Annotated in this window: 37 protein-coding genes (2 of these 37 cut by a window edge); 3 read left to right on the top strand and 34 right to left on the bottom strand. The window is 57.7% G+C overall.

The window, feature by feature from the left end; genetic code table 11:
- Positions 1-633: the beginning of a dihydrolipoyl dehydrogenase gene (gene lpdA, locus QEH54_RS11400; protein ID WP_309018803.1), read on the bottom strand. Its footprint begins 765 nt before the window's first position; 633 of the gene's 1,398 nt are visible here — the first part of the coding sequence; it begins with the start codon at positions 631-633; its stop codon lies beyond the left edge, outside the window.
- A gap of 123 nt (positions 634-756) precedes the next feature.
- Positions 757-1,227 carry a phage holin family protein gene (locus tag QEH54_RS11395; RefSeq protein WP_309018802.1) on the bottom strand — a complete coding sequence of 157 codons (471 nt, stop codon included), beginning with the start codon at positions 1,225-1,227 and terminating at the stop codon, positions 757-759.
- Positions 1,228-1,374: 147 nt separating this feature from the next.
- Between QEH54_RS11395 and QEH54_RS11390 the strand changes: the two genes are divergently transcribed.
- Positions 1,375-2,472 carry a glycosyltransferase gene (locus QEH54_RS11390; protein WP_309018801.1) on the top strand — a complete coding sequence of 366 codons (1,098 nt, stop codon included), beginning with the start codon at positions 1,375-1,377 and terminating at the stop codon, positions 2,470-2,472.
- Between the two features lie 55 nt (positions 2,473-2,527).
- Positions 2,528-8,233 (top strand): excinuclease ABC subunit UvrA, encoded by a 5,706-nt coding sequence (gene uvrA, locus QEH54_RS11385; protein WP_309018800.1) that lies wholly within the window; start codon positions 2,528-2,530, stop codon positions 8,231-8,233.
- Between the two features lie 97 nt (positions 8,234-8,330).
- Here the strand turns inward: uvrA and QEH54_RS11380 are convergent, their stop codons facing one another.
- The 27 genes from QEH54_RS11380 to QEH54_RS11250 all read right to left on the bottom strand — a co-directional run bounded on the left by QEH54_RS11380 (position 8,331) and on the right by QEH54_RS11250 (position 43,762).
- The gene (locus QEH54_RS11380; RefSeq protein WP_309018799.1) at positions 8,331-10,736 is read right to left on the bottom strand and encodes a response regulator; all 2,406 of its coding nucleotides are present in this window, start codon (positions 10,734-10,736) and stop codon (positions 8,331-8,333) included.
- 185 nt (positions 10,737-10,921) lie between these two features.
- The gene (locus QEH54_RS11375) at positions 10,922-11,353 is read right to left on the bottom strand and encodes an Rrf2 family transcriptional regulator (RefSeq protein ID WP_309018798.1); all 432 of its coding nucleotides are present in this window, start codon (positions 11,351-11,353) and stop codon (positions 10,922-10,924) included.
- 614 nt (positions 11,354-11,967) lie between these two features.
- Entirely contained in the window at positions 11,968-14,343 is a 2,376-nt protein-coding gene (locus tag QEH54_RS11370; RefSeq protein ID WP_309018797.1) for an HAD-IC family P-type ATPase, read from the bottom strand.
- Positions 14,334-15,038 (bottom strand): sulfite exporter TauE/SafE family protein, encoded by a 705-nt coding sequence (locus QEH54_RS11365; protein WP_309018796.1) that lies wholly within the window; start codon positions 15,036-15,038, stop codon positions 14,334-14,336. The genes QEH54_RS11370 and QEH54_RS11365 overlap by 10 nt, the downstream gene beginning before the upstream one ends.
- Positions 15,038-15,196 (bottom strand): hypothetical protein, encoded by a 159-nt coding sequence (locus QEH54_RS11360; RefSeq protein WP_309018795.1) that lies wholly within the window; start codon positions 15,194-15,196, stop codon positions 15,038-15,040. The genes QEH54_RS11365 and QEH54_RS11360 overlap by 1 nt, the downstream gene beginning before the upstream one ends.
- An 8-nt stretch (positions 15,197-15,204) precedes the next feature.
- Complete coding sequence (ccoG, locus tag QEH54_RS11355; protein ID WP_309018794.1) at positions 15,205-16,608, bottom strand: cytochrome c oxidase accessory protein CcoG; 1,404 nt, start codon at positions 16,606-16,608, stop codon at positions 15,205-15,207.
- Positions 16,609-16,828: 220 nt separating this feature from the next.
- Positions 16,829-17,353 (bottom strand): cbb3-type cytochrome c oxidase N-terminal domain-containing protein, encoded by a 525-nt coding sequence (locus tag QEH54_RS11350; RefSeq protein WP_309018793.1) that lies wholly within the window; start codon positions 17,351-17,353, stop codon positions 16,829-16,831.
- 35 nt (positions 17,354-17,388) lie between these two features.
- A complete protein-coding gene (locus QEH54_RS11345) occupies positions 17,389-17,544 on the bottom strand; it encodes a hypothetical protein (RefSeq protein WP_309018792.1) in 156 nt (51 codons plus the stop codon).
- A gap of 16 nt (positions 17,545-17,560) precedes the next feature.
- Positions 17,561-19,864, bottom strand: coding sequence for a cytochrome-c oxidase, cbb3-type subunit I (gene ccoN, locus QEH54_RS11340; RefSeq protein ID WP_309018791.1), 2,304 nt, complete (start codon positions 19,862-19,864; stop codon positions 17,561-17,563).
- A 51-nt stretch (positions 19,865-19,915) separates the two neighbouring features.
- Positions 19,916-20,089 carry a hypothetical protein gene (locus tag QEH54_RS11335; RefSeq protein WP_309018790.1) on the bottom strand — a complete coding sequence of 58 codons (174 nt, stop codon included), beginning with the start codon at positions 20,087-20,089 and terminating at the stop codon, positions 19,916-19,918.
- A 494-nt stretch (positions 20,090-20,583) separates the two neighbouring features.
- Positions 20,584-21,573, bottom strand: a complete 990-nt coding sequence (locus QEH54_RS11330; RefSeq protein WP_309018789.1) for a hypothetical protein — start codon at positions 21,571-21,573, stop codon at positions 20,584-20,586.
- A gap of 75 nt (positions 21,574-21,648) precedes the next feature.
- A complete protein-coding gene (locus tag QEH54_RS11325; RefSeq protein ID WP_309018788.1) occupies positions 21,649-22,452 on the bottom strand; it encodes a hypothetical protein in 804 nt (267 codons plus the stop codon).
- A gap of 77 nt (positions 22,453-22,529) precedes the next feature.
- Positions 22,530-24,368 carry a CRTAC1 family protein gene (locus tag QEH54_RS11320; protein WP_309018787.1) on the bottom strand — a complete coding sequence of 613 codons (1,839 nt, stop codon included), beginning with the start codon at positions 24,366-24,368 and terminating at the stop codon, positions 22,530-22,532.
- 158 nt (positions 24,369-24,526) lie between these two features.
- Entirely contained in the window at positions 24,527-25,267 is a 741-nt protein-coding gene (locus QEH54_RS11315) for a sulfotransferase family 2 domain-containing protein (protein WP_309018786.1), read from the bottom strand.
- Between the two features lie 45 nt (positions 25,268-25,312).
- Positions 25,313-26,464 (bottom strand): glycosyltransferase family 4 protein, encoded by a 1,152-nt coding sequence (locus QEH54_RS11310; protein WP_309018785.1) that lies wholly within the window; start codon positions 26,462-26,464, stop codon positions 25,313-25,315.
- 48 nt (positions 26,465-26,512) lie between these two features.
- The gene (locus tag QEH54_RS11305) at positions 26,513-28,006 is read right to left on the bottom strand and encodes a lipopolysaccharide biosynthesis protein (protein WP_309018784.1); all 1,494 of its coding nucleotides are present in this window, start codon (positions 28,004-28,006) and stop codon (positions 26,513-26,515) included.
- 76 nt (positions 28,007-28,082) lie between these two features.
- Positions 28,083-28,940: a hypothetical protein gene (locus tag QEH54_RS11300; protein WP_309018783.1), complete on the bottom strand. Its 858-nt coding sequence runs from the start codon at positions 28,938-28,940 to the stop codon at positions 28,083-28,085.
- A gap of 23 nt (positions 28,941-28,963) precedes the next feature.
- Positions 28,964-30,205 (bottom strand): glycosyltransferase, encoded by a 1,242-nt coding sequence (locus QEH54_RS11295; protein ID WP_309018782.1) that lies wholly within the window; start codon positions 30,203-30,205, stop codon positions 28,964-28,966.
- Positions 30,206-30,362: 157 nt separating this feature from the next.
- The gene (locus tag QEH54_RS11290) at positions 30,363-31,133 is read right to left on the bottom strand and encodes a class I SAM-dependent methyltransferase (protein WP_309018781.1); all 771 of its coding nucleotides are present in this window, start codon (positions 31,131-31,133) and stop codon (positions 30,363-30,365) included.
- Between the two features lie 378 nt (positions 31,134-31,511).
- Positions 31,512-33,872, bottom strand: a complete 2,361-nt coding sequence (locus QEH54_RS11285) for a choice-of-anchor D domain-containing protein (RefSeq protein ID WP_309018780.1) — start codon at positions 33,870-33,872, stop codon at positions 31,512-31,514.
- Between the two features lie 372 nt (positions 33,873-34,244).
- Positions 34,245-35,408: a hypothetical protein gene (locus tag QEH54_RS11280; RefSeq protein ID WP_309018779.1), complete on the bottom strand. Its 1,164-nt coding sequence runs from the start codon at positions 35,406-35,408 to the stop codon at positions 34,245-34,247.
- A gap of 71 nt (positions 35,409-35,479) precedes the next feature.
- A complete protein-coding gene (locus QEH54_RS11275) occupies positions 35,480-36,808 on the bottom strand; it encodes an O-antigen ligase family protein (RefSeq protein ID WP_309018778.1) in 1,329 nt (442 codons plus the stop codon).
- A gap of 109 nt (positions 36,809-36,917) precedes the next feature.
- Positions 36,918-37,733: a putative nucleotide-diphospho-sugar transferase gene (locus QEH54_RS11270; protein WP_309018777.1), complete on the bottom strand. Its 816-nt coding sequence runs from the start codon at positions 37,731-37,733 to the stop codon at positions 36,918-36,920.
- A gap of 19 nt (positions 37,734-37,752) precedes the next feature.
- Positions 37,753-39,030, bottom strand: coding sequence for a glycosyltransferase family 4 protein (locus QEH54_RS11265; protein WP_309018776.1), 1,278 nt, complete (start codon positions 39,028-39,030; stop codon positions 37,753-37,755).
- Positions 39,031-39,119: 89 nt separating this feature from the next.
- Complete coding sequence (locus tag QEH54_RS11260) at positions 39,120-39,980, bottom strand: sulfotransferase domain-containing protein (protein ID WP_309018775.1); 861 nt, start codon at positions 39,978-39,980, stop codon at positions 39,120-39,122.
- Between the two features lie 95 nt (positions 39,981-40,075).
- Complete coding sequence (locus QEH54_RS11255; RefSeq protein ID WP_309018774.1) at positions 40,076-41,350, bottom strand: glycosyltransferase family 4 protein; 1,275 nt, start codon at positions 41,348-41,350, stop codon at positions 40,076-40,078.
- A gap of 99 nt (positions 41,351-41,449) precedes the next feature.
- Positions 41,450-43,762 (bottom strand): polysaccharide biosynthesis tyrosine autokinase, encoded by a 2,313-nt coding sequence (locus tag QEH54_RS11250; protein ID WP_309018773.1) that lies wholly within the window; start codon positions 43,760-43,762, stop codon positions 41,450-41,452.
- Between the two features lie 487 nt (positions 43,763-44,249).
- On the opposite strand from QEH54_RS11250, the gene QEH54_RS11245 reads away from it, so the two are divergent.
- Positions 44,250-44,732 (top strand): hypothetical protein, encoded by a 483-nt coding sequence (locus QEH54_RS11245; protein ID WP_309018772.1) that lies wholly within the window; start codon positions 44,250-44,252, stop codon positions 44,730-44,732.
- A gap of 13 nt (positions 44,733-44,745) precedes the next feature.
- On the opposite strand, the gene QEH54_RS11240 is transcribed toward QEH54_RS11245, so the two are convergent.
- The 5 genes from QEH54_RS11240 to QEH54_RS11220 form a co-directional block, all read right to left on the bottom strand.
- Positions 44,746-45,306 (bottom strand): transcription termination/antitermination NusG family protein, encoded by a 561-nt coding sequence (locus QEH54_RS11240; protein WP_309018771.1) that lies wholly within the window; start codon positions 45,304-45,306, stop codon positions 44,746-44,748.
- A gap of 23 nt (positions 45,307-45,329) precedes the next feature.
- Positions 45,330-45,926: a polysaccharide biosynthesis/export family protein gene (locus QEH54_RS11235; protein ID WP_309018770.1), complete on the bottom strand. Its 597-nt coding sequence runs from the start codon at positions 45,924-45,926 to the stop codon at positions 45,330-45,332.
- A 43-nt stretch (positions 45,927-45,969) separates the two neighbouring features.
- The gene (locus QEH54_RS11230) at positions 45,970-47,229 is read right to left on the bottom strand and encodes an outer membrane beta-barrel protein (protein WP_309018769.1); all 1,260 of its coding nucleotides are present in this window, start codon (positions 47,227-47,229) and stop codon (positions 45,970-45,972) included.
- A 73-nt stretch (positions 47,230-47,302) separates the two neighbouring features.
- A complete protein-coding gene (locus tag QEH54_RS11225) occupies positions 47,303-48,682 on the bottom strand; it encodes a sugar transferase (RefSeq protein ID WP_309018768.1) in 1,380 nt (459 codons plus the stop codon).
- Between the two features lie 264 nt (positions 48,683-48,946).
- Positions 48,947-57,671: the 3' portion of a PQQ-dependent sugar dehydrogenase gene (locus tag QEH54_RS11220; protein WP_309018767.1), read on the bottom strand. The gene runs 851 nt beyond the window's last position; only the last 8,725 of its 9,576 coding nucleotides appear in the window; its start codon lies off the right edge, out of view — the gene reads right to left on this strand; its stop codon occupies positions 48,947-48,949.

The following is a 57,671-nucleotide window of genomic DNA, read 5'->3' as shown; positions in this document are numbered from 1 at the left end:
AACCAGCTGCGGCATGATCTCCAAAATGGTCACCTCCGTGCCGAAGGCGTTGAGGAAATAGGCAAACTCCACACCGATGGCCCCGGAGCCGATGATCGCCACCGAATTGGGCTGCTTCTTCATCACCAACGCCTCGCGCGAGGTCATCACGCGGTCCGGATCGTCGTTGGGCAGGAATGGCAAACGACGGGCCCGGCAACCGGTGGCCAGCAACACGTGGTCGGTCTTGAACTCCTGGCCCTTGCTCTCGCCTTCCACGATCTTGACCGTCTTGGCGTCCGTCAGCTGGGCCTTGCCGACCACGTAGTCGACCTTGTTCTTCTTGAAGAGAAACTCGATACCCTTGGCCATCTGGTCCGCCACGCCGCGCGAGCGCTTGATGATCTTCTCGAAATCGTATTCGACATCGCCGACCTTGATGCCGAACTGCTCGGCCTTTTTGATCGATTGGATGAGCTCGGCGCTTTTCAGCAAGGCCTTGCTCGGGATGCAACCCCAGTTGAGACAGGTGCCTCCGGCGCGCTCCATCTCCACGCACGCCACCTTCTTGCCGAGCTGTCCGGCGCGTATCGCGGCCGCATAGCCTGCGGGGCCGCCTCCTACCACAATCAAATCGTATTTTTTGTCAGCCATATTGAAAAAGACTCCTGTGTTGAGGACCCAAGCGGATACCCCTCAGGCTGCGTCATGTCTAGCGCAAACGCCCAAAAGTACGCTGGAAGCCTCCGGTCGACTCCGGCGCATCGCCTGGGCGCCCTAGATGTCGATCACGTCGTCCTTGGCCTTTACGCGACCGCCCGGCCGACCATGCCGCTTGGCTCCGCCGCCCGACGACCCCGTTCTCACCGAGACGGTCCTGCCCCCGCCGCCAATCCATCCCGCGAAGAGAAGATTGAGCACCGAGACGAAAAGGGCTCCGAAAAAGGCCGACCCAAACCCGTCCACATAAAACCCGTCGACCAAGTTGCCGACAAACAGGTAGAGCAAAGCATTGATGAACAGAATTCCGATGCCGAAGGTGAGCACCACGAACGGCAGGGCCAGCAGCACCAGCAGGGGTTTCAGCACCGCGTTGAAAAGGCCGAGCAGCAACACCACGATGACCAGCGTCAGGGTGTCCTCGTATTGGATGCCCTCCACGAAGGAGCTGCCCACCCAGATGCCCAGGCCGCTGATCAGCCATCGTTTCACGATCGACGAGAAGCCTTCTGTTCCGCCTCTACTCATGCGCCCCACTCCAGCTTTCCTTCTCTCTTCATGCGAGAATAAAACAGCCCTGTCGCCTCGGGGTTCCCTAGCCGCCAAAGGGCCGGAGCCCACAATCGATTTGCCTAGGCGGCGCTCATGGCCCAAAGCTCGTGCCCCCTACCCACCATGCGCCTCGCCATCATCCAAGACACCCTTCGCAGCGGCGGCACCGAGCAGCAAGCTCTCGCCATCGCCCACGGCCTAGCCCTCGAGGGCGTGGAAACCCACCTGATCGTCTTCAAGTCCGGCGGCGCGCTCGAGGAGAAAATCGACGAGCGATCGGTGCGCCTGCATGCCCTACCGCAAGGTCCGCTGCGCGTCGACTGGTTCGCCCCCGGGCTTCACCGCCTGCTCGAGTCGCTGCAGGTCGACGTAGCCCTGCCCATGGGTCGCATGGCCAACTGCCACGCCGGACTGCTGCTGGGAAAACGCCACCGCTCCTACCGCGTCGTCGCCACCTTCCGCACGGGACGGCGCATCCCGTGGCTTTATCGCAAGGCGCTGCAGCGCGCGGACGCAATCGTCGCCAACAGCCACGAAGCCCTGCGCCGACTGGCGACCGATTTTTCCATCGACCGGCCCGAAGCCAGCCACGTCATCCACAACGGCTGCGTGCGCGACTTCGAAACCGTCATCCCCAGCTTCGCGCCTACCGATCGTGGCCAGCGAGCCTCCCCGCCGAACGCTTTTCATCTGGTTTCAGTCTCCATGTTCCGGGCGCAGAAGCGACAGGACAGGCTCATCCGCATCTGCGCCCAGCTTCCAGAAACCATCGACTGGCGGCTCACCCTGGCTGGCGAAGGGCCCAACCGTCCGAGCTGCCAAGCCCTGGCCCATGGACTCGGCGTAGCGCAGCGCGTTTCCTTCCCTGGCCTGCTCAAAGACCCTCGATCGCTCTATTCCTCCGCCGACGTCGCGGTACACGCCTCGGAAAGAGAAAGCCTGCCCAACTTTCTGGTGGAAGCCCAGATGGCCGGCCTGCCAGTGGTGGCCTACGACGTCAACGGCGTGTCTGAAACCTTCCGGGACCAGTCCTCCGGATTCCTCATTCCCCATGGGGACGAGCCCGCGTTTCTCGACGCCCTGCAAACGCTTTTCCAAGAAACTGACCTAAGACTGCGCATGTCCGAGTCCGCGCGCGACAATGCCCGGCGACTCTTTTCGCTCGAATCGCAGACCAACGCCTACTTCCGGCTTTGCGAATCGTTGTTGACAGACGCCTAGCGCTTTCGCGTCGCGCGCCTCGCCATCCGAACGAAACCATCGGTGCCAACACTCTATGATTTCCAGCCACAGCAAGCCCGACGCCATCCGCCTGCGCGGCGTCAGACAGAACAATCTCAAGAACATCGACGTCGACATTCCGCTCGGGAAATACATCGCCGTCACCGGACTAAGCGGAGCGGGCAAGTCCTCCCTGGTCTTCGATACCCTGCACGCCGAAGGCCAGCGACGCTACGTGGAGACCTTCTCCGCCTACACCCGCCAGTTCCTCGACCTGCTGGAGAAGCCGGACCTCGACGAAGCGGAAAACGTGCGCCCTTCCATCGCCATCGAGCAGAAGAACACCATCAAGACCTCACGCTCGACCGTCGGCACCATGACCGAGCTGACCGACTTCTTCAAGGTCTGGTTCTCCCACGCGGCCACGCTTTTCGATCCTGTCACCAACGAGCCAATACACGACGACAATCCTCAGACCATATGGCAAAAGGCCTTGGCCCGTTTTCCAGAGGAATCGCTTGTCGTCGCCTTCGAAGTCAAAAAGCCGAAAAAGCTCAGCTGGCCGGAAATCCTCGCCTCAGTGAAGGCCCAGGGCTACTCCCGCTTTTTCAAGAAAGACGCAGCCTCGCAGCTCCCGTCTCTGCACAGGATCGAGGACGAGAGCGCGAAGTCCTCCGAAGCCTGGGCGGGCGACGCGTCGATTCTGATAGTCCAGGATCGAATCCAAATATCCGATACGCAACGGGCGCGATTTCTCGAAGCCGCCGAAGCGGCCCTCGAGTTCGGCCAGGGCGAACTGCAGCTCCTCGAAAAGTCCGGCGAAGAGCGAGCCCGCTACGTCCGCGGCCTTCGATCGACCTCTTCGGAAAAGACCTACCGTCCCGCCAGCCCACCGCTGTTCTCCTTCAACTCGCCCATCGGAGCATGCCCGAAATGCCGCGGCTTCGGTCGCGTCATCGAAATCGACTACCGACTCGCCATCCCCGACACCAACCTCTCCATCGAACAAGGCTTGGTGAAAGCCTTCGAAGGGAAGGTCTACGGTGAGTCGAAAAACGACCTCATCAGGGCCTGCCGCCGTCTCAAGATTTCAACGACAAAACCCTTCAACACGCTTACCAAGCGACAGCAGGACATCGTCGTAAACGGCGAGCCGTCCTATCGCGAGCGAAGCGACACGGACGAGCAGTGGGATGGTTCGACCTGGTACGGCGTGAAGGGCTTCTTCGATTGGCTGGAGAAGAACACCTACAAGATGCACGTTCGCATTTTCCTCTCCCGCTACCGTGCCTACGTCAAATGCCCCATTTGCGACGGCACCCGCTTGCAGCCGGACTCGCTCTGCTGGAAATGGCAGGATCTTCGCCTACCGGATCTCTACCAACTGCCCATCAAAGACCTGCTCCCGCTGATCGAAGGCAGCTCCCGAGCCGCCGCGGACCGCGCCTCCCACCAGAACAATCAAGCAGCCATCGCTCGCGACGCCATTCTGTCGCGCCTGCGCTACCTCAACCACGTCGGTCTCGGCTACCTCACCTTGGACCGTCCCGCCCGCACCCTCTCCGGCGGGGAGGTGGAACGCGTCAACCTCACCTCATGCCTCGGCGCGTCCCTGGTGGACACGCTTTTCGTCCTTGACGAGCCTTCCGTGGGCTTGCACGCCCGCGACATCGACCGCCTCATCACGATCGTGCGCACCCTCACCGATGCCGGCAACACGGTTGTGGTGGTGGAACACGACGAATCCATGATCCAAGCGGCGGATCACGTCATCGAGGTCGGTCCCGAACCAGGAGCAGCTGGCGGCAGGATCGTGTTCGAAGGGGATCAAAACCAGCTGCGCGCCTCGAGCGAATCCATCACAGGACACTACCTCTCCGGACGAAAGCGGATTCCCGCTCCCGAGCAAACGCGCCCCGTGGCGACTGCGGAGTCAAAAAACAGAGACAGGCACCCCAAGCTGCGCATTCAAGGAGCGTCCAAGCACAACATCCGCGGCCTTTCGATCGACATGCCGCTGCAACGTTTCGTCTGCCTATCCGGCGTCTCCGGCTCCGGCAAGTCCACCTTGCTCAACGCAGTGATCCACCAAAACCTGCTGGCTCAGGAGGGCAAACTGGTCGACGACCCGGCGGAGATCGTCTCCCTCACGCATGACATCGACTTCGACGAAGTCGTTCTGGTCGACCAAAGCCCCGTCTCGCGCACCCCGCGGTCGAACCCGATCGTTTTCGTCGAAGCCTGGGACGAGATTCGCAAGCTCTTCGGAAAGCTTCCCGCGTCGGAAGCGAACGGATACACAGCATCCAGTTTCTCCTTCAACGCGGGCGATGGTCGCTGCGAGCCTTGCAAGGGACTCGGCTACGAGAAGATCGAGATGCAGTTTCTTTCCGACGTCTACGTGCCCTGTCCGCATTGCGATGGAAAACGTTTCAAGAAAGAGCTGCTCGAAATCACCTTCCACGACCACAGCATCTCCGACCTGCTCGAGCTCACCATTCACCAAGCCATGGAGCTCTTCTCAGAGTATCCTAAAATCCACGACAAACTGGCAGCACTCGATCAGGTCGGCCTCGGCTACCTAAAGTCAGGACAGCCGCTCAACACCCTGTCCGGTGGCGAATCCCAGCGGCTCAAGCTGGTCAAATACCTCGCAAGCTCGACAAAAAAAGCCGGTGCCACAGGATCGCTGATCCTACTGGATGAGCCGACCACCGGTCTGCACAAGCACGATGTGCGACGCTTGCTCGGCGTGCTGCAGACCATCGTCGACTCGGGGCACAGCCTGATGGTCATCGAGCACAACATAGACGTGCTCAAGTGCGCGGATTGGATCATCGAAATGGGCCCGGACGCCGGCAGCGACGGTGGACGCGTCGTATTCCAAGGCACGCCTCGATCCTGCGCCCAGACCGCCAGCACCGAAACGTCGAAGTACCTGAGAGCCGAGTTCGAGAGCGGAAACGAACGCCTCGCAGCCGAAGCCCCCAAACCCTACAATCCCTCCGCTCTCCAGACCGATGGGTCTCGGACTGCCCTGTCCTCCTGCCTCACCGTCACCGGAGCCCGAGAACACAATCTGAAAAACATCAGCGTATCCATTCCTCACTACGAGTTCACTGTGGTGACCGGAGTTTCCGGTTCCGGAAAGTCGACCTTGGCCTTCGATATCGTGTTCGGCGAAGGTCAACGGCGCTTCATGGAGTCGATGTCTCCTTACGCCCGGCAATTTGTCGAGCAGCTTCCCCGTCCCGACCTCGACCAGCTGACAGGGATCCAGCCCACCGTAGCGATCGAGCAACGCGTCACACGCGGTTCACGCAAATCAACCGTAGCCACTATCACGGAAGTCGCTCAATACCTTCGCCTTCTCTACTCGCGCCTTGGCATCCCTCACACCCCCGTATCCGGAAACCCGCTACTCGCTCAAACGGAGAGCGAGTTGAAGAATCGTCTCCAGACTATCATTACGAGTCCAGCGGCGAAAAAAGCCAAGCAGCTGTACCTGCTCGCGCCCTTGATTCGCAACCGAAAAGGCCACCACCAGCCCATCGCAAACTGGATCGCAGACCACGGATACGAAATGATGCGAGTCGACGGCCGGTTGATCTTCACCGACGACTTCAAGAAGCTCGACCGCTACAAGGAGCACAATATCGAGGTCGTCATCGCCGATCTGAAACCGCTCGCTTCCAAAAGCAAAGCCAACGCCACCCGACTCGCTGCCCTGCTTAAGGAAGCGCTGCAACGCGGCAAAGGAACCGCTCTCGTCATCCCGACGACCAGCGCTCGCTCCGCCGACGCCTCGTCCATTCACTACTTGTCCACCACTCGCATGGACCCGGAAACGGGAGAAGCGCTGCCCGAGCTCGATCCGAAGGACTTCTCCTTCAACTCCCACAAGGGCTGGTGCCCGACCTGTCGCGGACACGGACGCATCTACCCTTGGATGCGAGAGCGGTTGGAAGACGACGAGGAGCTCGCCAAGGCCATCGGAGCCGACGACTCTTCCGAGGAGGAAGACTCCGCGATCGTTTGTCCCGACTGCGATGGCGAACGGCTCAACCGGACCAGCCGCCATGTCTATCTGTATCTGAAAAACGGTGACAAAATATCCCTCCCCCAGCTTCTAGCCCAGGACCCGAGCGCCTTGCTCGCTACCCTCAAGAAGCTCAAGCTGGACACTCGCGGAAAGATCATCGCCCGCGACATCGTCTCGCAAATCCACGAGCGCTTGCGCTTCCTCGACCAGGTCGGTCTTGAATACCTTTCACTCGACCGTCCGACTCAGACCCTTTCCGGCGGCGAAGCACAACGTATACGCCTGGCCGCTCAACTCGGCTCCAATCTCGCCGGCGTGCTGTACGTTCTCGACGAGCCAAGCATCGGTCTGCATGCTCGCGATGGCGACCGACTGATCGAGACCCTCAAGCGCCTCAAAGGCAAAGGGAATACGCTTCTGGTCGTCGAACATGACGATGCGACCATGGAACATGCCGATCGCATCATAGACCTTGGCCCGGCAGCGGGCATCCACGGAGGCGAGCTGATCGCTCAAGGCACCGTAGCGGAGCTGAAGAGCAATGAGGCGTCGCTCACCGGGCGCTACCTCAAAGCGGGCATCCGCCATCCTCTTCGAGGCCAGTACCGCGCCACTTCCAAAGCGACCACTCGATCGAAAACGCCCGGAGCAGCGTTCCTGTCGCTCTCCGGAGTCACCTTCCGCAACCTAAGCAAGCAAAGCGTTCACATCCCGAAGAATCGCCTCACTATGGTGTGCGGAGCCTCAGGCGCGGGCAAATCCTCGCTCATACGCGACCTTCTTGGCCCTGCGACGTCCTTCGCCATCAAGTCGAAAAAGGACAGGACAACTGGGAAGACCTTCGCCAGCAAAGGACCTTCCATCGAAGGCAACGAAGGCCAGGTCCTCTTCGAATCCCTATCCGGGGCAGCCGGTTTTCGCTCCGTCATCGAAGTCGATCAGAGTCCTATCGGAAAAACCCCACGCTCCACGCCTGCGACCTATTTGGGTGTATTCGATATTATAAGACAGTTCTTCGCTAGCCTGCCCGAGTCCAAGATGCGTGGATACAAGCCGGGACGGTTTTCGTTCAACACCGCGCACGGTCGATGCGAGACCTGCTCCGGAGCTGGCCGGGTTAAGCTGGAAATGAGTTTCATGCCCGATACCTACGTCACCTGCGAGGATTGCGGCGGCTCGCGCTACGGCCCCGAGCTGCTGGATCTCCATTGGAAGGGCAAGAGCATCGCGGATGTGCTGTCGATGTCCTTCGAGGAAGCGGCCACGTTTTTCGACTTCCATAGCCAGCTAGGAGAAATCATGCAACTCATGGTGGAGACCGGCCTAGGCTACCTCACGCTCGGTCAGAGCAGCCCTACGCTCTCCGGCGGAGAAGCGCAGCGCCTGAAGCTGGTCACGGAACTGGCCAAAGGGCTGCAAAGCTACACGGAGCGCAGTCGAGGCATCGCCCGCACCAACCTCTACCTGCTCGAAGAGCCAACCATCGGTCTCCATCTCAGCGACTGCGAGAAGCTGATTCTTCTTTTGCAAAAGCTGGTGGATCAAGGCCACACCGTCGTGGTCATCGAGCATCACCTGGATCTCATTCAGGAGGCGGACTACGTCATCGAGGTCGGTCCCGGCGGCGGTCCGAAGGGAGGAAAAATCCTCTATCAAGGTCCCTTGGCGGGTCTCCGAAAGTCCAAACGCAGCATCACAGCTCCTTACCTCTCGCTTTGATCGCCCTCAAGGTCCTGGAGCAAGCGCCGCCTCACACGCCAGCGCTTCGACACGCTTGGCGAGAGGCGTTTCAGCGACTGCATGAACGACGCTCGCTCTAAGCGCGGTCTCTTCGCGTCGCCCTGTCCAAGGCCGCTTTCAAGGCCTTCGGATGGATCGGCTTGCCGAGAAAGTCGTCCATCCCGAAGTCCAAGCAGCGCTCCCGATCCTCATCCAAGGCGTTGGCGGTGAGAGCGATCACCCACGGCATTGGGCGACCATTTCGGCACACCTTCCGGATGCGCTCCAAGGTTTCAAACCCATTGATACCCGGCATATGAAGGTCCAGAAAAACGATATCGAAGTGCAGCTTTTCGACTTTCTCCACACCCTGAAAGCCATCTTCGGCGACTTCCGAATCGTATCCAAACTTCAACAACAGCTTCTTCGCCACGAAGCTGTTCACCGGATTGTCTTCCACGATCAGCACGCGTTCGGCTTTGAGTTCGCTTTCGCTCGCCGCCGCCAAACCTTCCGCTTCCCGAGTCCATGGCGGACTGAGATCAGGAGGGCTGAGCAGCTTTTTCAAACAGACCACAACCTGCCGCAGCTTGATGGGACGATACACCGATTCCAACATCGGCTCTCGCGGAGCGCTGGCATCCTTGGACGAGACGAGACGAAGCGTAGGCAGCGGTTTTCCTCCCAGTCCTTTGGCCAACTGCTCCGCTAGGGGGCTGCCGTCATCCATCTCCCATTCCGCGTCGACCAAAGCGAAGTCGAGACCATCGGCGCCACTCAGAAGCGAACGCGTCTGCTGCTCGCTCTCGAACACATGGGTTTCCACCGAAGAACGCTGGAGAAAATCCATCAGGACGTGCCGAGCCCGCGAGGCCGCCATAGCCACTAGGGCTCGCTTGCCGCGAAGAATGGACGCTTCCTCCAAAGCCTCGGCGTTCGAAACCGGCAATGTAAGCACGCAACGAAACAGACTGCCCGCGCCTTCCGAGCTTTCGATCTCGATGTAGCCGCCCATGCCTTCGATCAAGCGCTTCGATATCGCCAAGCCCAACCCCGAGCCTCCATAGCGACGATTCGCCGACGCATCGACCTGGGAAAACGGGGCGAACAATCTGCCCACCTGCGACGATGGGATCCCGATCCCGGTGTCCACGATTTCGAACACAAGGGTGGCTAAGCGCCGCTCGCCGCTCATCGGCAGCTCCCGCTTCGCTACCCTCAGCTCGACCGATCCCGTTTCCGTGAACTTGACGGCGTTTCCCAGGAGGTTGATCAGCACCTGCCCGAGCTTCGGCCCGTCGCCCACCGCCTCCTTGGGCAAGCCGGAGTCGATATCCAGAGATGCCTCCAGGCCTTTTTCCTTCGCTAAAGGGGCGACCACGTCGAAGGCGCTCTCGATGCAAGCGAGCAGATCAAACGGGCGCTTCTCCAACTCCAGAACTCCTGATTCGATCTTGGAGAAACTCAGCACGCTATTGATCACCGAGAGCAACGCCTCTCCGCTCTTGTGCACCGTCTCAAGGTAGCGGCGCTGCTCGTCGTCCAACTGCGTCCCAGCCAAAAGGTGAGACACTCCCATTATGCCATTTAGCGGCGTGCGAATCTCATGGCTCATGGTGGCTAGAAACTGACTTTTGGCCACGCTAGCCGCTTCCGCTTGCACCTTCGCTTTCTCCAGCTCTTCCGCAGCCCGCTTCCGCTCGCTGATGTCGGTCAAGGTGCCTAGCATGCGCACACTTGCCCCGTCCTCATCGCGCATGATCTTCCCCTTGGCATTCAGCCAGATCCACGCACCATCCGGCTTGCGAAAACGGTATTCGAGCGCGATTCGATTCCGTTTTCCCTCCAGCGTCTCCAAAATGGCGGCGGTCACGGCCGAGGCATCATGCGGATGAATTCCGCTCAGCCAAATCCGTCGCGAAAGACGCTCCGAAACCATTGGCCTACCCAGCAAGGCGTTCCAGCGAGGCGAGACCCAAATCTCGTCCCTCTCAAGATCCCAATCCCAAATGCCTTCTTCGCTCGCTTCCATGGCGAAAAACCATCGAGCGAAGGACTGGCGCATCTCCCTCTCGCGATCGCCCCCCATGGAGATATCGCGATCGATTCCCAAGGCGAACGTCCGGCCCTCCGATTCGAGGGAGAAAACCGTGAAGTCGACCAGCAGCGTCTCGCCATCCTTGGTTCGGTGCAGGGCCTCTCCAGCATGGCATTGATCCCGTATCGTATCGAACCAGTCCGTGCCGAGGTTTTTAGTCCAGGGAACTACCTCGAGCATATCGATCGAGCGGCCGATCAGCTCCTCCCGCTCGTATCCATGCGCCACGCACCAGGCCTTGTTGCAGTCGGCGATGACGATCGGAATCTCTTCCGTGCCCGGCTGCAGCAGCACCATCAAGTACTCGATCTGATCCCAGATACGGGTCAGCGAATCGGGTCCAAGCTCGGCGAATCGCAACAGTTCGTCACGACCTAATCTAGGTGCGAAATCCTCGTCAGGCATTCTGTTCTGGTGAAAACGGCGTCAGTTCGACCAGAACCTACAAGACGCAGGCGCGAGTTCAATCGGAGGCAGGACTTTTCACAGCGCTTTGAGCTTTCCTCACAAATAGCCGGAGCGGAGGATCCACCCGCCAAACGCCAGCGGAGGCGCTCATCCCAATCGAGAGGCAGCCCCTCGCGTACGGATCAGGACGCTTCCACGCCGTAGCCGCGATCCGGCTTGATGGGATGGTCCGCGAACACCTGCAAATTGGTGTTGGAAAGCCAAGACAGCATCTCGTCGCGCTTGTCCTCCAGCTCGTAGTGGAACGGGCACGGATCGCCGTTGCCACACCACCCCGGACCAAACGGACACATCAGAGACTCCTCCACCTTCTCGAAAAGACGCACGATCTCCAGCAGAGAAATCTCCGAAGGCGACTTCGAAAGATAAAACCCACCGCCCGGGCCGGGTGTGCCGTTAACCAGCCCCGCCGTCGACATCTGCGACATCAGCTTGCCCACAAGCGGGCGCGACAGATTGCGAGCTTTTGCGATTGTCTGCGAATTCGCCTTGAACCCGTCCTTGTGATAGTTCGCCGCGAGGTAGCTCAAGCTCGCGATCGCGTAATTCGCCATTTTTCCGTATCCAAACATAAGAGAGTCTAATCCGATAGCTTATGTTGAGTGATCGTCACTCAATAAAGACTTTTTTGTGATTAATTCTTCATTACGCGAGCGCGAAATTCCTCGGCATTCGGACAAAAAAAGACCTGTAGGCGAAGCACGAAACTTCGCCTACAGGCGCGATTGAACAACGCTTTTACACCAAGAAATTCTAGCAGATTCGTCCTTCGGACCGGATTGTTTCGATATCTGCAATAAAAGGGTTTTCGGGTTTCGAACCGGACCGGCAGTTGAGGGAAGCCTTACTTAGAAGGCTTCCCCGCCTGTGCCTAATCCAACTGGCTCGTATGTGCCTGACAGAAATTGATGTTTTCGTTTCGAGCCTCGCGAGGCTTGCCTGACGATGTCCTCGAAACTGATGAAGAACGTAGAATAAGAACGGGGCATTTCAACATAAATTTAGATAAGTTTGTCTTTTATTCTCCTATATTAGAAGCCCTTCAGGATAAAATTAGCTAATCCATCGCTCTCCAGCGTAAAGATGGGTTAATACCCCGGTCATCGCTCGCGAATCTCCCTTAGCGGCGGGCGTTTCGAGGCATGGGAGCTTGCTGGAATCGCTCCTTTCAGCGCCGCGCGACGCCCATCGCCGCCCAAACGATTCCCAAACTGGCAATCGAGCTCAAGGGCATGAGCACTGCGGCGATCAGCGGCGTCACCCAGCCAGCCAACGAAAGACCGATAGCGAAAACGTTGTAGGCGAGAGCGAAGGCCATGAGGGCGAGCACCGCCGACCTGCGTCGCTTAGCCATCTCGACCACCAAACGGATCCCTTGGATGCCGCTTCCGAGGTAGTGGAAGTCCGCCCGCTCGGCTACGATGCCTTGCTCGTTAGCCGGCGCCCCACAGCAAGCGGCCAGCTCGAAAGCCAGGGTGTCGTTGGCCCCGTCTCCCACCATCAGGCATTCATGGGGCTCGTGGGTCTGCAGCCAGGACGCTTTTTCCTCCGGTCTCATTTCGCCGAAGACGTCCGACTCCGACAGCCCAAGCATGCGACCAATCTTGACCGCCTTGGATTGACGGTCCCCGCTGAGAATGGAGAGCGCGAAGCCCTTGCTTTTCAGGGCTCGCAGCTCACGCAGAGAATCCGGCAAGGGCTGATCCTCAAACAGAAGCTCCACCACGAGTTTCCCATTCAAACTCAATACCGTGCCGGTCCGGTCGGACTCCTCTTTCGAAAGCGCCCAAGCCGTCCGCCCCAGACGCCAGATCTGGGCTCCGTTGCTCCACTCCAGCCCTTGCCCGATTTGCTCATCGACTTGTTGCTCGGCAGTAGAATCGACGAAACGTCCCTTTGCCATCAGGCACTCTCGTATGGTCGACGCAACAGGGTGCCGGGAGAGCGAGCAGAGCGCGCTCAGGGCTTCGAGCGCGGCAGGATTCAGCGAATCCAGGCAGCTCGGGTTTAGCAGCGTCAACGCGGATCGCGTCAAGGTTCCGGTCTTGTCGAAGACGATGCGTCTGATGCGAGAAATGCGGTTCCAAAGCGAGTGCGTGGTCACGAAAACGCCCGAGCGCTTCAGTCGAGCCAACGCGATCTCGTCGGCGAACGGCCAGGCGATTCCCAAGGCGCACGGGCAGGAAACCACCAAGATCGAGATGAAAACCTTCAGCCCATCTCCCAGCCCTGAAAACCTCCACCAGAATGCGCCCCCACCCACCGCGAGGGCAAAGGCCGCCAGCAGATAGCGAAAAATCCATCGCTGGGCAATCTCGTCGCGTTCGCGGGACCGAGCGGAACGACGAGAGAGCCGGGCAAGCAGGGACGCATCCCAAGGCTCCCGAGCCTCCAGCTTGACGCTGAACTGATTTTCCAACGCGGCGCCCGAAGGGGCCTCGCCGCCAGTTTCCACCAGCTTCGATTCGGTTTCCCCGCTGATCCAATCCATGCCAAGACTGGCTCGGGCGCTCAGCAAGCGCGAGCGCACCGGGACGCGCTGTCCAGAACCGAGCCAATAGCGGTCTCCCGTTCCAAGCTGGTCCGCGCTGGCCTTCACTCGGGCTCCGGAGCTCGCCTCCACCTCCACCTCCGGCGCTTCGAGCATGATGTCCGCCAGTCGGTTCCGGTTTCGCTCGATCGCCACGACCTGCAGCCAGCGTCCCACCAGCATCAAAAAGACGAAGGTGCACACGAAGTCGAAATACACCAGGGCGTCGTTCTTCTGGTGCATCCCGTACCAGCTCACGAAATACGCGAACACGATGCCGAGCGATATCGGCAGATCCAGGTGGGCGATTCCCTGCAGCGCCGCCCGAACCGCTCTGCCGATGAAATAGGTCCCGCAAAACACCAGGCTCAGCGTCGCGAAGAATGCCGAAAGCCAATTGAAATGCATGGCCACCACGAAGCCCGGCTCCATGCCCAGATAGGCAGGCAACGTGTACAGCATGCCGTTCAAGGCGAAGGCCCCGGCCAGCCCCAGTTTCCAAACCACTTGCTTCGACTCCGACTCCCTCGATTGGCGAACCGGACAGACGCGGTAGCCGAACTGCTTCAACCGGCGAACAAATCCCAACACGTCGCATTTGCCCGAGCGCCACTCCAAGTCGAAAGTCCCATACTGCACGTTCACGCGGCAGGAGACGCCTCCTTGCAGATCGGAAAACAGGTGATCGACCAGCCAGACGCAGCCCACGCAGGATACGCCTTCCAGAGCGAGGCTTAGCGACGCGAGTTCGCCCCGGGCTTCCGCCGCTTCAATCAGCGGGACCAACCAGTTGTAGTCGGCGTTTCCGAAAACGCTCGCTCCGACCGGCTGCGAAACCTCGCCCCTCAGCTCGTAAAACCGATCCAAGGACTCGTCCTTGATGATTCGATACACGTACTCGCAACCAGCGCAGCAAAACGTTTCCCCCGGGTCGACAGGATGAAAGCGCGTGCCGCAGTGCTGGCAAGCGACTTGCCCCTGCTTGGCCTGCCCCAGCTCGCGCTCTAGCGGCATAGCGCATCCTCCGACAAAAGGGCGTCCACGCCCGTATCCATGAATGCCCGCATGCAAAGCAAGCCTACCGCCACCAAAGCCAAGCCCCTTCGAAGGTAGGACAAACGAGAGGGAGTGAGACGGGTCGATAGCCAAGACCAACCGCTTTGAGCCAGCAAGAGCAGTGGCATGGTTCCCAGAGAGAACGAAGCCATCACCAACAGTCCGTTTTGATAGGAACCGCTCAGGGTCGTTGCCCAAAGCATCAGGTACAAAGGACCGCAAGGGATGAGAGGAGTCGCCAACCCCAAGGAAAAACCACGCTGGTATCCGGAAAGCCGGTACGCGCGCTGTACCCATTTTCGGCCATACCCCTTCTTGGCCTGCCACCGCGTCACCACTCCATCCAGTCCAAACGCCAGGGCCAGGAAAAACGCCATCAGCGCCCAGGGAGCCAAGCGAGCGGGATTCGTTCCCACCCAGCCGACCACTCCTGCCCCGAGCCCCCCAGCCACAAGGCCCAGCAGAGAATAGGAAATCAATCGTCCCGCATGGTACACGCCGTGGGATCCCATCGCTCGGACGCCATTCCTCTCTCCGATCAGGGCGCAGCTGAGCGGACCGCACATTCCGACGCAGTGCAGGCTCGCAACCGCTCCCGCCACAAAGGCGGCAGCCGGATTCAACAGAGCGTACAGATTTCCCTCCTCGCCCATCAATCGGTCGTCCGCTCAAGCGGCACGGGTTCGGGAGCGTTCTTCGAGGCGATGGCGATCAACGCCGCCCACGCCCCGACCAATAGGACGAACGCCAGCGTCACCCAGACGCCCAGGGTTTTCCAGCCCTTGGCCTTGCTCTCCGTTTTTTCGCTCATGGCCACTCCTAGTTCGCCAGCTTCTTGGTCGGCCCGATGAACTCCAGGGGCCGCTGCATCAAGGTCTTCCCCTGATCGTCCACCACCCTGACCGTCATGGAGAAACCGCCGGTATAGCGGTCTCGATCCACCACGATCACCACCGGTTTCACCAGCTCGCCGTTTCCGTCGATGAAAAACGGCTCGCCCACGCCCATCACGCGAGCCTCCGGCAGCTGCTTGTCCAGCTCCAGACGGTAGAAGCTGCCTTCGTTGCTCTTGTTGGTCACGCGGACCATAAACTGGTTTCGAACCAGCTCATTGTTGGTGAAATACGGAGCGCCTGGGGTTCTCCAGGCCGTCATGCTCGCCGAGCCCAGTCCCTGCAGCGAAAAGGCCAGGACCACTGCGCCGAGCAGCAGAAGCGCCGTGTAGAGAATCATGCGCGGACGCAGGTATCGGGTCTTCCGGCCCGCCAGACCTTCCATGGAGTCATAGCGGATCAGACCGCGATCTCGTTTGAGCTTGTCCATCACGGTATCGCAGGCGTCGATGCAAGCGGAGCAGCCGATGCACTCCATCTGCAGCCCTTGGCGGATGTCGATTCCAGTCGGACACACCTGCACGCAGCGATTGCAGTCGATGCAGTCGCCAGCGGCCTCGTCCTTGGCCTTGCCGCGCGGCTCGCCCCGCTTCTCGTCATAGCCGATCACCATGGAATGCTCGTCGATCAAAGCGCTTTGCAGTCGCCCGTACGGGCAGATCACGATGCAAAGCTGCTCCCGGAACCAGGCGAAATTGAAATAGAGAACTCCGGAAAACGCGAAAACGAACAGGAACACCTTCCAGTTCTCCGCCGGGGCTTCACGCATCATATCCCACAGGCCAGGCACCGAAACGAAGTAGGCCATGAACATGTGCGCCAGCAGCAAGGAGAGCCCCAGAAACGCCGCGTGCTTCAAGCCTCGCTTCCAGATTCGCCGAGGTCCCCAAGGGGAGCTGTCGAGCTTGCGGCGAGCGATGGCGTCCCCTTCGATGAATCGCTCGATGCGCCGGTAGACATGCTCCAGGAAAACGGTCTGCGGGCAGGCCCAGCCGCACCAGATGCGACCCAGCAAGGCGGTTACGTAAAAGAGGCCGAAGCCCAGACCGGTGATGAGAAAGAACGCCAGCCACAAATCCTGCGAAGCGAAGGTCATGCCGAAGAAATGGAACCGCATGGCGTTGGTATCCAGAAACACGGCCGGATAGCCGCCGATCTGCACCCACGGAAGAGCGGCGTAGACCAAAATGAGCGCGTATGCCGAAACCTTGCGGGCAAGCGTGAAGCGCCCACTCACATCCGAGGGATGAATGATGAAGCGCGACCCGTCATCATTCACCGCCGTCAGCGAATCCCTGTTCGGCTTTCGATTCGTCACATTGCTGCTCATGGTCTCTAATCTCAAAACGAGCTAAACCCCTTCTATTTCGGGAAGCGAAAAAAATCCTGACTAAATTGTAAGGATATCGGACCGCAGGGCAATTCGATGGCATAAAAACGGATGATCTGCATTCACCGGCTCCTTTCATTCGCCACAACGCCACAAGCCGGACAGCTCGCCAAATACGTGAGCGCCCGGCCCTAGCGAAACGATATTCCCAGCCCCGCTCCTACTGGTGCTTGCTGAGGATGAAAGCGACCACCTGGTTCACCTTTTCATCCCCCAGCACTGGCCCCCAAGCCGGCATGCCCGCGGTGGCGACGCCGTTGGCCACCACTTCCTTGATCGCCAAGGGATTCGAGCCGTGCTTCCACTCGTCGTCGTTGAGGGCGAGCCCGATGCCGCCTTCGAGCGAGGGACCATGGCAGGACGAGCAAGTGGCGGAGTAAACCTGCTGCCCGGCGGAAACGAATTCGGGATCCTTCGCCATCGCCCAAAAAGAGTCGTCGTCGATCACGCCGGCTTCCGCCTTGGCCTTCGCCACGTTTTCTTCGATCCTCTCCAAAGCCGCCTCCAACTCCTCGCGCTGATCCATGCCAAGGTCCGACTTCTGATAGTAAGCCCAGTAGGCGATGGCAAAAACGATCGTCGCGTACAAGGTGAACAGCCACCAATTCGGGAGACTCTTGTCAAACTCCTGAATGCCGTCGTAGCTGTGCTCGCGGATATTCTCTTCGCTGTTGTGCTGATTCATTTTGGGAAATTCTCTGTATTCGTTTTTCTGTACGACTAGTCATCGAGCGGCATGCGACTCGAGCGATCACGATCCCCTTTCTTCATCTTCGCCGCCTTCCAAACGATGACGACGAACGCGAGAAAGAAGAGGAGAAAGCCGATCTTAGGGAAGAGCGTGTGCCACTCGCTGTATTCAACTCTTTGAAACATGTGAGCTCCTTTTCGTTTACTTCGCCGCGGCGACCTCCGGTGTGAAGTCCTCCGAATCGCCCAACTGCTGCAGATAGGCGATCAAAGCCACGATCTGCTTGTCCGGATCGACCTCCTTGCCCTGGGACTCGAGATTCTCGGCGATCTCCTTCGCCTGCTCCTTGGCCATCTTGTCGATCTCGGCGGGAGACAGATCCTCGAACGGCACGCCCAGAATCTTCTGCACTCGTATCTTCGAACTGAGCGAAGCGTAGTCGGTGTACTTCTCGAAAAGCCACGGGTAGTTCGGCATATTCGAATCCGGCGAAGTGGAGCGAGGATTCAGCATGTGGTCGAAGTGCCAGGAATCTGGATACTTGCCCCCGAGCCGCGCCAGATCAGGCCCCGTTCGACGCGAACCCCACTGGTAGGGATGATCGAAAACCGATTCTCCCAATCGGCTGTACTCGCCATAGCGACGCACTTCGGCCACGAACGGGCGAATCATCTGCGAGTGGCAGTTGTAGCAGCCCTCCGCGACGTAGATGTCCCGACCGGCGAGCTCCAAAGGCGTGTAGACCTTCTGCAGCTTGTCTTCGACCACGCTGTCGCGATCGACGTTCACCAGCGGCACGATCTGGATGATGCCACCCGTCGCCGCAGCCACCAGCACCAGCACCGTGAACGGGAAGGAGCTCTCCAGCAGCTTGTCGTACCAGGCCGCGAAGGAATCCCCGCTGCGAGCGAAGTGCACCACGCAAAGCATGGTCACCGCCACCGTCAATACCAAGCCGACCAGCTCCACGCCTCCGCTGCCAAACAGCCAGAGACAGGAGAAAACCACTAGACCAGCGGAGTAGAGGAACGCCGGGTGGGCGATTGCGGCGCCCAAGCCCATGGCCTTGCCCTTTTCCGGATTTTCCGCGACCTCGCAGACGCCGTTTACCTTCTCTCCGGATCGCATGGTCTTCCAGATGTTGTAGGCCATCAAAAGAAAGCCAGCGAGATAGAGGCCGCCTCCTACCACACGCGTCAGCATGAGCGGACGGATGGATTGCAAGGTTTCCAGGAAATTTGGATACGCGAGGATGCCTTGCTCGTCTGCGTTGTTGAGCATCAAGCCTTGGGTAATCCCAGACACCCACATCGACGCCACGTAGAGCAGGATGCCCACCAGCCCCAGCCAGAAGTGCATGTTGGCCATGGGCACCGAGTACAGCTTGGTGTTCCAGAGCCGCGGCGCCAGAAAGTAGAACATGCCCGCTGCCATAAAGCCGTTCCAACCCAGCGTGCCAGCATGCACGTGCCCTATGATCCAGTCCGTGTAGTGAGCCAGCGCGTTCACCGAGCGGATGGACAGCAGCGGTCCCTCGAAAGTCGCCATGCCGTAGAAGGTCACCCCAGCCGCGAAGAACTTGAGTACCGGATCGGTGCGCAGCTTGTCCCACGCCCCACGCAGAGTGAGCAGACCATTGAGCATGCCACCCCAGGACGGAGCCCAAAGCATCAGGCTGAAGATCATGCCAAGCTGCTGCAGCCAGCCCGGAAGCGCCGTATAGAGCAAGTGGTGCGGTCCCGCCCAGATGTAAATGAAGACCAGCGACCAGAAATGCACTACCGACAATCGATACGAATACACCGGGCGGTTGGCCGCCTTCGGCATGTAGTAGTACATGATGCCCAAAATCGGCGTGGTCAGGAAGAACGCCACCGCGTTATGGCCGTACCACCATTGCACCAGAGCGTCCTGCACCCCGCCAAAAACCGGATAGGAGTGAAGCAGGCTGGTTGGGATGGAGAGGTGGTTGACGATGTAGAGCATGGCCACCGTCACGATGGTCGCGATGTAGAACCAGATGGCGACGTAGAGCGACTTCTCGTTCCGCTTGGCGAGGGTCCAAAAGAAATTGATTCCGAAGACGACCCAGATCAGCGCGACCGCGATATTGATCGGCCAAATCAGCTCCGCGTACTCCTTGCCGCGCGTCAGCCCCAAGGGCAGCGTGATGGCGGCGGAGACGATGATCAGCTGCCAGCCCCAAAAATGCAGCTTGGAGAGAAAGTCGGACCCGAGTCGGGCCTTCACCAAACGCTGCGTGGAGTGATACACCCCAGCGAACATCATGTTGCCCACGAAAGCGAAAATCACCGCATTGGTGTGCAGCGGACGAAGCCGTCCGAAAGTCAGCCACTCCGTATTGAAGTTCAGGAAGTGAAAGTTCAGCTGGGCCGCGACGATTACTCCTACCAGCATGCCCACAGCGCCCCAGAAGATGGAGGCTATCATGAACATGCGTACAGTCTGATCGTCGTATTCGATTACGCGTTTCTGATCGCTCATTGTGTCGATAGGTTATTCAGGAGGGTTCTTGGAAAATGAAACGGGAAAACGTCACTCCCCGCGGCGACTCGAGCCAGGGCGGACCACCTTCTCGTCTTCCAACGGCATCAGACTGTCGCGCTCCGGACTGCTGCTCGCAGAGGAGCGACGCGTGAAGGCGAAAAAAGCGATAGCGAAGCCTACGAGGATAAGGCCCACGAATACCGTTAGGAAAAGTACGTTCATTGCTTGGTGTAAGACGCTTGGGCTAGGGGAAAAAGGGATTTCGTACAATAAATACCTTTATTTCTTTTATTCTTATTACTCTGACTAAAGCAAGCCAATACCTGAAATCAGATTTTCAAATAGGCAACCGATCTGGCCGATTTCTCGTAACCCTCTGTAGATCTGCAGCTTAGCTTAAAAACCCGGCGTTTTCCCCTTACGAATCATCCACCCGGCCACCTGAAAGCCGTCAAAACCGCTTCCCCCGCAGCAGCAATCCCTCGCCCAGCTCCGACAGGTCGGCGCTCGCTGCGAAACCGGCACGGCTGCCCACTCGACCGCCGAAAGCGAAAAAGGCCCCCTCCTGACGGAGGGGGCCCACGTGAAAACGTAAACTTATAGGGAAATCTATCCCGCTCTGGGTAGCGAGCCGCCGGCTGTCAAACGACGGTAGCCCTGGAGCGGCGAGCAGCCACGGATCGAGCGCAATCGGAGCGCCTCGCCGCGAACGATGGTCAGGGCTTGAGCGCCACGCCCCCCGATTCGAGGACGTTCCTTTCGTAGCTCGGCAGCCCAAAGGGCTCGACGACACGCATGATGGTTCTGATGTCGTCCGCCGACATTTCGTTTTTCCAGCGATTGACCTGCTTCGAGTTCAAAGGCTCGACGCCTACGAAAGGCTGGCACCCATCCGAGCTCACGTACTCCAAGTAGTCTTCCGCGCCCAGATTCCATTCCAGATCAAGCTCCTCGTAGAGTTCCTTGAATCGCTGAATCGGATCCTGACAAAGATCCTCGTACTTGACGAAGACCCAATCCGGGTTTCTCGAATACGCGTCATGAGCGACCAGATTCTTGATCGCCCACAGGGCGGCAGAGCGCTCGATCGGCCGCTTGAGCTCGCTCAACCGATCCAGATGCGGCTCGAGGATTCCCGAACGAAGCGCTTCGCAGTCTAGGATCCGATTCAGCTGTCTCGCTTCGGATTCGGCGGCACCTTGATTCTGAGCCAAGCGAACATGCGAGCACGGATGACGCGTCACCACTACCACCTGCGGAGCCCATTTCCGAGCAACCCATTCGATGGAGAGAAAACTCGCCACCTCCTCCACCAGCACCCGGTAGTCGCCACGGCGACGCAGATCGATCGCGTCGGCGCTCAACTCGTTCAGACCCACGAATCGCCCGTTGAAAGCTTGGCGCAAATTGTGATCCTCAAATCCGTCATCATCGCTCGGGAGCAAGTAGCGACTGGCCTCGATCTCGTATTGCGCCGACAAGTCGTTGGTGCCGTTCGGCCTATGGTAGAAAGCGACATCCGGCGAGTAGGCCAACGCCTTTCCCACCCACGACGTTCCTGAAAATTCGGTGCCGAAAACCGCGACCCCTCGCTTCGAGGGCGGGTTCGCTTTGGCGACTTGGTTGGCAAGCGCCAAACGAACGGAAAGCGTCCCTCCCTTAAGCCGCTTGTCGATCGCGCTATATAATCCTGTAAGATTCTTCATCCCTGTTTACTTTCCACTTCGATTGTTTCTCTCGTGCGTTATTCATTTCAAAACCATGCGCGCCCTTGGTTCGACCTAGCGCCTAGCATGGTTCAAATAGTTTAGCTTTCGGCGCCCGGACGCACCGCGCTCCCCCAGCTCGTCGCGCTCTTTCTGGAAGCGCTTGCCCAAGTCCGCCTTGGAAGCGACAATCTCGTCGATCATCGCTCGCAAGCGATCTTCCGCCGTCTTCCCCCGAGCGACGTCCTCGTATGCGCAAACTCCATACGGCTGCTGAGTGCGCATCAGAAAAAGCTCCGCCTGGCTCAGCATCCCTCCGACACTTAGCAAATACTGAAAGATCTCCGAGCGCTCCTTCTCCCTCGCATCGTCAGCTTCGCTGCCTTGCGCCCGACGCGTGCTGTAGCGTCCGTTGCTGCTTTTCAGATAGTCGCCCAATAGATCTCGCCGAAAAACCACCTTCAAGGTCTTCCGGTCCGCCAGCACGTGGCGCACGTATTCGATGCGACTGAGCAGTTCCGGATACACTGGAAAGCTCAACACCCGATCGGCAGCCTTCGCCTCCAGCTTGCGAATCTGAGCGAGAAACTTCTTGCCGCTGAGACGACTGCTATCGTGCGAATGTTCGAGCGGTCGAGTCAGGGAATAGATCTCAGGGTGCCGCGAAAGCAGTTTGCTGCAGTAGGAGAAGCCACTCGCTGGGAAGCAGATCCATGCGATCTTGTCTACCTCGACAGGGCCCGCTCCATCTGTATTCGCAATTCGGGCACAAACTTCCCAGAAGCGGTCGGTCGACCAGCGAGAGATTTCGCTGGCGACGCTGATCCATTCCCTGAAATCCACCGCTGACTCTTCCGAGTTGTTAGTCTCCTTTCCCATAAACGCTCTTCTTGGAGTATTGTTTGATTATTAAAAACCGGTGGCGCTCCACACTCGACGGAGTGGAAAGACGCGCCTCAACTATTGTCAGAGTTTTCTAATACAAGCAGCTGGTTCGCTGGGCCGGGTCCAAATTCCTCCACTACCCCGTTCGGCCAGACGACTTTGAGCGACTCGTATCGCTCAGCTTCGCCAAGACCGAAATACAGCCGATAATGCCCTTGGGAATGCAACGATCCCTCCGCGTGGCAGACAAACGATTGCACCTGCCCGTCAGCCGTATCCAGCACCACCCGAGCTCCAACCGCTGGACGGTTTCCTCGCTGCCCGACGAGTTCCACCTCGAGCCAGTTGTTTTTCGTGGATACGTTGTTCTCGATCAGATACACCCGCCAAAGCTTCGGCTTGAAAATGCCGTCGGGCTCGATGAATTTCCGCTTGATCCGGTCGAAGGCGACCTCGAAGGGATCCATCAGAGCGAGCAGCATATCGCGATCGCCATCGTTGTCCGCATCGAACCAGGAGCAGAACGCCTTGCGACTGATGCGCAGCGAAAGCAAGCCAGTCCGGGCGAACGTTCCGTCCTCCCCCTGCTTGAACAATCCTTGAGGCAAGGCATGCAGATCCACCCGGCCATCGTTGTCGTAATCCACCCAGTTCGCCACGTCGCTCCGCGTCGGCAAACCGTAGCGATCGGGCGAAACCGGAACGAAGCCACCCGCCTCGCCCAACAGCAGAACGTTACCCGCCTCTGAGACGACAAAGATGTCGATGTCGCCATCTCGATCGAAGTCGCTAGCGGTCATGCTGTGCGGCTTGCTCTCGAGCGGAGCGAGACGTTCTTCCGTGTACAGTCCTTCGACATTGCGGAAAAGCGACAACTTGTCCTCCGCGCCCCAGACCATATCCATATCGCCATCGTTGTCGCAATCGATCCACTGGACCACTCCATCTCCCGGGACATCGAGCCCATGGCGATGCGCCTCTTCCTCGAATCTCAATTCGTCCTTTCGCGCGAAGAGCTGGTTCGGCGCGTTCTTGTTCGGCTCCCAAGCGCGACCGTTCACCACATACAGATCGATCTTTCCGTCGCCATCCACGTCCATGCCTTGGGCGCTGCGCGCCGGCATTCCGTTTTTCATCATGCCGGTACTTTCCGTCACTTCGACGAAGGCGTCGTCGCGGAACAGGTAAAGCTCATCCATGGCGTCCGGGTGGGTATCGGCGAGCATTCCCTGATCGCCCCCTCTGGCGATATGCACGTCGGTCCTGCCATCTCCATCGAAATCCGCCCAAATCATGGTGTGACGATCCTGTTCAGGAAGCTCGAACGTTGGCTGAGTCGGGCTCGCACGCTTCGGCCCCACGTATACAGATTTCAACGACACGTCCTTATCCAGTTCGAAAATCGGAAGAAAATAGTATTCCCAGGATGATATGACGATCTCCCCATCCCCATCGAATCGGAAGCCAATGTCATGATCGCCCAGCTCGCTCATCGTCACCTCCCCGCTCAGATCGAACTTCAGCTCTCTCGGCAAGCGCACCTGACCTGACACCTCGAAGCCGAACGCCGTCTTCAATACCAGCTTTCCTCGATCCCAGTAGATATAAAAGCCTTCCTCCTCGATCGGGGGTACCTCCCAACCGCCTTCGACGCCAGGGAAGGCCTTGCTTTGCGAAAGCCCCAGCTCCACAAGGCGATCTCGGTACGCTCCATCCTCCCCTTTCAGCATCAGCAGCTGACGATTGCTGTGATTGAGAGTGAAGATGTCGTAGTTTCTGTCATCGTTGACATCCGCTACGCCCATATCATTCAGGTCGTAGCAATAGGCGAGTTCCTCCAGCTCGAACTCCTCGGAAAATTCGAGCGGATGAAGCACGCGTTCCGCCTTCAAAAATACCCAGACGGACACGGCGAACAGAAGAAGCGTTAGCGCGCTGAGCGCAAATCGACTGAACCGATTCCTTTTCATCACTATAGATGATCGTTGGATGTTCTGACCGCGACCTCACCGGAAAACGAAAACCCGCGAGGGCGATTGATCTAAAAAAGAGCGAAGACGACCCCGGCCTACCGTCTACGAGAAGCGTCGTAGCCGAAATGGACGAAGTCCTCTGAAAACACTTCGGACAGAAACTGGAAGTCCGTTTCATCCGCGAAGTACTCGTACCAAGGTTTCTGATACGTGGACTTGTTGGCGCGCGACAGCTGCACGCCTTCCAGACCGACCGATTGAACGATTCGTTCGAAGTCGGCCTCCAAATTTTCCACCTTTCCCACGAAGTCCAGCATGTCGTTTCCTTCCTCGTCGGTCACCCAGTCGACCTGAGGCTTCATGCCCAAAGCGCCCACCTCGTGAGCTCGGCGTATGAATGTGGAAAAGGAACTCGTTTCGAAATACGCTTTGGCCTCCGGCAGGTCATTCAGCCACCGATTCCTGCGAAAACGCTTCTTTCTTCCAGCCGCCGCCCGCAAGGCGCTTTTCCACCAAGGCACCCTCTCCTGCTCCGCGAAGCGCTGGATGTACTTGTACAGCGAGACGGCCCGCGGAAACGGATGGCGGACGAAGGAAAACGTATAATAGTCCTCCCAAACCTCGTCACCCACCAGAGCCTTGATCTCTCGCGCCATGCTGTGCTTTCCCACGCCCCAGTGAGCATTGTAGAAGTGATGGATCTGCTCGCCGAGCTCCGTCCCTCCCAAGGCCAAATCCCGCCAGTCCAGACGCTTGCTCAAAGCGTCCGTCACACTCGTGCCCGCGGCCTTCATGATGTGCACGAATATATAGCGATTGTTGTTGGAGATAATCATAGCCTACTACTTCGAAATTCATAGCCCAGCGCCCGCAAACCACGCCTACGCCATCGGCACGAGCCTGGAGAACCCCTCCTCCGACTCGACGAGGCATTTTCGGTAGGTTTCCCACGTCCGCTCGAGCGACAGTTCGGTCTTCAGCTGGGCGAGCGCCGAGAGCTCGTCGTCGATCGGGCCTTCTAGGATCGACTGGATCCTCCCGGCCAGCGAAATCGGGTCGTCGCTCGTCAGCACTTCAAGGGCGCCGGGAGCCGTTTCATTGTAAAGCGATAGCTCTTGGACTTGCGAAACGAGAATCGGCTTCCGGTGAGCGATCCAGGTCGAAAGCGAGCCGGACGCGGCCCCTCCCCGATAAAGGCAGATCGCCAAGTCGGTAGCGCCAATGTAGCAGGCCTGATCGCGTTCCTGCAAATAGCCGGTGATGGTGACCCTGTCCGCCAGTCCCATTTCTTCGATCGACTCCTCGATCGAGCGAAAGTAGGAGCCGCTCAAGTCGGTGGCGCCGCCCGCCAGCACGAGATGATAGTTTTCTGGCAGGTGGCTTAGGGCCTGCAGCGAAAGCCTGTGTCGCTTGTGCGGCGACAGGAATCCGAGTATCGTCAACACCTGCTTGCCTTCGAGTCCGAGGCTTTTTTTCGCATCCTCGTTATCAAACGAGAAGTTCGGTTCTTCGACGAAATGCGGCACGGATACGCAGTCATAGGCCAATCGGGCCGAGAGCTCGACGGTCTGCTTCTGGTCGAACGCGCTCAGCGCGAACTTCGTCGGGAGAGCGTCCCGGAGAAAGCGCTTCAGCTGGTCCCCGACTCTCTTGATTTGAATCGCCCGAGACCAAAGCTTCAACTGCAGCAAGCGGCGGAACCGGGTGAACTGATTGAAAGGACTGGCCAGTCGATTCGAGTCGTGCACGATGATCAGATGCTTGGCCGGATCCCCTGAGGTTTTCCGAACAAGAGCCCGCATGGCCTCGATGCAGGCCTGGGGATGATAATAAGGTGAGAACTGGAAAACCATTCGCCCGAGATCACCCTCGACCTGCCCAACGTCGAACCGTCCGGACTGCTTGCCCAAAGTCAGAGCGATCTCCGTCACCTCTTCCTCCAAGGAGGCCTGAGCTGCCAGATGCCGGCCGTAGCGCACGATCCCGCTCTCGGCCTCATCAGGCAAAGTGAAATGTACAAAACTGAATCTCATGGGCATAACCGATTTCCAACCGGGTTCGTTCCCCTTGCTCCACCGTCATCAGCGGCCGCGCGACCAGGCTAACTGCATGCGCCGCCTCAATGGCTTGAAAGGCATGACTTGAAACAAACGATTCGTGAGCAGCGTCACCGCCTCCCGAGTGTTTTCGAAAAAGCACATCGCTCCCCAATACACGCTCATGGTCACGAGAGCGAGCAAAGTGGACTGCAACAGTCCGGGCTCCTGGTCCCGCAGATAGGCGATCAGATTGATCGCGATCAACGGAGCGCCCACGGCCAGAGAGGGAAGCACGCCACTCATCAGACGGAGAAACGGGATGCCGATCTTTCGAGAGGAATAGGCGAAGAGTAGCGGGAATCGAACAAAGAGCCCAGAAAGTGAATACGAGCAGGCCACTCCCAAGATCCCCCACTTCAAACCGATGAACAAGCTGATGACGATTGTCGTCACGCTGAACAGCTTCCACTTGAACAATGCCGCGGCGTCCCCCCGCGAAACCAGAACCGTGGTCAAATAAGAGGAGCACGGTTCGATCAAGGCGAAGGGCGCAAGGGCCATGAACAACGGAACGCAAAGCGCCCATTCCGGACCGAGCAACGTCATGACAATTGGATACGCAAGAGCGAACGACAGCAATACGATCGAGCCGCATACCAAAGAGGTCAGCGTCAGTACCAGCCCCACCGCCTTTTCCAGCTTGGCGCGTTCATCTGCCGCGCGAAACGTCCCGGCGCGAGCTACGGAAATGATCGGATTGACGATCTGCCGCATCGGCCCGTTCAGGATGCTCTGGGCCCGATTGTAGTAGCCTGCTGGACTGACTCCTAGGAAATAGGTCACTATGATCGCGTCCAAGCTCTCTCCGATGCGACCAATCAGTTTAGACCCCATGATCGAAGCCCCAAAACGAAGCAAGGGCAAGGCGGACGCATGATGGTATCGAAAATCTGGATGCCACTTCTGATAGACCGTAACCATCAGATTGTAGATCAAAGTGTAGGAAAGATTCATAACGACCAGAGACCACACGCCCAATCCGTTCATGGCCGCTACGATCGCCGCAACAGTGCTCGCCACCAAGCTGATCAGATCCGCCTTCACCAGCTCCGTAAATTTCATTTCCCGTTGCAACAAGGTCACGCGCTGCACCGTGAAGCTTCGAATAAACGCTGCAAGACCGTAACAAGGAAGCAAATACACGAGCAGTTCCTGATCGAATATCCTGCTAGCGATCGGTCCGAACCCTGCGGTCAGGACGAAGACCGCGAAGCCTAATGCCACGTTCGTCCAATAGATGCTGCTCAGTTCGATCTGGTTGACTTCCGGCTTCTGCAAAATGGCAGTGGATAGTCCCGCTTCCTGGAAGATCGCGAGAATCCCCGCGATGGAGGTCACAAGGGCGACCAAGCCATAGTCCTCCGGGCTGAGGTAACGCGCCAGGACAGCGATCGAAAGAAGGCGCAAGACGACCTTCACCCCCTGTCCGAATCCAGTGGAAAGGGCGCCTGTTATGGTTTTCGTCTTAAGGGACATATGTAACGCTCAGTGAACTCGTGAAAGGCCGTTTCGATGCTTGAGCATCGCGATCGGCAGACCGCTCGACGGTGTTCTACTTTTCGAGAAATCGCTCGTAGCGCGTTTTGGAAACCGCTTCCACAACCTCGTCGTAATTCTCGATGATTTCGTCCAATCGTTTCGGGGTGATTCGCTTCAAAGCGAGGGAAAGGGGTTCCGGCTCGACCTCCAGCCAATCGAACACGCGCTTCAGGGTGCGCAGGTGCGTCTCCTGATTCGACAAGTCGCGCTCGTATTCGACCTCTAGAAAATCGACATCCTCGAGCAGCTTCAATTCTTCTCGGGTCCGGAGTTCAGCCCCTTCCATCCAGTTCACCAACACCTTGGGATCGAAGACAAAAGACTCGCGCTTTGCCTCAGCGCTGCGAGACGCCTCCTGATGAAACGCGCCTCTCAAGCGCGCGTAGATATTGGATACAGCAAGACGAAAGTAGTTGTCGCGATGCAGGTATATGACCTTGAAGCCCTCTTCGGACAGACGCTTCAGGTAGCCGCCGTCCGGCCGCTGCCCATGCACCTGCGTAACCTGGTAGCTGAGCAGCTTGAAGCCCCGCACCGGCTTCGTGCCAGCATTGAGGCAGCGATCCCGATGCCCGTGCGGCCAGAGCATGCGCGATCGCAAGATCTCACCACAGCAATGAATCTGGGAGTGCTGATCCAGATAGCGTACCAGTAGGGTCGAGCCGGAACGCTCCCGGCCAAATATGACGAATCGCGAGTCAGGCTTGCTGTACTTCCCTCGAGCAATCGACATCCCGGCATTGATCAACGATTTGACCTCGTTGACATAGCCTTTGTAGCGGTGGTGTAGATCCAGCTTGGGCTCTCGGTAATTCCATGGCGTCGGATCCATAGAAGGACGCCTGCGTTCCACTTCCGTTTTCATATTCATAAGCTGCAGCTTGAGTTTTGTGACTAAACCAGCGCCTTACGACGCTCTTGCGCTATCGGCGCTCCACCGATCGACCTGCCCAGAGCGTCCTCGATGCCTTCTCGTACCACGGTCGAAAACATCGCGTAGGAATACCGCTCTTCGACCAAGGTTCGTCCTCGCTCCCCGAGATCGGGCAAACGTTGGCGGTTTCCCAAGGATTCCACGATCGCTCGGGCCATCGTCTCGGCGTCCGAAAACGCCCCTACGACGTCCTCCTCCACTAGATCGTCGAATCCTCTCGCTCCGGTCGTAGTTGAAAAGCAGTGACGTCCATGTCTGAGCGACTCCAGTATCTTGATATTCGTACCCGCTCCATCATTGACGGGGCACACCGTAGCGACCGCGTTTCGGTAGGCTTCCTCAACCGTATCCACAAATCCGATCACCTCGACGTTTTTCACCCGAGACCACCGATCCCGCATGGAAGAGCTCAAGTGGCTGCCATAAACGCGAAACGTCGCGCCCGGCTCCGCCGCTACGACCATTGGCCAGACCTCGTTCAGGAACCAATCAACACCGAGAGCGTTCGGGCGATGCTGATAGGATCCAATGGTCATCAACACCTTTCCTTCCGGAAGCGGGAAGTCCCCCAGATCGCTGCCTTCCGCCTCGAAGGGAATATTCGGCAAGAGCCTGGCTCGAGAAACGAGCGGTTCCTCGAGATTCGATGGGTTGGAAACCCACTGGGCTCGCGTGCCAGCGATGACGCTCGGCGACGCCTTCTCGATGTTTCGTAGGTGCCAGCCGAGGATCAGTCGCTCCCAAGCGCTCACCTTCCCGCTGAGCCGTGAGCGATACTTGTCCGGATCCCAGTCGTCGATATCCAACACCACCGGCGGCTTCGCGTTCTCGTGCAAGCCCAAGGCGGCAATCGATCGGGCGTACCTGCCGACGACCACATCGTAGCGACTCAAATCGACCATGGACTCCAAAGCGTTTTTCAGTCGCGGGTCGGTAGCCAGCAATCGGCGGCTACCCTCCACATTATGCCCAAGCTTGTTTTTCCATCGCTGGGGAAGCGGCAGGTATTTCCAAGGAGACCTCTCGAAGGCCTTGGGCAAGTGGATGCGCCCCACTAGACCGAAACGGTCCTTCATGACCCGCCACTGCTCCTCCGTATACCTCGTTGCCGACGATAGAACGATCATCTCGACCTCGCCCAGCTCGCTCAAGGCGCGATGGAGCAGGTTTGTCCGCTGGCTGCCGCCGATGCTTGTAGGCACCGGTGCAACCCAAGTTACCAAAAGTATTCTCATGCGTGCCGTATCTATTCCTTAACTACACAGACTTCGATTACCTCAAGCAGCTCTCCTGCCAATCGATCTCGAAACCCGGAGTCGATAGTTGAAATCGCATTCGCGCCAGCGGTGCGGCCGCTGTTCACTTCAATCGGATCGGACTACCGGGCCGGGAGACGACAAACGCGAGCGAAGTCCCCTCGATCCAACCAGTGGTCACATCGCTGGAGATCTGAGCGCACGTTTCCTCAACCGCCTGCGTAACCCCGGGCATCGATGCGTAGTCATGCCACAGAATAATGGCCTCCTGCCCCTCGACCAGCTTCAAGGCAGTCTTCGAATCAGCCAAGGCATTTCGATAGCTGTGTCCTGCATCGATGAATACAAAGTCCTGCTTTCCATACCAAGGCGAGAAATCGTACTCGAGCGAATTGCCAAACAGCTGCTCGATCGCGCCTTCCTGAACGCGCTCTCTGATCAGCGACCCCGGCTTCTTTCCGCCTGGAGAGCCTGGGACTCCATCTGGCAGGTCGATCGTCCGTATCGCGGCGCTAGGGCTGTTCAAGGAGAGGTTCAGCGACGTCCTGCCATCGAAGGTTCCGATCTCGAAGATATTGGATACGGAGCGAGACTTGGCGATGCCTACGAGAACGGCCAGTTCCGGCAGGGTCACCTGCCACTCGCCAGCGATGCTATGGCGCAATACGATTTCCTCCACCGTATCCACTAGCTCCGACACCGCCACGCGCTCCAAGGTTGGCTCCCTCAAATAGACGCTGAACCGTTCTCGAGCCGCTTCTAGGAAGCGTAGGCGAGACGGACGATGAAACGGGCTCGCTACGGTGTATCCGGTCATGCAAATGAACCCGCGGCTAATGGCGCTTGCAGTTTCGATCTTAGAGATGAGAGACATGGCATTTATCATATTTGAGGTTGGGTATAGGTGAACAAACAGGGCCAATGGTCGCGAATGCGAACCGCAACCTGGCAACGCTCGTCTAGCTGAGACGCGCTCTACTTTCCAATTCGCGGAAACTCGAAAACATAAATCTCGCGAGCGATCGCTTTGCAGCCCGAACTCGACGGATTCGTTCTCGAGGATTGCCCCAAGTCGTGGGCGTGAATCGAGCTGAATTGCATATCGAAGTACGCGAACCGATCGCGCTGGAGACCGAAAAGACAAGGTCGCGTACACGCGAACGCGACTACCAGGTCTACCGGTAGCCGCATTCTGAAAGATAGCGTACCGAAAGCTGGATACGCTAGATCGACTCGTTCCTAAATCGTTCTCCTATGTGTTGTCGTCGCCGACAAGTTCCTTCACATCCAAAGTCGTAGGCTGGACCGGGGCGGCCCCCCCTGCATCGGCAGTAGACATCAGCGTAAGCTGACGCAATTGCGTATCCGTTTCACGACCACGGAGATAAATGTAGTGAACGCCCTTTGCCAGCTCCCAAGTCGCGGGTTCGAATTCCGGAGCGTTATAGGCTCCAGAGCCTCGCAGCGATACTTCGCGCAGCTCGAATCCGTCGGTAAGCGTGACCACGTCCCAGGTGTCCTCGGCTGAGCTCGGCAATTTGTTTATGGCGAGATAGAAGGAGTTGCTGCCCTCTGCGGAGGCGTTGACCTCCGCCACTAGCTTGTATTCGCCGGCCTGCGCCACCGAGACAGCGTAAACGGCATAGCCTTCGTCTTTGAGGGTAGTGGTGATGTAGTCGCCATAATCGGCCATGGCTCCAAGCAGAGTCCCCGAGTCGGCCAGAAGCAGATTGCTCTCCTGGGCCTCGACGGCCACGCCGCCCAAAACGACTTGAAAGTCTCTGTCGCTGGATACGGTCAAGGTGGCGCTGTCAGACCCCGCTTCGCTGGGCTGATACCTAACGTGAATCGTCAGATCGCTGCCTGGGGCGAGGCCGCTGAAGCTCTTGCTGGAGACGATCGAAAAGACAGAGCTGTCCACGTCGATCGAACCGCTGAGCGTATCGCTGCCGGTGTTGGTGAGAGTGAAGGTGCGATCCGATTCCGACCCCACGAGCTGGTACTCGAAATCCAAAGCATCCTGCTGGGTCGACCAGATAGCTTGAGCGGTCTTGCCAAGCCGCTGCGCCAATTGAGCTTCAAACAGGCTCTCCGGCAGCGTGCCCGAAGTGCTGATGTTGAGAGCTCCCGGGTAGTCGCCATGAGCGGAGTGGCTCGATCTGAAATCGCCTTCGCAATCGATCACGTAGTTCATCCCCGTGGGAGGCTTGGCTACGATGGCGTAGCCGCCGGATTGCACGCGGCATTTGTAAGCGACGCCGGTGACGGACGCCCAACCATGCCCATTGCTGTTGTCGCCATGGTTACCCATCCATAGCATCTTCTGGTCGAAATACTTGCCGGTGTTGGACTCCGGGCTTCCCACTTGCCGGAAGACGCAAGCGTCGAACAAGGTGCCGTTCGCCCAGCGCTGGTGGCCGTCCTCCGAAGCCCCGTAGTTGTCCTCTGCGATACAGCGAACGAAGACGTTTCCGGAATCCATGGCATGGCCCCCGCCGATATACTGGTGGCGATTTCTGCGTCCGTAGCTATCCTTGGCCAAAATCAACTGGGCGCCGCGAAAGGAGATTCCGTAGCGGTGAGCGGCCTTCACTTCCGCGTGCGGATCGGTCACGTCAACGTTGTCGAAAGTCACGCGGCTCGATTCCCGGACCACGATCCCTTGGGCCTTGTAGTTCTGGGCTCTGACGTTTCTCATCCAGCAGTTGTCTACCTTGCCAAACTTCACGCAGTGGTTCTGGTGCCCCTGGTCGATGTTGGAGTTGGTCTTGTGATCGATGGTCAGGTTTTCGATTCCCACCTTGTTGATCGGGTTTCCGGTATACTTGTAGACGAAGCACTGCGAGCGCGCCTTGACCAACGAGTAGAAAACAGGGGCGTCGATGGTGATCCTGCTTCCTTCGACAGCAGTGACTTTGCGAACGTAGCGTATCGGCACCTCTCCTACGCCCCAGTTCTTGGGATAGGGAGCGCCGCCGCCGATGGCGGAGAGCCAAGCCGAGGTGCAGGGATGCTCGATCACGATGGAGTCGCCGATCGTGAGACTGTGACCGGACTCCACGTTGAAGGAACGATCTCCCACGTCGACCACGCTGTCGGTGATGTCCCACTTCGAGCCGGAACGACCGTCCATGAACAGCTGGTTCGGATCCGGAGACATGATTTCACCAACCAGGATCGATTGAGCCGGTCGTCCATCGGGAACGTGGCTCTCGATGATCGTGGAGCCCTCTCCGGCGCCGCGAATGACGATACCGCTTTTCTTGATTTCAATGGTGTCAACATCCCAGGTGCCCGGTCCCAGCACCACCGCGCCGCGGTAGCCATACTGGTTGAGTCCCATCGCAGCGACCTGATCCACCGCGTTCTGCACGCGCCAGGTCTCGTTTCCGCTAGGATTGTTCAGCGTGACCTTCGCTTGGTAGTGAACGCCGTACTCCGGCAGATCCTTGTTGGAGTTTTCGTAACCGGCATAGGAGAAATCGGGAATCTTGTACCCGTTTTGGTCCGAGGGGAAACTTAGCGTCCCATTGGAAACCTCCATATAGGTATGGGCAGCCTCCGCGTTGGAATAGAATGAAGAGGATACGAACACCGCAGCTACAAGCGCCATGAATCGCTTCGCGAACGCACGAGATTGGCCAAAGCCCGAACTCTCCTGTGCACGTGAAACGATCCAAGAACATCTGCTACTACTAAAGCTCGTACTTTTAGTCGTTTGGTTGAAGTTGGTTCTTATCATCGTTGGATGGGTCATCGTCGCTTTTTCGTACGAATTCGAACACGAATCGCGACATGAATTTCAATTCACATATCGTTTAAACGGCGAACAGACGCCCGATTCTATATCAAGTTCCCCCATCCCCTTTCTAATCGCTTCATTGACTGAATCTTATAGAAAAATTTACGACTCAAGCCCTTCGAAAAAAAATTTCCGCCCGTCTCCGTAGGCTTTCCTAAGGGATCCACCAAACCTTACGTGTCCCTAGCTGTGAGACGGTGCGTGGGATACCGCGAAGCTCCCCTGCAGCCCAGACCCTTCGGGCTTCAGCGCCTTCACCAAAGAGCTGTATTCATCACCATAATACAGCATGGAATCCGGCAAGCGATCGAAGCTCTCGCACCACTCTAGATAGTCTTCTTCGCGAATTCCCAACAGAGCCTCAACAACCGATTCGGGATCGCTTATATCAACGGTTAACCCTAAGTTATATTGCCGAGCGATGCGCTCGTCTTGCGTTCCGATGTTAACGATAAGCGGCTTTTTGAAGAAAAGAGATTCGGAAAAACGAGTCGTTCTTTGCCAACGCGAGTTTTCCGTTTCGTTATATGCGTCCCATACGATATCAACTTGCGGATACATATTAGGCAAGTCCGCCGGAGATTTATAGGGTCCTCCATAGGAAAGCTCAGCGTATTCATCTATCGTCTTTAGGCACTGCGCTTCATCGAGGGGCGGCACGAACATCCCACGAAAGAGGACTCGAACAGCGCCTTGGGAGCGCTTTGCGAGCTCCACGAGCAATTCGAACGAGGCGACGCTCTTCATGAGCCCGAAGTAGCCCACCGTAATGGGTCTCGGAAGACCTGCTGGCCTTTCGATCGAATCGCGGATCTGCCGGGGAAGCTCCGGCTTGTGCTCGATGACCACATGAGGGAAGGAATCGAAACGCTGCACCTCGCGAAAATAGCCTTCGTAGAAATGCCGCGAGGTGAAGGCGACCACCGCTACGCGGCGGATCAAAAAGCGCTCCAGAAATCGCAGCGCCGCGCTGGCGACGCCTTTGCCGACCAGGGCGTCTCGAATGTCGGCCACCTCGTAGGCGAATTTCGGCCTGGCCCGCGAGGTCAGGCAGGCCACCCATGCGAGCAAAAGGAGATCCAAGCTGAAGCAATACACCGCGCTGGCGCTCTTCACCGACGCTCTGATGATGCGAAACGCCTTGAACAAGCTCCCCAGCCGAGACAGGTAGTTTCGGTTGGCGATGTTCCCTAGCGAAACATAGTCGCCGTGCTTGGCCGGGGTGGAGATCTCTCGGTCGAAGGCGAGAACCTGCGACTGCTGAAAATGCGGCTGCACGCGTTTCGCCCGACGCCACATCCTGGCATGCCTCGGGTGGGACATCAAAAATACGATCTTCTCGTTCATCTTATTCAAAAACTAGACCCTTTTCGGGAGGAACGCCCGGCAGGAGATGAGCCAGGGAGCCACCCCCTCGATCAGGAGCGAAGGGCCTCTTCCTCCTCCTGCTCATCCATTTCTCTCGCCGCCCATTGATAGGCCGAAATCGTGCCAGCCATCGAAATCCAGAATGCCGCGTTCGAAAAAAGGGAACCGGAAAAGAGCGAGCCACAGAAGTAGGCGTAGAAAGCCAGAGACAGCCAGCCGAGCTTCGGATAGCGCACCAGCAGCGCCCACGAGCAGTAGAAGGCGTATCCGATCACGACGAGCAGCGGGATGGTGCCGACGATCCCCACCGCCATCAGCGACTCGAGAATCAAGTTGTGCGGGTAGGCATAACCTCCCAGCGAAGACTGCGATCCGATGATCGGAGACTCCAGGAAGGAGTTCCACGCGTTCTCATAGAAGACGAGCCGATCGGATTGGTCCGACTGTGAAACCACATCGTGATGGATGCTGAGCAAACGATCGAACACGCTGCTGCCCGTCAGCTGAGCGGCGATCAGGGCGATCGCTCCGAAGGTCGCCACACCGACCACAAACTTGATAAACTTGCCGGGCTCGCCACGAAAGAACAGCGAGAAGCCGAACGGCACCGCCATGAAGACGAAGCCAACCACCGGTCCGCGCGAGGCGCTGCCAACGATCAGCAGCATGCCCACCGCCCCTACCGAGTAGAGCAAGAGCGCCTTCCAAACGTTTTTGGGCCGTTCGGAGAAGTACATGAACAGGAAGAAGATCAGCAACACCAGCCCCGAGTACCCCAGCTGGAGCGAGCTGATCGTGGCGAAATCGCCCGTTTCATCGCCCGGATTCATTCTCCCACTGAAAGAAAAGATGTTTTCCCGGTAGATCGCGAAAAAGGAACCCGCAATCAGCACCGCCATGGTGAAGCAAACCGTCTGCGTCTTTCGCCAGGCCGCCCAATGCGTGTTCAGCAATACCGCGACGGAAGGCAACAGACAGGTGCCAATCGCTTTCTGAGCGATGTAGCTGACCGAATAGGTCGCGTCCTTCGGCGGGGCGAACATCGACCCCTGCGCCTGGTAGTCGATCACGATGCGCATGAAGTAGAACATCCAGAAGGCGCTGAATGGCAGCACGATCCAATGCAGCGGAAAGTAGCGGAAACGGGTGGCGAAAAAAACCACCACCACCGAGGCCAGCGCCAACCCCACCGTGGCCATGTGCGATGGGATCGTAAGCACACGGGTCGGCACGTTCAAGACGATCGCCAGCATGAACAGCAGCTGCTTTCCCAGCAACGCCCAGGCGAAAAGAGTGACCAGCACCGCTTTCGCTAGGTAACCGCCATCCGAGGATTCCTCAACCGGCCCCGCATAGCTTCTTCGGCTATCATAAGTCATAATGTGACGACTGACACTCATACCATTCAATCCCTTCGCAGCTCAACTGGCGAACTTAAAACAGACGTATTCGCTGCGCGCATACGACCTGTCGCTCCCGAACCCGGGGTCATCTCAGCCTCATGAGCCGAAGCCCCTTGCCAGCGATCACCTTCGCCGTCGGAAAATCCGTGATGGAGTAGATCAGCTTCCGAATCTTCATGCCGCTGGTGCGGTGATGAAAGATCCTCACGTCCGACCAGCGATTGATCTTGCGAACGTGCTCCGAAGCGATGCCCCGGCAGTTCCACTTGACGTTGTCCAGGATCCCGAACTTGAGCTCGGAATCAGCCACTCCCGTACCATTGACCAGCTCGGTGAAGAAGTACTGGTCGCCGTAGTGACCGGCCCACATCTCCTTCGGATCATGCGCCATGACCGCCCCTTCCCATTTGGAGAGAAAGAGCGAGGTCGGATCGGACTTGCGAAACAGCAGCACTCCAGTGTTGTATCCATCAGCCTTCACCAAATCCAGCAGCAAAGGAGGTCGACGAGAGTAGTCCGCCACATGCGAATGAGCCACGCAAAAGTCGTGCTGCTTGAGCTCGTCGAACAAAGGCGACACCTTTCCCTTGATAGACGTGTCGGTATCCAAAAAAAGCGTCTCGTCATACGGAGACTCGCGCAAGCAGCGCACCTTGAGCTTGTGCGGATTGAGATCAGGGTCCACCTCGCGGCGTTCAAGCCTGTAGCGAGACGGCAGCTTGTAGCGGGAAAAAACGGTTACAGGGATGTCCGGCTCATGGCGACGCAGACTTTTCACGGAGGAAACCAACTCCCCGAGATAGCTCCTGCCCCCAGTTACGACGTAGATCACTCCTCGGGTCTTCACGCGGGACGTCCCGGCGCTGGGCGACCTCGTACCAAGTTCCTGGATACTGTTCATAAGCGACTCCATATTGAACCTATTCGCTAAAGCTTCTTGCCTCCTCGCGAAGAGCGTTGGCCGCCAGCATCTGGCGAGCAGGACTCGTCTTTTCGGTTCCCAGCACCTGATTGATCACTCGCTGAAACTTGTCGCCAACGATCTCTACCTTGAAATTTTCCTCCGCGTAGCGTCGAGCGCACGCTCCCATCTCCAACCTCAGGGCTTCGTTGTCGATCAGGTCCTCGCCCGCCTGAGCGAAGCCTTCGGCGTCTCGGGGAGAGACCACGATGCCCGCTCGATTCTTTTCCAAGATGCGCCCCGCGAGGTTTTCCTTGGGGATCGCCGCAAGGGTTGGCTTGCCCGAACAAAGATAGTTCAGGATCTTCGACGGCACCGAAAAGACACCGGCGTCTTCCTCGAGCAGGGCGATCATCACGTCCGCAGCTCCGAACACCTGCGGCAGGACGTCAAAGGATTGGAACGGCAGGATGACCAGATTGCTCAATCCCCGGATAGGCTTTTGCTCCATCAAGTAGTCCGCGCCGGGCCCTTCCGAGACCACCACCACGCGAACCTCCGGGTCATTGTGAAAGCGCTGGGCGAGACGAAGCACCAAATCAGGATTATGCTTCATGGCCATGGTTCCAGTGTACAAGAAAACCTTCTTGTCATGAAACCCGTATTCGCGGGCCCATGACACGTCTTTTCCAAGCATCGGGATCTCGGCGATGGCTCCCCAGTTCTCAATCACCGAAATGTCGCGGGCATCAACGCCGTATTCGGCCAGCGTCGGGATGAAATCTTCGCTGATCGCAACGGTGCGCGCGCTACGCTTGAAACATCGCCGATCCACCTCGGTATAGTAGATCGCCGCCAGCCGCCCTAGAATTCGCGACTTGCGAGCCGCCAGTTTCTTCACCGCGACACTGTAGAAGTCCTGAACCCAGGAAACGAACGGAATGCCAAGCTCGTTCGCAAGCTTGACCGCCATCAATTGCGGCTCGGACGGGGTGTTCCCGCTGAAAATGATCGATGGCCGCTCGTCCTCGATGACCCGCTGCAGCTCCTTCCCGTAAGCGACCTCGTATCCGCGTCGTTTCAGAAACTTGTACTTGTTCTTTCGATACCGCTTATCCATCGGCACTTCTCGAAAGGAGAGGCCAGGCGGATCGCCATCGACGCGCTGCATGTCCCCTTGCGGCGTCAGCAATCCGCCCGCGTAGGCGTGCACGACTTCGAATCCGCGCCGCGCGAGCTCCCGCGTGAGCTGGATCTGAAACGCGTGTCCAGCATAGTCATGTATCAGAATCTTCATACAAGTTCCTTGTCTTATGTTTCGCTGCAGCTCCGTTCGGTGACGCGAGCCCCGCCGCTAAGCGTTGATGGCAATCGATTGGCGACGAATCACCATTCGACTGATTTCTCGTAGCCGAGCTTCATCACCAGCTCGGCGCCGCCGATCTGCTTGAACAGCTCCTTGACGCCCCCATCGAACTCGCTTTTCCACCCTCCGCTGCCGCCACGCCTGAAGGTGTGAGACTTCGATGGCTGGATCGCCTCGCAGGCCCGCTGGATGAGGGCTTCAACTGGATAGTCGTAACCTGATCTCGAGCAGTAGAATTTGATGATCTTTTCGATCGTCTGGTACTTGTTCTCCGAAATCAGATCCTCGTAGCTGATCGAGCAGACGTTGGGATCTTCGATCCACTGCGTGAACCGAGAGAATCGCTCCACGATGTTCGGATAGTAGATGTCCTCCTTCGGCAGTCCCTTGATGGAGAGAAGCAATCGCTCCGCTCTCGTCGGCAGCTTGCTGAATCGCGAGTGCAGCTTGTGCCAGCGATTCATCTCACCCAAATAGTGAGCTTCCGAAACCACTACATCGCGTGGATCACGATAGATGAAGAAGTGAGCCACGTGCCTGCTTTCCAATGCCTCCTTCGCCTGGTCGCTGTAGTACAGGTGTCCGCAGACCAGCTCGCCCGGACTGACGCGCCTGATCCGTCGCGACATGGCCTCAGGCTGGATCTCCCGGAAGGTGAAAGACGGCTGGGAGGCCCAAAAGCCTCCCCAATCCTTCATGCCAGGCAATACGCTCAGGATCTGCTGAAGCAGGTGAGTCCCGCTTTTAGGAAAGGAGTTCGCCAGCACCGGCGGGTTCTGCCTCCAGGCGCTTGGTCGCGCCGTGGCCGAGCTAAAGGCGCGCGGCACCGCAGCCCCGTAGCGCCAAGCCTTCTTCAAGACGACATTCTTTCTGAAGTTCATAGTTTTCGAAACTCAAAATTCCAACCTATCCGCCACTTGACGAAGCATGCAGCGAGCTACGACCGATTTTCCAATCCGGTCTCTTGTATCCAGACTTAGGCGACAACGCCACCTCGCGCCCAATCGCTCCGTTTCGAGCGAACCGACGTGTCGCGACTCGCGACCAGTTTCAAGTAGTGGGCTGTAGTGATTTCTTGGGAGTAACGTTCCGCTGCCCGAGCCCTTGAGGCTGCGCCCATCGATTTCCATCTGGCTTCATCCTTCAACGCCTGAATGATTCCGCGGCGGTAGCCCTCCACCGTAGGCTCGTCCACCAACCAGCCCGTGACGCCCACGCCCACCGTTTCCGACGGTCCGCCGAGCGCGTAGGCCAGAACGGGACGCTCCATCAGCATGGCCTCGACGAGGGACAGTCCAAACGGCTCCGCATCCTTGCGACTGTTGATCACGACATCCGCCAACTGAAAGTACGGACGTGGGTCCTCGACTCGATCAACCAGTTTGATAGCCTCCCCTGCGCCGGCTGCATCAATTGTTTTTTGCAACGAAACGCTGTAGTCCGAATCAAGCGGGCCGCCCACCAGCATCAGGCTAAGGCGCTTCCCTTCAGCCAGGAGTCCTATGGCAGCCTCTACCACACGGTCCTGAGCCTTGCTGGGATTCATTCTCGCCACGATGGCGAACAACGGCACGGTTTCCTCGAAACCGAAATCGGACTTTCGAAGCGGCGCCTTCACGCGATCGGGATTGAAAAACTGCGTATCCACACCTGGATACAGAACCTCAGGCTTGCAAAGAGCATCGCCCAGAGAGGCGGCCGTATGCTGGCTGTTGCCCATGGGCGTGACCTTAGCGAGCTTGCAGATCAGCTGGTAGCAAAGCGGCTGCAGCCGCATCGGAAGCTTGGACACCACTGTGTTGTGCAAATGCCAATACACAGGTCGCTTCGCGGTGCGTCCCGCCAAGCCCGCCAGTATGAGTAGCGACGCTACCGGAAGGTGTATCCAGTCCGGCTTGACGTCTTCGATGATTGAAACAAGGCGTCGCTTCGCGGTCAGCGACTGCCGAAAGACAGCAATGCACCCCAGCACGAATCCGAAGCCTTTTCGTCTTATCCCCTCCGAGGTCGCCTGTTCCATCACGGTCACGGGATATGCGAGCCCCTTCAGCTCCGCAACGAACGGTCCGGAGCGCATAGCGACAAAGTGGAGCTCCACCGAATTGAGAACAAGCTGTTTCGAAAGGTCGAGAACGGCGCGGCGAACGCCGTAACCCTCGTTTCCTTGCAGCAGCATCAGGCAACGCCTGTGAGCGACAGGAATCTCCGCTCGCTTCACGCGAACGCCTTCTCCTATTTCACCAGCCAACATGGGGAGTGAATCCTCGCTTTTCATATCTCAGTCTCCGCATTCGCAAAGTCGAACCGGCTCAGCCTTACCCAGCCGAGAGTCCGGCACTTCGTTTGTGACTCACGCCACTGGCACACGACGGCCCTTGGTCTTGGGTCGCTTGCCCTTCTTCATCTTATATCCGTAATCTCGATACGTGTATTTATCAGCGACGCGAGCATTCAAGCTCGAGGCTGAGAACGCGTTGAGCACCATTCCAAGAAGAGGAGCGTTGGTCTTGTTGATATCGGTTATCACTCGGCGAATCTTAGGCAACTTGGCCTTTTCCTCCCGAGCGACGAGCAAGGTCTCGCCCGGCTGCTGAGAAACGATCAACGAATCCGGAAAGAGTCCCGCAGGTGGCGTATCCACGATGATGACATCGTAGTGCTCGCGTAGGGCGTCGAAGAGGCGTCCGAAATGAGCGGATACCAGTATTTTAGTCGGGTGCACGCAGGAGCCGCCACTGGGCAGCAAATGAGTGCCGTCATCCAATGCGTGGATACCGAGCGGCGAGTCGACGCTAAACAGGTCCTGCTCCAGAGAATAGCCAGCGTTCGACCAGTAGACGAGACCGCGCTTGCTGTCGATGCCGTTCATCAAATGCTGGCTCGGACGCCTGAGATCGCAGTCGATCAAGAGCGTTTTACGTCCCAGCTGAGTGAAGCCGGAAGCAATGTTCGAAGCTATGGTGGATTTGCCTTCGCCCGGAATGGTGCTTGTCACCACAAAGGTGCGCGACGAGCTCTCCTGAGAAGAAAGCAGCTCCATTTGAACGATGGTCGACATGAATGGCTCCACCTTGGAGGGGTCGACTCGATCCCTCACCACGTGAGGACGGTCCTTCTTTCGCGTACGCGACAGTTTGGGCACGCCGCCTATCAAGTCCTGGTCCAGCTCCACTTCGACGTCCGTAGCGCTTTTCAGCTTGTCGTCGAAGCAATGAAGCGTCAACGGCACCGCGAAAAGTGCTAGTAGTGAACAACCGGATACAAAGATGATGTTAAGCTTGTATTCCGAAAGGAAGGGGCTGTCGATATAGGCGGAGTCGATGACCCGCATGACATCAGCAGGCAGCGAGCTGTTTACATCCGCCATGCTGGCTCTCTGGGAAACCTCGGCGAGGGCCAAGGCCTTGGCTCTGGCCTCTTCCTCCAAGCGGCGGATACGGTCGGCGAGGGCGTCGATCTCCTGGCTTTCGCTGAAGCTGCGATCCAGCTCTTTACGCAGCTTCGCTTCCTGCTTGAGGGCCATATCGTATTGGCTTTCCAGTTCCTCGTAGGCCAAGGCGAAGTTTTCCTGAATCGCCTCGGACAATCCTTCGATCTCGTTAGTCAGTTCGATCATCGCCGGATGCTTCGGACCGTAACGTGACGAAAGCGCCTTCTTTTCCACCATCAGGTCCACGCGCTTCTTGCGAAGCTCTTCGTTGTTTCCGTAGCTCGCCAGGGTCGGATTCGCGAATGGCGTCTGGCTGTTTTCCATCGCGACCTTGGCTCCCGCGAGCTGGGTTTCGATGGTCGCGCGTTCGATGGACGCTTGGGTCTGGCTCTTTTCGATGTAGGCCAAACGCTCCTGCAGGAGCTCGGTGGTGTCTTCGATCGAAGTGATCTTCTTCTCCAGCTTGTAGGCCCTGATCTTCTCGTTGATGGACGAGATCTCCTCCTCCAACGTCTCAGCCTGACGGGTCAAGCTCTGGGCCGCTTCCCGGTTCGCGTTCTTGGTCTCGTTTTGCAGGAAGCTGACGAACTTGGAGGCGATGCGATCCGTTGCCAGCTTCGCCAGTTCAGGATCGCGATGCCGGAACGAGATGATGAACAGCTCCCGATCGCGCTCGCGGTCAGCGCCCATTTTGGAGCCCACCAGATTACGGAATCCCGTTTCCGTGAACGTCTCGCCCTGCTCCAGATAAGGGGTCAGCAACTGCTTCTTCTCCTCCTCGGTGAATTCGTTGGCCGCCATGTCGGCGAATCGGCGACTTTTCAGAAAGGAAAGCTGATTGATGAGGAACATCTCCTGATCGTCGTCCTTCCCGCCGGTCGCCACGTTCGCTCTGTTCAGCACCTCATCGAAGGTGCTCTGAGCGAGAATGGTGGTCATCGCGGTCTGCTCAGGCGGCTCTCTGAGCAAAAAGGAGCCTAGACCCACCGCCACGATAGCCGCGACGAAAAGGCCGGCGAAGAACCGACGCCGCAGGATGGCGAACATGTTTCGTATCTGATTGATCAGATCGACCATGGTTAGGTCCTTGGAGGTCCCTTTGCGCGAGCTGGACGAATAGCTCGGCTGACCCGCCGAACGCGAGGCGCCATAGGGATAGGACCCGTTTCCGTTGGCTCCTGCCGGATTGCGATCGCTGGAATCAAATCGATCTCTCTGTTCAAAGTTGGACATACGCTTAGTTAGTTAGTTAGATTGTTAAAACCCATCGATCGGCTCAGGCCGTATTCGTCTTGGTCGACATCCCGCAGGACTCATCGACTCGTCGCCATTCGGAAGTCGCCGGCGGGAAATGCGACCTTTTGTCCGATATAGACACGCTACCGCCATTTTTGGCGCCATTCCTTCTTGAATGGGCAGTCGCCAAATGAGTTTCGAATTATATATTTGTAGCAAATCGCTTGCCAGCGAACCGCGAAGCTCCAACGCTTCACGCGACAAACGAGAATATTTCTATGCGGCAAAAGCTAGTGGCGCCCAGCCGCCTAATCAATCAGCATTTATCATATTCCACACACGACAGGCTCTAAGCCATCATCGCGTAATGGAAAAGATGACAAACGCCTCTCCTTTCGTTTTATCATAATTGTTCATCAAAGCTTTCTCCCGTAAAATTTCATCCTCGCACTGGGTCATATCCTTATATATCTTTCCATACAACATGAAGAACATCATCAAAAGGCTCTTCACCAGCCCAAAGCCCGCCCAGCCCCAAAGCGTCTCCCAACCAGACAAGCGGAGGAAGCGCGGCTGGATCGGGGTGGATCTAGACGGCACGCTCGCCGAGTACCACGGATGGCGCGGCATGGAGCACATCGGCCCGCCCGTACCGCGAATGAAAGAGCGCGTCATGGAGTGGATCGACAAAGGCTTTCGGGTGAAGATCTTCACCGCGCGCGCCTGCAGCGAGGAAGGGGTTGGCCACGTGAAGCGATGGCTCGCGAAGCACGGGTTTCCCGATCTGGATGTAACGAATGTGAAGGATTTCGACATGGCCGAGTACTGGGACGACAGAGCGGTTCAAGTTATCGAAAACACCGGCAAAGCCATTTTGAGCGCCAGTCTCTCCGGCAAGCCCCAGGCTCCCCTGCTGGACAGCGAGGCCGATGGAGACAACAATGTCATCGGCAAACGCGCGACCTGACCGTCCCGTCGCTTCATCCCGTTTTCTTCACGTCCGTATAAGGAACCGATACCGGAACCTCGCGACCCAGCAGGTCGATCAGGATCTTCACCCGGTCCGACTCCGGCAGGTACTCGCGCACCACGGCTCCCATACCAAGGAAGGCGCCGTCAACGATCTCGACGTAGTCGCCCTTGAGCAGGGTTCCCCGCTCGACTGTCAGCACGTCATCCCAATGGGCGTAGGCGTTTCTCAGCTCCTCGATGCAGGTATCCGGCAAGGTGGGAATTCGACCGCCGAAACGCACGAACTCCACGACTCCCTTTCTCGACAGCACATGGCGAAAGCTTTCTCTCAGCGAGCAGAGTACGAAGAGGTAGCCGGGAAACAGCGATTTCACCACCGAGCGCTTCCCGGAACGCGTCACCCGCTTGTAGCGGATGCGCGGAGAAAACGCTTCCAGACCTGCCTCCTTGCGCAGGCAGGAAACCGCGAGCATCTCCTGCCCCACCTTGGTCCTGACGCAGTACCAGTCTTGGCAATGCTCCGCCACACGCTCCTGCCCGTTTTGATCCAGTTGGTATTGTTGATTCATTTTCAATCAAGCATCCCCTCGGGTTAGAAAAGCGATTCCGGCACGAACACGATGTCGCCGGGCTGCAGTTTGAACTGAGCATCGCTGCTATCCATGTCCTGCTTGGCCAGCGAGTCAGGATTCAGGCGAAACAGCCGATTTACGATCTCGCCATCGCGCGTGATCTGCACCTTTCGCTCTTCCGCCCTTCTGGTGAACCCCCCTGCTTCCGCGATAGCCTGCATCAAGGTCAGTTCCGCATCGGGAGCGATCGCCACCAGTCCCGGATTCCCGACCTGGCCATGCACTTGCACCGTGCGCTGGGCGTATTCTATAATTCTCAGATTGATCTGAGGATTTATAAAATAGTCGCCATCGTACTTCACATATAGAGACTCCTGCAATTCGCTCAGGGTCTTGCCCGCGGCATCGACCTTTCCCACGAATGGCAACATAAACGTGCCATCGGTTTCGATTCGCGCTTCGGTGGTGATATCCGGCTCCATGTATACAGTGAACCTCAATATATCCCCCGAAAACAATTTATAGTTTTTCGTCTGCGAAAAGGCAATCGTCGCTCCAAACAGAACGCACGCTATCGCTATCGCTGCGATTCGTAAGCTTTTGCTAGCATTATTCATTTCCTTTCTCCCTCTTTTTATATATTTCTTAGGATCAAACACGCTACCATCGATAGCCCGCCATGAGTCTGGTCACGAAATCCTCGTACGAGAAACCCAAGATGCTTGAGTCGTTTTCATCGTAGCTGAGCCGAAACTCGCCAAACCATTGTCCTTCTCCGTCCCATCTCAAAGCCGCCGTCGTCCGCAATATGTTGTCTTCGCGCTCGTTGGCTTGATAGGAGCGCTCGAGATAGATCGCTCTGGTGTCGACCGTCAGGGCGTTGCTGACGCGCCAGCGCCAGAAGCCTTCCGCCCTGGAATACTCGAGAGCGTTGCCGGTGCCGCCTGAATCGAAGTCCTTTTCGAAGCCCACTCCCAAATCGGTATCGGCCGTCGGATTCCATTTGGCGGAAATCGCCGCGAAGACGCTATCCTTGGATTCGATGCCAATCATGTCGAAGCTCTGCGAGCCGTAGCCCAGGTTCGCTTCCAGTTCGAAGTCAGCCGCAACATCCGCTTCCACGCTGAGAAACATGGCCGCGTCCTCCCAGTCGCTGCCGATGTCCACGGAATACCAGCGGGCTTTCCCGCCCAGCCCGACATTGAACCTGGAAGTCGCGTCGAAGAGCAGCTTGGTATTCACCCCGTAGGAGCTCCGATCGTTGAAGTCCCGGTTCGGCGGATCCTCGTACGTAATATCGGAGTAGTCCGCTCTGAACTTGAAGATGGACGCCCCCGTCATCTGATAGGTCGTATCCCAGTTGACCTTGAAGTTGGACCGATCAAGCAAGCCCGTGTCATCCCTCAAGTCTTCGTCCGGAAGCGAGTTCTCAACATAGAAGGAAGAGAGAGAGCTGCGAACCCTCGCCCCTTCGTAACCAATCAAACCTTCGATATCGAACAGTGCCGTATCGAGCTGGCTGTTTTCGGAAAACCACAGCTGGCGAACGCCGCTCGTCAACCTGGCTTGCCCCGCGCTCTCCTCCGTGTCGTTGCTCAAATTGAAGCGGACTCGCCCTTCGCGTATCCAATCATCTTCTACAGGCAAAATGACCTCCAACCCTTTGTCGCGGCGAAATACGTTAGAGTGATACTCCGCTACCCCCTGCACCTCCGTCGTCAGCACCGCGTCGCTCCCAATTTTCAAAGCGCCCTCAAGCGCGGCAACGCCGGACAATGAAACGAACGCAAGCGTAAAAAGCTTGAGCCCACCCCGCCAGCCTACGGCAGGTTTCTTCGCCAGGTCATCGACTCGATTCGGATCCGTCCAAGCGGATTTTCGTAATAGTGATTCGGATACAGTTGAAGGCGCTTTTTTCATAATCATATGGGGTGCGAGCTCACGTTTCGAAACGTCTAGAAGCTTTGGGAAGCGGACGCGGCGGGATCTGCCGCTAGGCAGCTCCCTTGTAGTTGAAGAAGGTTCGAATCTGAATAACGACATCCAGCCAGGGGCTCCAGTTTTCGATGTATTGCAAATCGTGCCGGATGCGGTCCTCGATGCTCGTATCGCCACGCAATCCATGCACCTGGGCCCAGCCTGTCATGCCAGGCTTCACGGCATGTCGGCTCTGGTAGTAAGGAATCTGATACTGGAAGCTTTCGATAAGCTCGGGACGCTCCGGCCGAGGACCGACCAGGCTCATGTCGCCAATGAAGACGTTCCAGAATTGCGGGATTTCATCCAGGTTCCACTTGCGCATGAATTCGCCGACGCGCGTGCGGCGCGAATCGTTCTGCGTGCTCCAGCCGACCTTGCCATCCTTTTCGGCGTCAGTGCGCATGGAGCGGAGCTTGTAGATCGTGAAGTGACGTCCCTTCTGCCCGACTCGAGTCTGCTTGTAGAAAACTGGCCCGGGAGACTCCGTCTTGATCAGCGGAATGAGAACGCAATAGATCGGTATCGAAATCATCAGGCCAATCAGCGAGCCCATGATGTCGAGACTCCGCTTGGCGATGCGGGCTAGGATTCTGTTCTGCGGCATTTCCGACAATCCCATGACCGGCTGCCCCTCGATGTTTTTGAGCTGTAGGCAACTCGTGAATACTTCGAAGAAGTTTGGCAGCATCTGAAAATCGACGAACCTGCGCTCGCAAACCTTGGCGACGCGCATGATTTCGTCCGATGTCATGCTCGGATCCGCTATCATGATCGCCTCGATATCGTAACGATCGATCAATCGGTCCAGATCCTGAGTTATCGAACCCAGACAGGCTTTGCAACCGGCGCAGTAGCAGCTCTTGGAACCCGTCTTGATCGCTCCCACCGCGCGATACAGCGAAGTCGTGTTCGAATTGATCTTCGACATGAACTTCATCGCTTCGGGGCCGCAGCCGACCACTGCCATGCGCTTCTGGAAATGGCTCGCAAGCCACTCCCTGGAAAAGAGAAGCGAGACCAGCAGCGCCAGACGAGAACAGCTAAGCAGCACCGCGAGACAGAAGACGCTCACCAGGCAGAACATGCGCGAGATGGTTGGCTCGAGCTTCACGAACAGCACGATGCCCAGCACGATTATCCCCCAGAGCACGCTCACCTTCAGAACCTTTCGAACCGACTGTCCGATGCGAAACATGTTCTCCGGCTCGTAGAGCTTTTGGGAACTGGCGAGGTACATGAAGACGACCACGCCCACAAGAAAATGCGGCAAGTACTCGCTGAATTCGTTTCGTGGGCCCGTCACCGGGAACCATTCATAGCCAAAGCCGAACCGAATCTGAAAGGCCAGCAGCATGGCCAGACCGTACAGCAAAAGGTCTGGGATGAGTAACAAGTAGAACAGAGGGCTACCTCGCCTACTGGGTTTTGATAGATTCTGATAGGAGCTCATATCACATACAAGAGTTGGAAATTCCTGAAGTCCGCGGACTCGATGCGGCCGGCAACAGAATGCCGCCTCGAGTCCTTCCGACCGGTCAAACTGTCGAAACGACTTCGTTCATTGTTTTTTTACAAGAGATCATTTGAGATACGTACGTATTCACTGATTAGATACTTTATGCGGACATTCCGATAAATCCCGATTGGATCAGTTCCATTAGAAGTATTTGCCTGACAAATACATTTCCACCTGGATTCTCTCTGCCTGAGAGAGCGCTCTATTGTAGATGAGCACTGCGGCTATATCCATGTCTACATAGCCGTTATCAGCAATCTCCGCGCCGATGACGATTCGATTCACCACTGTCGCGAAACTATGATCAAAAGTGTCGATTACGACGCCGTCCTTATAGTGCTTGGTGGTTCCCGATTCGTGGACGCCTGAATGTACCAGCCATCCCGTGTTGAAAACGTTCGTTCCGCTCACGGAATCGTTCGCGCCTCCCCAGCCTTGCACCGTCAGGGCGCCGTTTCTGGGATCGACCGCGAGCCCATAAGTCTGGTTCTCGGCGCCGAAACCATATGCGACTCCGGCAGTGGTGTCCGCATCCCGGTAGCGAGCGAGCACGATGACGGTACGGTTGGCGTTTCCTGCCGGCAGGCCGGTCACGCCGCCTACCCGAGATAGCTTGTCACCGACGCCATCCAGCTGAAGAGCAGGGCTGCCCGACGGAGTTAGACTGAGCGCAACGGTCGGATTGCCGGATGCAACAAGGTTGTTGCCCATGCCCGAACTATCCGCCCAACCTGATATCGTGGTGCCGGAGGCGATGCTAATGGTGGAGGGCGACATGTCGGTCTCCAATCGCAGCACGAGTCCAGACGAAACGAGCGATCCACCACTCACCACCGTGAAGCTCAGGCTGGCATCATCGTACTCCCCACCCGAATCGGTGACCGACGCCGTGATGGTGTGCGTCCCGGCGGAAAGCGACACGGAAACCGAAGCGCCCGTTCCGAAGGCGCCGTCCTTTGAAGAGCTCCAAACGATAGCTCCAGCTATGTTTCCGTCCTCAGGGTCTTGCGCAGTGGCGGTGAAGGTCATGCTCTGCCCAGCGGCAACTGCTGAACCTGAAGCCGGACTTTGGATAGTCAGGACTGGCGGCTCATTGACCAACTCGGCGACGCTCACCGTTACCGAGTCGCTGGCTTCCACCGACTCCGAGTCCTTCACCGAGGCGGATATGACATGCGTGCCAACGGATAGGCTGCTGACGGACAGAGTCGCTCCTACGCCGAGAGCTCCGTCCCGGTCAGACGCCCAAGTCACCGCCGAGGAAAGGTTTCCATCCTCCGCATCGGAGGCGGTCGCGCTCAGCGTGACCTGATCTCCTTCGCTGAATGAGGCGCCATTCGCTGGCGATGCGATGCTGACCGTCGGCGCGGAGTTCGGCTCGTCAACGATCTCAATGGTGATCGTATCGCTTGCCTCGGAGCCGGCTCCATCCGTGACAGTGGCTTCGATCAAGTGGGAGCCGATCGAAAGCCCTACATCTACACTGGCTCCAGATCCCAACGCCCCGTCGATGCTCGAGGTCCAAACGATCGAGCTCGTCAAATCTCCATCTTCCGGATCCGAAGCGGTTCCGGAAATCGTGACAGTATCCGTATCGAAGAACTGGGCACCGGTGGTCGGGCTTGTGATCGTGACGGTAGGAGTCTCGTCAGGTTCCTCGACCGTTATGGATACCGTATCCCAAACAGGTACTCCCAAAGCATCCATCACGGTCGCGTAGATCACGTGCGATCCGGCCGAGAGGGTCGACTCTATCGAAGCGCCGACACCAAGGAATCCATCCACATCCGAATACCAGACCGTGAGCGCGGACAGGTCCCCGTCCTCAGCATCGCTCGACACCACAGAAAGCGTCAATGGTTGCGTGGTGGGATAGGAATTGCCATCGAGCGGAGACGTCACCAGAAGCTGGGGCGACTCGTTGCTCGTCGAAGCAGTCATGTATTTATTCGATAGATACAGCTCCACTTCTTGACGCTCGACCTCCGACAGGGCTCGATCGTACACGAGCAGCGCGGCTACATCCATATCAGCGAAGCCGAAACCGGCGATTTCTTCGCCAATGACAATTTCCTCGATGATGGTGTCGTAGGTGTGGTTCCATTGTCCCAGAAGCTGGCCGTCCTTGAAGTGGCTTCCCACATTCGAATCCACGATGCCCGCGTGCACAAGCCAGCCAGCGCCGAAGACTCGGGTCTTCGAGATCAGGTCGTTCGGCGTTCCCCATCCCTGCAGCACGAGCTCCCCTGCCGGAAGTTTCGTGATAAGTCCGAAGGAATGGTTGCCCGAGCCTTGGCCATAGGTCGCTCCAGCCCAGGCGCTTCCCGGACGGTAGCGAGCCACGAGGAACATCGAGCGATCGCTCGCACCCGCCGGAAGTCCTGTGATGGATTCCGAAACCAAGCGTTCCAGCTTGTCGCCTTCGCCGTCCAAAGAGATGGCGACACCGCCCGCAGGTGTGGCATCGACAAGAATCTGCGGAGCCCCGTAAGCGGTCAGGTGATTGCCTTGACCGGATTGATCCTGCCAAACAGCAACATTATCGGCAAAGCTCGTGACGATCGAATCATCCGCTTCCAGACGAAGCACAAGCCCCTCGGTGATGAGGTTGCCCTCGATGACCGCATTGACTTGCACGCCCACCGCATCAAACGCCGGCAGACCTCCCGAGTCGCTGACAGTCGCGCTCACGACATGCTGGCCGACGCTCAAGCTGGTGGCGATCGAAGCCCCCGTACCGATCGGGCCGTCCAAGTCGGAGACCCATTCGATGCTAGCCGACAAGTCACCGTCTTCCAAATCAGAGGCCGTGGCGGCGAAGTTGATCTGGACGTCTTCGTCGACCGAGCTTCCGTCCGCCGGACTCGAAATGTCCAGCGTCGGAGCGGTGTTTCCAGGCTGCGACGAGAGATAGGTTTCCTGCAAATAGCTTTCAACCTGCACGCGTTCGGACAGCGAAAGAGCCCGGTCGTAGACCAGCAACGCTGCCACATCCATATCGACGAAACCGTAGTTCGCGATTTCCTCGCCAATGACGATCTCGCCCACGCCAGTATCGTATACATGGGCGAACTGTCCGATTTGGGCTCCATCGCGATAGTGAGTGGCGATGCCCGAATCCACCATGCCGGTATGAATCAGCCAAGCGTTGCCATAACCCACCGAGCTGGAGATCAGGTCGTTTTCAAGCCCCCAGCCAGTCAGCACAAGCTCGCCGGTCTTCTGCTTCGCCAGCAGTCCGAAAGCCTTGTTGGGGCTGCCTTCTCCATACGCGAATCCCGCCCAAGCCGAGCCGCCGCGATAGCGAGCCAACATGAACACGGTTCTGTCGGCGTTGCCGACCGGTAGCCCCTGGATAGCGCCGTCCGCGAGACTGCGCTCCAGCTTATCGCCCGCTCCGTCAAAGGATACCGCAGCGCGATTGGAAGGGGTCGCTCCGAAGAGGATTGTGGGATCGCCGTAGCCGTAGAGATCGTTTCCGTTTCCGGATTGATCCGTCCAAGCGCTCACCTTGGCGCCTCCGCTGTATTGCACGCTAGCGTCGGCCTCCAGTCTGAGCACCAGACCGTCGGTCAGCAGCGAGGAGTCCAACTCATCGACGACCAAAGTGTAGTCTGCTCGATCCGTGGCCCCATTTTCATCAACCACTTCTACGGTGAAGGAAAAACTTCCCGCGCTCGTGGGCGTGCCACTTAGCTCGCCAGTGGTCGTATCAAGATCAATTCCATCAGGCAGGGATCCAGCGACCACGCTCCATCCACTCAGGGACGCCAGGTCCACCGCATTCAAGGCGTGGGCGTAAGGCAGGGAAACTTGACCGCTTGGAATCTCCGATTGAGTGATCAGCGGTCCAGGGGCTCCACCCAGCGGGAGCAGGTCGAACCGCTTCACGTGGTACTCAGCTCGGATCACCGCGAGTTGAAGCTTTCCGAACATCGGATCGACCGACATGGCTTCATTGACCTTGATCCCGTTCACAAAGATTTGGAGCAGGTCTCCGTCCGCAACGACGACCATTTGATTCCAGTCGCCCTCGGGACGCTCGACGTCGTTTTGCCCCCGATAGCCGGTGACGTCCTGCCAGTTGGGATCCCAGCCGCTCCAGTGGATAACGTCTTTGCCATCCGCGAACGTCTGCAAGGCGCCGTTCGAATCCCACACGATACCATCGTAGCAATTCCAGTTGTTTTCGATACACGCGACCTGAGAAACAAATGCCGCCAGCGATGGAGAGACTCCCGTCCCCGCCATCGAGAAAATGTCTCCAAGACTTCCTTCAAGAATCTGGATCATGGTTCCAACCTGCAGCGGATTAGGTGACTCCGGATCAGGAGCTACACTGTGCAGGACTAGGCCAGCGTGCCTCGCTTTCCCCACTTTGTTGCCAAAGGTGTTTTCTCCCCATTTAAATTCGAGAACGGCCACGTAATCGCGATACGCGCCTTGGGTTACCAACCCGCCAAATCCATCTCCAGAAACGGCGAGCTGACCATCCACTACCTCGAAGAGGGTGCTCGGATCCGGCGTGATCGATTCCGAATAAACGAGGTCGAAACCGCTCAAATCCTGCTGGTTGAACAGGGACAACGGCTCGCTCGGAGAAACGCCAGGAAGCACCTCGATAGCAATCGTGTCAGACGCCTCCAACTCGCTGGAGTCGATCACACTCGCAGTGATGACATGCTGCCCCTGACTCAAAGAAGCGACCTCTATCGATGCTCCCGACCCGAGCTCTCCATCGAGATCCGAACTCCAAACGATGCTCTCCGACAGATCGCTTTGATCGATGTCGCTGGCGGTGCCAACAAACGTAACCGCTTCACCTGCATCGAAGTTCGCTCCATCGGAGGGTTGCTCGATGGTCACCTGCGAAGGCTCGCCTCCCCTGTAAGGATCAAGGTACTTCACAAAAAGGTAGTCTTCGACCGCCAAGCGCTCCTCTTCGCTGAGAGCTCTGTTGTAGATCAGCAGGGCGGCTACGCCCATATCGATGTATCCATAGCCTGCGATTTCCTCTCCAATAGTCAGCTCCGACAGAACCGTGGCGTAATTGTGCTGGAACTGCCCAAGCATTTCGCCGTTGAGATAGTGCGCGGCATTTCCGGAATCGACGATGGCGCTATGAATCAACCAACCGGCCCCATAGGCTGGCGTTGTGGAGAGGAGGTCGTTTTTCGTTCCCCATCCTTGCAGAAACAATTCACCAGTTCCCTGCTTCGTTCCTAAGCCGAAAGCCTGATTCGACTTTCCAGTTCCATAGGAAGCGCCACCCCAAGCGGATCCGCCATCATAGCGGCCCACCAGAAAGATCGTACGATTGGCCGAACCGACCGGGAGCCCGCTTATCGTATTCGCGCTGTTGATACGTTCAAGCTTCTGACCGACTCCATCGAGCTCGATCGAAGGCATTCCGGACGGTGTGGCATCCAGCTGCAGCGTCGGTCCGCCTCGGCCAAACACATCATTGCCTCGGGCCGTCTGGTCGGACCAGGAGATTATCGTTTCATCGACATCCGTCTCAACCCCGAGATCCGACTCCAAACGGAGGGCCAGTCCCTCCAACACGAGGTTCTGGACAGATTCCGAAGTGACCAGCACCGAAACCTTGGCATCACCCGCGAGTCCACCGCTATCAGCCGTGGCAGCGGTGATTTCGTGGGCGCCGAGACTGAGGGCGACTTCCGCGCTGGCGCCGCTAGCAAGTTCCCCATCGATGCTGGAAACCCAGATGATCTCGGAGGAGAGATCGCCATCCTCAGCATCGGTGGCTGTCGCGGTCAAGGTGATGGTATCTGTATCCAGAAACCGCTGTCCCTCGGTGGGCGAGGTGATTTGCACCGTTGGTTCCGAGTTGGAACCCGCTTCTTCGAAGTACTTCTTGAAAAGGTAGCTTTCCAGCTCGGCCCGCTCCAACTCCGACAGCGCTCTATTGTAGATGAGCACAGCAGCGGTTTCCATTTCGATGTATCCATATTCCGCGATCTCTTCGCCTATGATCAGCTTGCCGCTTCGAGTGTTGTAGTTGTGAACGAAAGCTCCGACTTCCGCGCCATCGACGTAATGGGTCGCTACCCCCGCTTCCAGCACCGCTCCCTGAATGAGCCATCCAGCTCCGAAGCCAGGTTCATTCGACGGGAAGTCGTGCACATTTCCCCAGCCCTGCACGAACAGGTTGCCGTCGTAGGCCGAGACGCCCACTCCGAACGCTTCATTGCTCCGCCCTCTTCCATAGGTCACGCCACCGGACCCAGTTCCGCTCTTGTATTTGACAACCGTATACACGGTTCTGTCGTTGTTTCCAAGGGGCAGACCTCCGAGCGGATCGGTCGCATTCACCCGCTCCAAGCTGTCTCCCACTCCGTCGAAGGCGATCGCTGGCAAACCAGCAGGCGTCGCGGAGCTGATGAACTGCGGATTTCCCGTAGCATCCAAATCATTTCCTAGTCCGGATTGATCCAACCAGGTTGCGACAGTCGCGTCATCCGGAGAGAGCATACCGACATTTTGATCCGATTCAAGCTGCACGACCAGCCCCTCAAGAGGCAGGACACCGAAGTTGGGTATGACGTAGACCGTAATGCTCTCCTCGCCCAAATTGCCTCCAGAATCCGAGACTGAAGCGGTGATTTCGTGAGTACCGTATCGAAGCGAGTCCACCGCGATGGTGGCTCCGCGTCCCAACGCTCCGTCCAAGTCCGAACTCCAGACGATCTCTTCGGCGAGATCTCCATCCTCCAAGTCGTTAGCCGCCCCTTCGAAGGTGATGAGGCTTCCTTCCTCGTAACTGGTCTCGTTCAGAGGGCTGGTGATGCCGACCACAGGCGCTTGGTTCGACGCGATGCCCAAATACCTCTCCTTGTAGTAGTCTTCAGCCTGGGTTTGCTCGACCGGATCCAGGGCCCGATTGTATACGATGATCTCAGCGACATCCATATCGAGGTTCTTATTGCCGTCGATCTCCTCGCCGATTCGCATCTTGCCGCCCGCTGTGGCGAAGACATGGTTGGCCGTTCCAGCGGGCTCGCCATCCACATACTGAGTGAGCACTCCATTGGAATACGTCGCTGTATGCACTTTCCAACTACCGACTCCATTCACCGGCGGATCGGTAAGAACGTCGTTCGCGCTGCCCCAACCTTGCACGCCCAAGCTTCCATCGGCAGACAAAGTCGTGCCAAACACGCTATTGAGCTTTGGAGACCCGTAGGCCGCTCCAGCCCAACCGCCTCCGGGAGCTGTTCCGTTGTAGCGAGCGACCATTATCATGGTCCGATCCTCAGCCCCCATCGGCAGCCCGATCAGACCTTCCGTGGCCAACACGTCATCAACGCCGTCGAAGTGGATGTAATTCTCGCCGTTGACTCCACCAGACACGAATGTCGGCTGTCCCTGCGCCTGGAAGAGATTGATATTCTCGCTCTGGTCGAGCCAGGTATCCACCGCGTCGCCATCGAGCGTCACGCCCTTGTCGCTCGCAAGATGAAGCTTCAGGCCTTCCTCGGGCACGCCCAAGCAGTCACCCACCGGCACGTAGAAGGCGGTCAAATGAAGGTCCTCATCGGGCATGATGATGTGGAGAGGATTATCGGTCGATCCGTCCGACCAATTGCTGAACGCGTACTCGATTCCGTTGATGCATCGCGTATCCGGAACGGATATGATGTGATCCCAGTTCACCAACGTATCCAATATATGGAGCGTTTCGACCGCGGTGTTTCCGTTAATCTGCACCACCGTTTTGCTCGGCGAGGAATCGACGATGATGTTCGCCTTTTCCGGATACACGTCGATGGTCGCTTGAGTCGACAATCCGCTGGAATCCGTGACCGTCACTCTGGCTTCGTAATAGACCGGACCGCTAAAGCCTTGGCCTTGAGACGGGATGGAAAAATCGATCGAGGAAACGCCTTCGTCAGGCCCCTGAGTCGGGTGCAAGTTCCCCGGGCGAACAAACGTTATTTCCCACACGAAGGCTTCCGGACCCATGACTCCATCTTCGACGTCGATAGCCTCCGCGGAGAAGGTGAAGACATCACCGAACTGGAACATGCTATCGTCAGCTCCCTCCCGGTTGTTTGTAGCCGAGATGCTTTGAATGACCGGAGCATTACCCACCGTCACCTTCTTGAGCCTGGATTCGGTCAAACCGCCATCGGTCACGTACAAGGTCGCCGTGTACACGCCATCGTCTTCATACGTGTGATTGATGGTTATCAGATTGTTGTTCTGCAAGGCAGCAAACTGCGTCGAAGTCCCGTCCCCGAAATCGATGCGGTAGCTGATACCCTCCCCTTCAGGGTCATGGGACTGCACCTGGAAGGTGACATCGAGCGGAGAGGACCCCTCGTCGTAATCCGCTTCAAAGAGATCGATCACCGGTCGCGGATCCACGCCATCGTAGATGTAGCGTCTCAACGATCCCAATACAGATGGGTTCGCCTCCCCATAGGCACCACCGGAATCAGTGAAGCTAACGTAATAAAGAGCACCGTCGGGCCCGACCTCCAAGCTCACGATACGGCCCACCGGGCTGAGATCGAACGGATAACTGATCGTGTCAGGGTTCTGGCCGTCAATCGGCGCAGGGTCGGGGTTCGGCGAGATCGAACCGTCCTCGTTGAAAAGAAGATAGCGCACAAAGTCTCGTGTCGAATCCGCATAGAAATACGCGCCCACGTACTTTTCAGGAAAGTTGGAACCACGATAAACCACCCCGCCATTGATCGCCGAGGTCTGGCCAGCGTGCCGCCAAGCGAAAATTGGCTCGCCCGCGATTCGATCGATGTTCGCTCCCGGCCAGTCATTGTGCGGCGGGAGGCCTTCCACGGTCGGCCACCCGAAATTGATGCCGTCGAAAACGAAATTG

The organism is Pelagicoccus sp. SDUM812003 (assembly GCF_031127815.1).
Taxonomy (GTDB): Bacteria; Verrucomicrobiota; Verrucomicrobiia; order Opitutales; family Opitutaceae; genus Pelagicoccus.
Note: the sequence above shows the minus strand (reverse complement) of the source record. Positions and strands in the feature narration are given on the sequence as shown.

Excerpts from the sequence above, each read along its gene's own strand:
- QEH54_RS11395 (WP_309018802.1), bottom strand. The coding sequence starts at position 1,227 with ATGAGTAGAGGCGGAACAGAAGGCTTCTCGTCGATCGTGAAACGATGG.
- QEH54_RS11390 (WP_309018801.1), top strand. The coding sequence starts at position 1,375 with ATGCGCCTCGCCATCATCCAAGACACCCTTCGCAGCGGCGGCACCGAG.
- uvrA (WP_309018800.1), top strand. The coding sequence starts at position 2,528 with ATGATTTCCAGCCACAGCAAGCCCGACGCCATCCGCCTGCGCGGCGTC.
- QEH54_RS11380 (WP_309018799.1), bottom strand. The coding sequence starts at position 10,736 with ATGCCTGACGAGGATTTCGCACCTAGATTAGGTCGTGACGAACTGTTG.
- QEH54_RS11375 (WP_309018798.1), bottom strand. The coding sequence starts at position 11,353 with ATGGCGAATTACGCGATCGCGAGCTTGAGCTACCTCGCGGCGAACTAT.
- QEH54_RS11370 (WP_309018797.1), bottom strand. The coding sequence starts at position 14,343 with ATGCCGCTAGAGCGCGAGCTGGGGCAGGCCAAGCAGGGGCAAGTCGCT.
- QEH54_RS11365 (WP_309018796.1), bottom strand. The coding sequence starts at position 15,038 with ATGGGCGAGGAGGGAAATCTGTACGCTCTGTTGAATCCGGCTGCCGCC.
- QEH54_RS11360 (WP_309018795.1), bottom strand. The coding sequence starts at position 15,196 with ATGAGCGAAAAAACGGAGAGCAAGGCCAAGGGCTGGAAAACCCTGGGC.
- ccoG (WP_309018794.1), bottom strand. The coding sequence starts at position 16,608 with ATGAGCAGCAATGTGACGAATCGAAAGCCGAACAGGGATTCGCTGACG.
- QEH54_RS11350 (WP_309018793.1), bottom strand. The coding sequence starts at position 17,353 with ATGAATCAGCACAACAGCGAAGAGAATATCCGCGAGCACAGCTACGAC.
- QEH54_RS11345 (WP_309018792.1), bottom strand. The coding sequence starts at position 17,544 with ATGTTTCAAAGAGTTGAATACAGCGAGTGGCACACGCTCTTCCCTAAG.
- ccoN (WP_309018791.1), bottom strand. The coding sequence starts at position 19,864 with ATGAGCGATCAGAAACGCGTAATCGAATACGACGATCAGACTGTACGC.
- QEH54_RS11335 (WP_309018790.1), bottom strand. The coding sequence starts at position 20,089 with ATGAACGTACTTTTCCTAACGGTATTCGTGGGCCTTATCCTCGTAGGC.
- QEH54_RS11330 (WP_309018789.1), bottom strand. The coding sequence starts at position 21,573 with ATGAAGAATCTTACAGGATTATATAGCGCGATCGACAAGCGGCTTAAG.
- QEH54_RS11325 (WP_309018788.1), bottom strand. The coding sequence starts at position 22,452 with ATGGGAAAGGAGACTAACAACTCGGAAGAGTCAGCGGTGGATTTCAGG.
- QEH54_RS11315 (WP_309018786.1), bottom strand. The coding sequence starts at position 25,267 with ATGATTATCTCCAACAACAATCGCTATATATTCGTGCACATCATGAAG.
- QEH54_RS11310 (WP_309018785.1), bottom strand. The coding sequence starts at position 26,464 with ATGAGATTCAGTTTTGTACATTTCACTTTGCCTGATGAGGCCGAGAGC.
- QEH54_RS11305 (WP_309018784.1), bottom strand. The coding sequence starts at position 28,006 with ATGTCCCTTAAGACGAAAACCATAACAGGCGCCCTTTCCACTGGATTC.
- QEH54_RS11300 (WP_309018783.1), bottom strand. The coding sequence starts at position 28,940 with ATGAATATGAAAACGGAAGTGGAACGCAGGCGTCCTTCTATGGATCCG.
- QEH54_RS11290 (WP_309018781.1), bottom strand. The coding sequence starts at position 31,133 with ATGTCTCTCATCTCTAAGATCGAAACTGCAAGCGCCATTAGCCGCGGG.
- QEH54_RS11285 (WP_309018780.1), bottom strand. The coding sequence starts at position 33,872 with ATGGCGCTTGTAGCTGCGGTGTTCGTATCCTCTTCATTCTATTCCAAC.
- QEH54_RS11280 (WP_309018779.1), bottom strand. The coding sequence starts at position 35,408 with ATGAACGAGAAGATCGTATTTTTGATGTCCCACCCGAGGCATGCCAGG.
- QEH54_RS11275 (WP_309018778.1), bottom strand. The coding sequence starts at position 36,808 with ATGACTTATGATAGCCGAAGAAGCTATGCGGGGCCGGTTGAGGAATCC.
- QEH54_RS11270 (WP_309018777.1), bottom strand. The coding sequence starts at position 37,733 with ATGAACAGTATCCAGGAACTTGGTACGAGGTCGCCCAGCGCCGGGACG.
- QEH54_RS11265 (WP_309018776.1), bottom strand. The coding sequence starts at position 39,030 with ATGAAGATTCTGATACATGACTATGCTGGACACGCGTTTCAGATCCAG.
- QEH54_RS11260 (WP_309018775.1), bottom strand. The coding sequence starts at position 39,980 with ATGAACTTCAGAAAGAATGTCGTCTTGAAGAAGGCTTGGCGCTACGGG.
- QEH54_RS11255 (WP_309018774.1), bottom strand. The coding sequence starts at position 41,350 with ATGTTGGCTGGTGAAATAGGAGAAGGCGTTCGCGTGAAGCGAGCGGAG.
- QEH54_RS11250 (WP_309018773.1), bottom strand. The coding sequence starts at position 43,762 with ATGTCCAACTTTGAACAGAGAGATCGATTTGATTCCAGCGATCGCAAT.
- QEH54_RS11245 (WP_309018772.1), top strand. The coding sequence starts at position 44,250 with ATGAAGAACATCATCAAAAGGCTCTTCACCAGCCCAAAGCCCGCCCAG.
- QEH54_RS11240 (WP_309018771.1), bottom strand. The coding sequence starts at position 45,306 with ATGAATCAACAATACCAACTGGATCAAAACGGGCAGGAGCGTGTGGCG.
- QEH54_RS11235 (WP_309018770.1), bottom strand. The coding sequence starts at position 45,926 with ATGAATAATGCTAGCAAAAGCTTACGAATCGCAGCGATAGCGATAGCG.
- QEH54_RS11230 (WP_309018769.1), bottom strand. The coding sequence starts at position 47,229 with ATGAAAAAAGCGCCTTCAACTGTATCCGAATCACTATTACGAAAATCC.